This is a genomic window from Nocardia sp. NPDC058518, from assembly GCF_042719655.1.
Taxonomy (GTDB): domain Bacteria; phylum Actinomycetota; class Actinomycetes; order Mycobacteriales; family Mycobacteriaceae; genus Nocardia.
The window spans coordinates 134575-190916 of the sequence record NZ_JBHXNJ010000009.1; the positions used below are offsets into that span (position 1 = coordinate 134575).

Genomic DNA, 56342 nt, shown 5'->3' on the forward strand with positions numbered 1-56342 from the left:
GAGCCCACTGCGACGAGCACCGCCGAAACCGCCCTGCGGCACTTCATCGATCGAACCTCCACGCCGAACCGACCGCTCAGTGCGGTCGGTCACAGTATCGGAGAAGATCACATCAGCGTTACCGTTTTCATACCGATCCGTCACCGAAAACCAAGCGACCAGTTCGGATCACCACCCGGCGAGCCCGCTCAGCCGATGATCTTGGACGCGTAGACCGCCAGCCGAACGCGGTTGTCGGTGCCGGTCTTGTCGAGCAGGTTGGCGACGTGGGTCTTGACGGTGCTCACCCCGAGATGAAGCCGATCGGCGATCGCCTGATTGCCGTGCCCGTCGCCGACCAGGCGAAGCACCTCGAGCTCACGGGGCGTCACATCGGCGGGCAGCGTGGGAGTTTCCGGAGCCGACCGCGTTTCGAGCGCCCGCCCGACCAGACGGCGCAGCAGCGCGGGCGAGAACAGCAGATCGCCGTCCACCGTGCGCCGGATCGCGTCGAGCAGCACGGTGGGCTCGGTGTCCTTGACGAAATAGCCCGCGGCCCCGGCCGAGAGCGCGGGAAACAGGTGTTCGTCGTCGTCGAAGGTGGTCAGCACGAGCACCTTCGCGCGCGGCGACGAGGCAAGGATCTGCCGGGTCGCCGCGACACCGTCGAGGCCGGGCATCCGCAGGTCCATGACGACCAGATCGGGAGCGAGCTCGGCATACAGCCGCACCGCTTCGACGCCGTCGGCCGCTTCCCCGACGACGGCGAGATCGGTGGTGTCCTCGATGAGCATTCGCAGACCCGCGCGCACCAGACGCTGATCGTCCACCAGCAAGACCGTGATCACGAAAGCTCCACTCCCCTCGCACTGTCCGGCAGCCAGGCGCGCACCGTCCAGCTTCCGTCGTGCTCGGTGGACCGGCCGACGGTGAGGGTGCCGCCCGCGAGTTCGGCGCGCTCGCGCATCCCGACGATCCCGTGTCCCGGCGGTGCCGTCGCCTCGCGACCGCCGTTGACGACCTCGATCACGATGCCGCCCTCTCGCCTGACGATCCGGAATCGCACCGGCACATCGCGATCCGCGTGTTTCATCACATTGGTCAGCGATTCCTGTACCAGGCGCAACAGGGTGAGCCTGCTGATCGCGTCGAGCCCGCCGAGGTCGGTATCGACCTCGGCCACGACAGCGAACCCGGCGGCCCGAGCCCGGGTGAGCGCGGCGTCGACCTCGGTCACGATCGCCTCGGTGTCGACCAGGGCGACGGTGCCGAGGGCCGGGTCACGCAGGGCGGCGAGCAGCCTGCGAATATCGGCGAGCGCGGCGGCCGCGGTGCCACGCACGTCGTCAAGGACGGTGACCATGCGCGGATCGGCTTCTCGCACAACATGTCCGGCTACCGAGATCCGCAGAATGATCGAAGCCATGTGGTGGGCGACCACATCGTGGAGTTCCCTGGCCAGTGCGGCGCGCTCGTCGAGGCGGGTACGCGCTTGCGCCTCCTCGCCGCGTATTCGCAGATTCTCCGCCAGGTCACGCTGCCCACGCAGATACAACCCGAGCAGCAACGGCAGTCCCACATAAGCCGCGGCCTCGACGAGGGTGGACGCCCGACCGATCGAGTTGTCGTGCAGTCCGACCCGCCCGAGCGCCACGGCAGCTGCCCACCCCGCCGTCGCCACTGCCACGATCGCCCATCGGTGCGTACGCGCCACCACATCGACCAAGGCCACCGCGCCGAGGTACGGCACCAGACCGGACACACCCCAGGCATCCGTCCGCAGCATCGGCACCGCCAGCGCCGACAGCACGATCGACACCGCGAGCGGCCACCGTGCGCCGGCCAGGAACACCACGCCCGCGGTCATCGCCAGCAGCCAGTAGTGCGGTGGCACGCGGTACTGGTCCGGGTAGGTGCTGGCCAGCAGCAACACCGGGATCAGCACCAGCGGCAGCCACCGCAGCAGCCTTCGCCAGTCGCGATGTGCACGGATGTCGATCACGCATCCACGGTAGGTGACCGGGCTGTCGGGACCGCGCGAGCAGGAGTCGGCGCGTCCGAGCGAGCGGCTCGGGCACGCGATCAGCTCTTCCGTGACGAGATCGGTTCGAATGCGGGGTACCACGCGACCGGCACGTCCGCAAGGGGCGCGCGGGCGGAATCCGGCGGGCCGGGTCCGGCTGTTCGGCGGAGTCGCCGCGGCTGGGCCCGAACCAAGCTGGAGGTTCCCGCACAGAAGGAGCACACGTGGTCTCGCGACGAGGATTTCTCACCGGGCTCGCCCTCACACCGATGGTGTACGCGACCGGGTGTTCGATCCGCCGGTCGACACCCGGTTCGGCAGCCGACTCGACCCGGCCGTTGCCGATCCCCCCGCCGGCCCCATCTGCCGTCGGCACCGACGGCGTCCGCCGCTTCACCCTGCGAGCCCAAGCGGGCAGCACCGAGATGATCCAGGGCATTCGGACCCCGACCTGGGGCTACAGCGGGTCGATCCTCGGACCGACCGTGCGCGCTCGACGCGGCGAGAAGGTCGCCGTCACCATCACCAACGATCTGCCCGAGCCCACCTCGGTGCACTGGCACGGCATGCACCTGCCCGCGAAGTTCGACGGTGGCCCCCACCAGATGATCGCGCCCGGCGCGGCATGGGCGCCGAATTGGACGGTGCAGCAGCAGGCCGCCACGCTCTGGTACCACCCACATCCGCACGGCGCGACCGAAAAGCACGTCCACCGTGGCCTTTCCGGCTTCTTCCTGATCGACGACGATGCGGCGGACGCGCTCGATCTACCGAAACACTATGGCGTCGATGACATTCCGTTGGTGATCCAGGATCGCCGCTTCACCGCCGACGGCGCGCTCGACGAATCCGACGCCACCGATGTCGGCCTGCTCGGCGACACGATCGTCACCAACGGGATCGCGAACGCCCACCTGCCGGTCACCACCGACCGGGTCCGGTTGCGAATCCTCAACGGCTCGTCGGGCCGCCTCTACAACCTCGCCTTCGGCGACGGCAGAACGTTCCAGCTCATCGCCACCGACGGCGGGCTGCTGCCGGAACCCGTCGCCCTGAACCGGATTCAGCTCAGCCCTGGTGAACGTGCCGAGCTGGTGGTCACTCTCGGTGCGGGCGAAAACGTCACATTACGGTCCCTGCCGATCACCGAGCGCGCCGGCATCGACCGCGCCACCGAGTTCGGCTTCGACGACACCTTCGACATCCTGAGACTGCGTGCCGCCGAAACCCTGCGACCTTCCGCCGCGCTGCCACCGACCCTGATCCCGATGCGCGCCCTCGCCTCCCCGACCACCGCACCGACCCGATCCTTCGACCTCCGATGGTTCATGATCAACAACCGCCGCATGGACATGAGCCGCATCGACATGACCATCCCCGTCGACACCACCGAAGTCTGGACAGTGCGCAACAAGGACAACTGGCCGCACAACTTCCATGTCCACGATGTCCAATTCCAGATCATCGCCGTCGACGGAACACCGCCTCCCCCCGCCCTTGCCGGCTGGAAGGACACCGTCTACACCGCCCCCGACGCCACCTACACCCTCGCCATGCACTTCGCCGACCACACCGACCCCACCTATCCGTACATGTACCACTGCCACCTCCTCCACCACGAAGACCAGGGCATGATGGGCCAGTTCCTGGTCGTTGCCCCAGGTCAGCAACCCGCGCCCATGCAGATGGACATGGGCGCCATGGGTCACGGAACCGACAGCGGCTTGTGACTACAGTCGAATCATGGGCATCGAGTGTTCTGGCGTTGTCGCAACACCCCGGGCCGACGTTTTCGCCTGGTTCGCTCGTCGCGGTGCGTTCACGCGCCTGGCGCCGCCGTGGCAGCCGGTCACCTTGCTCGCCGAGGCCGATTCGCTGGCCACCGGGCGAGCGGTCCTCGGTCTTCCCGGCGGGCTCCGGTGGGTCGCTCAGCACGACCCCGAGCAGTATCGGCCGCCCGAGCGGTTCGCCGACGCCGTCGCGGCGGACGGACCGGCCTCGTTCCCGGTCTCCCGACTGTTGCGGTGGCGGCATGTGCACGAGTTCACCGAGGTCGACGACGCGCACACCCGTGTCATCGACCGGGTCGACACGCCGATTCCGGAGTCTGTGCTGCGGCCGATGTTCGACTACCGCTACCGCCAGTTGACGAACGATCTGGTAGCGCACCGCCGCGCGGCCGAGTCCGGCATGCCGGCGACGACGATCGCGATGACCGGCGCGTCGGGGCTGGTCGGCTCGGCGCTGAGCGCCTTCCTCAGCACCGGCGGGCACCGCGTGGTGCGATTGGTGCGCCATCGCCCACAGCATCACGACGAACGACAGTGGGATCCCGCCGATCCCGCCGCCGACCTGCTGGCCGGCATCGATGCCGTGGTTCACCTGGCCGGGGCATCCATCGCGGGGCGATTCACCGCCGAGCACCGGCGAGCGGTGGCCTACAGCCGCATCGAGCCGACCCGACGGCTCGCCGAACTCGCCGCCGCGTCGGGCATCGACACCTTCGTCAGCGCTTCCGCCATCGGCTACTACGGCTACGACCGCGGCGAACAGATACTGACCGAGCAGTCCGAACGCGGTGACGGGTTCCTGGCCGACGTGGTCGAACGGTGGGAGGACGCGTGCGAGCCCGCCGAGGTGGGCGGAGTCCGCGTCGTGCGGGTGCGTACCGGCATCGTGCAGTCGCCGCATGGCGGCACCCTGCGGTTGCTGCGACCGTTGTTCACCGCCGGTCTCGGTGGGCGGATCGGGGACGGCCGTCAGTGGCTGTCGTGGATCGGCATCGACGATCTCGTCGATGCCTACCACCGCGCACTGTGGGACAGCACGGTGACAGGACCGGTCAATGCCGTGGCGCCGCAGCCGGTTCGCAACAGCGAGTACACCCACGTACTGGCTCGCGTACTGCACCGTCCCGCCCTGCTCCCGGTCCCGAGCTTCGGTCCGGCGGTACTACTGGGCAAGCAGGGTGCCCGCGAACTCGCCGAGGCCAGTCAGCGGGTGGCGCCGACCCGGCTGACGGAGGCCGGGCACACGTTCCGCACCGAAGGCTTGGAGGAGACGCTGCGGCATCTCCTCGGACGAACTGCGACCTGACCCGTTTCCGACATCGGTCGTCACGAGCGGACGATGAGTGTGGGTCCGCCGACTGCCGTACCCGCTATGAATCGACTATGAATCATTCAATGGTCAATTGCCGACGCTGAGCCGGAACTCGGCACCCCGGGATAGATCTTCAGCGGATGGCGTCGACCGCGGCAGCCAGTCCACCGACCCGCTCGACCGTGTCGGGCAGCATCACGACGTCCCAGCCCGGCCCACCGACGAGCACCCGCGCGCCTGCCCCCGTGCAGGCCAGCACCGCCGAGGTCAGCGCGGTCGATTCACGCTGCGACCACAACAGCACCGCGTTCGGGCCAGAATGCCTGGTGAGCGCATCGGACAGGGCGACCGTCGGCACGTCGGCGCCGAGCATGCGCGCACCGACCCCGGCCTGCGCCAAGGCCGCACGCAGCACATCCAGCGGGAGTGAATGCGTTTCGCCGCTGGTGCAGGCGAGTAGCACGGGCGCACTGCTGCGCGCCGGTTTCACCTGCTGCATGACCGCCGCGATAGACCACGACAGCAAATGCTCGACATCGATGCATCCCTCACCACCGCCCTGACGCGCGACGATATCGGCGAAGGCGGGGCGACACAGCGCCTCCCAGGTCTGCACGACACCGTGGGCACGCACGTGCGCGTCCAGGTGCGCGCAGACGGTGCCGGTATCCAGCGCGAACGCCGCGTCGAGCAGGCCACCGCGATCACCGAGGACCGGCGCGGGTCCACGCGCGGCCGCCGCGGCCCCGGCCGGGCTGGCGCCACCGGCGATCAGCCCGAGCATGTGCTCGAGCACCGCGATATCGGTATCGGTATAGAGCCGATGACGGCCCGGACGGTCCTGGGCAGGACCGATGCCGTAACGGCGGTTCCAGCTCCGCAGGGTCGCGGTCGGGATGCCGAGACGGTCGGCCACCGCGCGCACCGTGTATCCGGCCGCGGCGGAAGCGGGAGCGAAACCGGCGGGCATCGTTTCATTCTGCCCGGAACACCCGGGCAGGCGCGTCACGGCCCGGCCTCCGCGCGTCGGCGGCGTGCGCTGTACGCCGATGCGACGACTCGCCCAACCGTCCTTCTCATGCATCAATAATGCATCAATTACTGCTAGCCTGGGAGAAACCGCCTACCGCGAGGAGTTTCCCGTGCGTACCCGACTCGGCCCGTGGACCACCGCTCTGCTGATCGCCGCCGGCCTCACCGTGACAAGCTCCGGCGCCGCGACCGCAGCCCCACCCGCACCGGTACCGCGCCTCGACCTCGACCGCTATCTCGGCGAATGGCATCAGCTCGCGGCGGTACCGCAGTTCTTCAACCTCAATTGCGCACGCGACACCTCCGCGACCTACACCCTCGACCCTGGCGGCGACATCGGAGTCTATAACCGGTGCCACACCTGGGCCGGCGGCGTCGACGAGATCCGCGGCACCGCGACGGTGAACGACCCGATCACGAACGCGCAACTGCACGTGAGCTTTCCGGGCGTCATCGGCCAGGACGAGCGCGTCGGACCGACCAACTACATCGTGACCGCGCTCGGCCCGGACTATTCGTGGGCCCTGGTCACCTCGCCGAACAGGCTCTCCGGTTTCGTCCTGTCCCGCACCCCCGCCCTGGACGACACCACCTGGCAGCAGATCGACGAGGCGATCGTGACCGCGGGCCAGGATCCGTGCATCTACCTGACCTCACCCACGACCGGCGGACGTTCGGGTGTGCTGCCCCTCTGCGCCCGATGAGCGTCGCCATCGCCCTGTTCACTCGCGATCTGCGCGTGCACGACAATCCGGTGCTCACCGCCGCGGCTCGCGAGGCCGACCAGGTGGTGCCGCTGTTCGTCGTCGACGAGGCGCTGGTGCCCGACCGCTGTCCACCCAATCGCGCGCACTTCCTCGCCGCCGCCCTGGCCGAACTCGACAAGGAACTGCGCGCGCTCGGCGGTGCGCTCGTGGTGCGCCGCGGCACGGTGATCGACGAGGTCGACCGGGTGGTGCGGGAGACCGGCGCCGCGAGCGTGCACCTGGCAGAGGATGTCAGCCGCTACAGCAGAGTGCGTGAGCAAGCGCTGCGCCGCATCTCGAACACCTCGGTCCAGTGCCATTCCGGTTCCGTCACAGCCACTTCCACCGAACTCGTCCCGTCGACAGGACGCGATCACTTCGCCGTTTTCACCCCCTACTTCCGGCGCTGGAGCGCGGCCCATCACCGCACCCCGCTCCCGGCGCCCCGGTCGCTGTCGGTGCCGCCGATCCGGGGCGAGGAACTACCCCAGCCTGCCGATCTCGGTTCCGGGCAGCCGTCGCCACAGTTGCGGGTCGGCGGGGAGTCCACCGGCCGTGCGCTGCTGCACGACTGGCTCGACGGCCCGATCGCCGACTACGCCCGTGACAACGATTATCTCGCCGCCGACGCGACCTCCCGGCTGTCGCCCTACCTCCACTTCGGGTGCGTGTCCCCCAGCGAAGTGGTGAGCCGGGTCGACACGGCGACCGAAGGCGGACTCGCCTTTGTCCGGCAGCTGGCCTGGCGCGACTTCCACCACCAGGTCCTCGCCGCCCGCCCCGATGCCGCCTGGTCGGACTACCGCACGCGGGTGACCGCGGGCCCCGACGACGAAAAGGCCGTCGCCGCTTGGCGAGACGGGCGCACCGGCTACCCGATCGTCGATGCGGGCATGCGCCAACTCCGCGCCGAGGGCTGGATGCCGGGGCGAGCGCGCTTGATCTCGGCCAGCTTCCTCGCCAAGTCGCTACGCCAGGACTGGCGTGTCGGCGCGGCGCATTTCCTGCACTGGCTCGTCGACGCCGATCTCGCGAACAACCAGCTCAACTGGCAGTGGGTCGCAGGCACCGGCACCGACACCCGGCCCAATCGGATCCTCAATCCCCTGCGCCAGGCCGACCGCTACGACCCCGACGGCACCTACGTGCGGCGGTGGCTGCCCGAGCTGGCGCACCTACCCGGCGCGAGCATTCATCGTCCGTGGCGCGCGAACGTCGATCCCGCGGAATATCCCGCGCCGATCATCGACTGCGTCGGCAGCTAGCGTGCTGCCGACGCGCGGTTCGACGAGCAACGGACCGCTCAGGCCTGGGCGACGAGGTAGTTCACGAGGGAATCGATGAGGTCGCGGGTGCCTTCCTCGCGGTCGGCACCGGTGTCGAATCCGTCGAGGTGGGCACCGAATTCGACGAGAGTGAGCTTGGTGCCGGTGGTGGTCGGTTCGAATTCCCAGGTGGCTAGCGAGGTGGAGATATGGGAGCCGTTCAGCCACATGTCGTAGGTGTAGACGAGGCGTTCGTTGTCGACGATGTCGGTGTAGGTCGCGACGTAGCGGGAGGTCATCTTCTTCTCGAAGGTACCTTCGTTGATCTCGCGTCCGCCGACCTCGAAGTCGACCGAGACCTCGCCCTGCTCCCAGCCTTCCTCGCCGCCGAACCACTTCGCCTTGGTGGCGGGGTCGGCGAAGGCCTGGAAGACGACGGCGGGCGCGACGGGCACTTCGCGTTCGATGGTGAACTGGGCGTGGTTGATGGAGCGGGTCACCGTGTCGGTCATTGTTCTTCTCCCTCTGGGGTTTTGGTTGATTCCACGAGTAGTGCCGTGAGCCGGTCCACCTGCCGCTGCGCCGGTGGACGTTGGCGGTGCAGCCAGTCCATCGCGGTCCCGAAGGCGTCCGGCACCAGCTGGTAGGTGCGCACGCGGCCGATCTTCGCCGAGCTGACGAGGCGACCGGCCTCCAGCGCTTTCAGGTGCTGCACGATCGTCGGCAGCGCGACCTCGAACGGTGCGGCGAGATCCGACACCGATGCGGGCCCACGCGACAGCCGTTCGACGATCGCGCGACGAGTCGGATCGGCCAATGCCCGGAAGACACTGTCGAGTCCTCCGTCCGGTTCGTCGCTCGAATACTTAGGCACATACCTAAGTATTCACATCTACCGCGGTCTGCGCAACCCCTCGCTCGGTTTGCGCCGATATCGGCCACCGTGGGATGCTGCGGCACGATCGAAGAGAGCGAGGTGAACGATGGTCGACAGGCCTCGTATCTCACCGGCGGCGATCGCGCCCCGGCGCAGCATCGGGGACGTGGTGGCAGGTTCCCCGTTCCTGTCCCGTAGCAGGCGCCGGGTGGAAGTCGTCCCCAAACCCTCGGTCCCGACCGCGCGCGCCATCATCGACTGCGCCGCCTACGTCGAGGGCAAGCGCCTGCCGGGACGATTCACCCCCGAGAGCGCGCTGGCCGAAATCCGCAGGCGTGGTACGGGTTTCGTGTGGATCGGCCTGTTCGCGCCGGACCTGCATCAGATGGGCGAGATCGCCCGGACATTCGGACTGCACGAACTCGCCGTCGAAGACGCGGTCACCGGCAGACAGCGCCCGAAGTTCGAACGCTACGACGACACCATGGTCACCGTGATGCGGACCGTCGCCTATGTCGAGCACGATATGCACACCGTCAGCGAGATCGTGCAGACCGGCGAGATCATGGTCTTCCTCGGCGACGATTTCGTCGTCGCGGTCCGGCACGGCGAACACAACGAGCTCACCGCGGTCCGGCACCGGCTCGAATCCGACCCCGATCGCCTCGCGCTCGGCCCCAGCGTTGTGCTGCACGCGATCACCGACCACGTCGTCGACTCCTATGCCGAGGTCACCGAGGCGGTCGAGTTCGATGTCGAGTCGATGGAAGAAGAGCTCTTCAGCCCGCGGAGCAAGATCCCGATCGAGGCGATCTACCAGCTCAAACGCGAAATCGTCGAGCTGCGTCGCGCCGTGCGTCCCCTCGCGGGCCCGCTGCAATCCCTCACCGCGACGGGTACTCCCCTGCCCAAGGAAGTACGCCGCTACCTGCGCAATGTCGCCGACCATCACAGCGGTGTCGCCGAACGTATCAACGACCTCGACGAAACCCTCACCACGCTCGTCGGCGCCGCCGTGGCCAAGATCGCCGTCCAGCAGAGCACCGACATGCGCAAGATCTCCGCCTACATCGCCATCCTGGCCGTCCCCACCATGATCGCAGGCATCTACGGCATGAACTTCGACCACATGCCCGAACTCCGACAGCCCTGGGGTTACCCCGCCACCCTGATCGTCATGCTCACGATCTGTACCGCCCTGGCCGTGGCCTTCCGCCGCATCCGCTGGTTGTGAAAGTCCGACCAGGTCAGACGAGTCGACCCCATCGGGTCGCCACGAACCCGCAGAGCGCGATGGCGGTGGTCGTCCGCTTCCACAGTCGCACCATCGCGAGCTCGAGGATGATGCCGATGCGGTCGGCGCAGGTGGTGGCCTCCGCCAGCGCCATCCGGTCATAGACCAGGGCTGGGTCACTGAGGATCTCGTCCAGCCTCAGTCCTGATATCGCCTGATCGGACGTCAGACCGAGTTCCGGCAGCCAGGTGAGCCGCCAACGACCGTCGCCCCCGAGAATCGCCCGCTCGGGCGTCTTGTCGCTGCTCATCGTCCGATTCGTGCGGAAGATCGTCATCACTACCTCCTCGGCCGTCAGCTCTCGACGTCCAATTCCGAGGATCCTCGGAAATTGACGCAGACAACAGCTGGCAAAGTAGTCGGAATCGGAATATCATCCACAAACCCCCACGTGATCACCAAAAATTCCGGGCGATCACCATAGGCGCGACTCAATAACGCCGCCAACAGCTACCGGTGGGCACCGTTGCAGGTGTCTCAACTCCGGTCGAATGCCGTGAGGATCTGTTCGGCGGCGAGGGCCGGAGTGAGCGTTCCAGCGCGGACAGCCGATTCCACCTGCGCGCGAACATCTTTCACGTTCGGGTTGTCGGCTAGGCGGCGCAGGATCTGGTCGTGGACCATGGTCCAGGTCCAGTCGACCTGCTGGCGGCGGCGCTTCTCGGCGAATTCGCCCGCCTCGGTGAGCACCCGGCGATGGTCGAGGACGGTGCCCCAGAACTTCTCGAGGCCAACGCCTTCCAAGCCGCTCATCGTGAGCACCGGCGGTTTCCACAGCGCGTCGTGCGGGTGGATCAGGCGCAGCGCCCCCGCCAGTTCGCGGGCGGCGCCTTTGGCCTCGATCTCGTGTTTGCCGTCGGCCTTGTTGACCGCGACGAGTTCGGCGAGTTCCAGCACGCCTTTCTTGATGCCCTGCAACTGATCTCCGGTGCGGGCCAGGGTGAGAAAGCAGAACACGTCGACCATATTGGCGACGGTCACCTCGGACTGGCCGACGCCGACGGTCTCCACGAGGATCACGTCGTATCCGGCGGCCTCCAGAAGCACGATCGTCTCGCGGGTCGCCTTGGCCACGCCGCCGAGCGTGCCCGCGGTCGGGGACGGCCGGATGAACGCGTCGGCTTCCAACGACAATCGCGCCATGCGGGTCTTGTCACCGAGGATCGAGCCGCCGGTGCGGGTCGAGGACGGATCTACCGCGAGTACCGCGACCCGATGCCCCTTGGCAAGCAGGTACATGCCGAGCGCGTCGATGAAGGTCGACTTGCCGACGCCGGGCACGCCGGTGATGCCGACCCGGTTCGAGACGGCACTGCCCGGCTCGGCCGCCACCCGCAGCAACAACTGCTGAGCCAGCTCCCGGTGATCGGAGCGGGTGGATTCGACCAGGGTGATCGCGCGGGCCAGCGCCGACCGCTGCCCCGCCTTGACCTCACCGGCGAGGGCGTCGACGTCGATCGTCCGGCGAACACCCACGGCGGTGCGCCCTTCGTTGCGTGGCGAGCCGACGCCCGCGGTGGTCCCCAGCCGAGGGTGCGCGTCGGCACCCCCGGCCATCTGTGCGGCGTCGCTCATACTGTTCCGCTGCGGCATGCTCGGGCGCCCTCCGTGGTTACGCCGGCTGCCGCCTCCGGGCGCTGACCGCTCATGCCTGTGCGCCGCCGCCGATCTCGTGCCCGAGCGCCGCACCCAGCTTCTTCAGCAGGTCGATGGCCGCGTCGGCGATGACGGTGCCCGGCGGGAAGATCGCCGCCGCACCGGCCTCGTAGAGCTCGTCGAAGTCACCGGGCGGGATCACGCCGCCGACGATGACCATGATGTCGGGACGACCCACATCGGCCAGCGCCTGCCGCAGCGCGGGCACCAGCGTGAGGTGACCAGCGGCCAGCGAGGACACACCGACGATGTGCACGTCGTTGTCGGCCGCTTGGCGCGCCACCTCTTCGGGCGTCTGGAACAGCGGGCCCACGTCGACGTCCATGCCGAGGTCGGCGAACGCGGTCGCGATCACCTTCTGGCCGCGGTCGTGTCCGTCCTGACCCATCTTGGCGACCAGGATGCGGGGGCGACGACCCTCGGCCTCGCCGAATTCCTCCACCAGCGCGATGGCGGCGCCGATGTTGGTGGCCTTGCCTGCTTCGTCACGGTACACACCGGACAGGGTACGGATTTCGGCCTGATGGCGGCCGTAGACCTTCTCCAGTGCGTCGGAGATCTCGCCGACGGTGGCGTTGGCGCGCGCCGCGTTGATCGCGAGCGCGAGGAGATTGTTCTCCATACCGCCTTCGGAAGCCGTTGCCGCACGGGTCAATTCGGCAAGCGCCTGCTCCACTGCCGCCGAATCCCGCTCGGCGCGCAAGCGTTCCAGCTTCTCGATCTGCTCGGCACGCACCCGCGAGTTCTCGACCTTGAGAACCTCGACCGCGTGATCCTCTTCCACCTGGTACTTGTTGACACCGATCACCGGCTGCTGCCCGGTGTCGATGCGCGCCTGGGTGCGCGCGGCGGCCTCTTCGATGCGCAGCTTCGGAATACCCTCCGAAATCGCCTGTGCCATACCGCCGTGCGCCTCGACCTCGGCGATGTGGGCGCGCGCCCGCTCGGCGAGCTGGTGGGTGAGCCACTCGACGTAGTACGAGCCGCCCCACGGGTCGATCGGGCGGGTGGTGTTGGATTCCTGCTGGATGAGCAGCTGGGTGTTGCGGGCGATGCGGGCGGAGAAGTCGGTCGGCAGGGCCAGCGCTTCGTCGAGCGCGTTGGTGTGCAGCGACTGGGTGTGCCCCTGGGTCGCGGCCATCGCCTCGATGCAGGTGCGCGCCACATTGTTGTAGGCGTCCTGCGCGGTCAGCGACCACCCCGAGGTCTGCGAATGTGTCCGCAGCGACAGCGATTTCGCGCTCTTGGGCTTGAACTTCGACACCAGCTCGCTCCACAGCAGACGCCCCGCGCGCAGCTTGGCGACCTCCATGAAGAAGTTCATGCCGATGGCCCAGAAGAACGACAGGCGCGGCGCGAACTTGTCCACGTCCATGCCCGCGGCGATACCGGCGCGGATGTACTCCACACCGTCGGCGAGGGTGTAGGCCAGCTCCAGATCGGCTGTCGCACCGGCCTCCTGGATGTGGTAACCCGAGATGGAGATCGAGTTGAACTTCGGCATCTTCGCGCTGGTGAAGGCGAAGATGTCGGAGATGATCCGCATCGAGGGCTTGGGCGGGTAGATGTAGGTGTTGCGGACCATGAACTCTTTCAGAATGTCGTTCTGAATGGTTCCGGCCAGCTGATCGGGCGTCACGCCCTGCTCTTCGGCGGCGACGACGTAGAGCGCCAGGATCGGCAGCACCGCACCGTTCATGGTCATCGACACCGACACCTGATCCAGGGGGATCTGGTCGAAGAGCTGGCGCATGTCCAGGATCGAGTCGATCGCGACACCGGCCATACCCACGTCACCCTGGACGCGGGGGTGGTCGGAGTCGTAGCCGCGGTGGGTGGCGAGGTCGAAGGCGACCGAGAGCCCCTTCTGGCCCGCTTGCAGGTTGCGCCGGTAGAAGGCGTTGGAGTCCGCGGCGGTGGAGAAGCCCGCGTACTGGCGGATCGTCCACGGCTGGTTCACGTACATGGTCGGGTACGGGCCACGCAGGAACGGCGCGACGCCGGGCACGGTGTCGAGGGGATAGCCCTGCTCGACGACCGCATCCCGATCGGCCTTGGTGAACACCGGCGGAACGTCGATGCCCTCCGGGGTCGACCAGATCAGCTGCTCGGCAGTGGTGTGGTTCGCCGTCGCGGCATCGGCGACGAACGCGCGCACCTGCTCGGCGTCGACGGCGGCGGGCGCGGGCGCACGGTCGGTCAGCGGCACCTCGGCGAAGCTGCCGATGACGTGCTCGATATCGGATGTGGTCATCAGGCTCCCACCTTCTCCAGCAGCTGCGACAGGACCGCGACCGCGTCGATGCGCAGGGCCAGGTATCCGTCGGGACGCTGCGTCCCGCTGTATTGCGCGACCGACTTCTCCGGTCCGGCCAGCAGCACGGTCTCGATTCCGGCGGCGCGCAGGGCGTCGGTCGCGGCTCCCGCCTGTTCGGCGTAGCGCTTGTCCGCACCGCACAGGACCGCGATGCGCGCACCGGATGCTGTTGCGGCGGTGCCGATTCCGTCGATCGCGAGCGGACCGGGGTTGACCGACTCGATCCCACCCGATGCCAGCACGTTCGCGGTGAAGATGGTGCGCGCGTTGTGTTCGGCGACCGGGCCGAGCGGCACGATCAGCGCCTTGGGGCGGGCGCCGTTGGCAGCCAGGTACGCATCGGAACGGTTGCGCAGCGCCTCGAAGGCAGCGCCATAGCGCGCGACCGGGCCGGGTTCACGGGCCTGCTCCGACAGCGGGGTCTCGGCGAGGTTCGGGAACTCGTTGACGCCGGTGACCGCGGTCCGGCGATGGGCGACGTCGGCGGCGCGCGTGGCGGCGGTCTCGGCGATCCGGGCCGCGAGCACACCGGAATCGAGCGCGGCGAGGTAGCCGCCCGCCGACTCGAGCTCCTGCATGAACTCCCATGCCTTGGCGGCGAGTTCGTCGGTGAGCGCGTCGACGTACCAGGAACCGGCGGCGGGGTCCTGCACGTGCCCGAGGCGGGATTCCTCGAGCAGCAGCAGCTGGGTATTGCGAGCCAGGCGCTGGGAGAACGTCGTCGATACACCGAGTTCGCCCGCGGGCAGAGCCGCGTCGAAGGGCAGCACGGTCACCGAATCGGCACCGCCGACACCGGCACCGAACGCCGCGAGCGTGGTGCGCAACAGGTTCACCCAGGGGTCGCGCTGGGTCATCATGGCGGCCGAGGTGACAGCGTGCTGCGGAGCGGCGCCGAAGGCGGGTGCACCGGAGACCTGGGCGACTCGCGCCCACAGGCGCCGGGCCGCCCGGAATTTCACGATGGTGGCGAATTGGTCGTCGGTGGCCGCGAAGCGGAACTCGAGCTGACCGAACGCGTCGGCGATGTCGACCCCGGCGCCGGTCAGCAGGCGCAGATAGGCCAGACCGGCAGCGACGGCGGCGCCCACTTCCTGTGCGTCGGCGGCACCGGCGTTGTGGAAGGCGATGCCGTCCACCGTGATCGCGCGGACTGTTTCCGGCCGGGCGATCGCGCGCACGGCCAGTGCCACGGTCTCGGCCTGGTCCAGGTCCTCGGCGCCGGTGAAGGCACTGGTCAGCGGGGCGGCGCCGAGGCCGATCCGGATCTGCGGGCGATCGGCGATCGAGTACCCGTCGAGCACCTCGAACACGCGATCGGCGGCCGTGCCGGTGGCCGCACCGGCGACCAGCGTCAGCGGGGCCAGCTCGAACAGCAGGCCACGCAGGGCGACGGCGATGTCGTCGACAGCGACGCCGTAGGAGCCGACGCCGAGCGCGATCGCGCTCACACCGTTCTCCAGACCGGTCATGATCACCCGGTTGGTGGCCTCGGCGTCGTCCTCGCCGGCGAACGCGCCGACGAACCAGCCGCGCTGCGGATCACGAGCGGCGTCGCCGCCACGCACGTAGGGGAAGGCGCCGGGCAGCGGCTGCTCGGGCAGCTCGTCGCGGCGGGTGTAGAGCGGGGCGATCGTCAGCCCGTCATAGGTGGTCTCGTCGAGCAGATGTTCCGGTTCGGCGGGGAGTTCGGAAGCCTCGACCCGTCGCGCTTTCGCCAGCACACCCGCCACGCCCTTGCGCCACGCGGCGTACTCGGGCACCGGATCCGGTGCGAGCCCCGCCCCGGACTCTGAACCAATCGGCATAGCTGCTGTTCTCTCTTCCGTTCGACGACCGCACCCCGGTGTGCTGCCGGTCCGTGAAATCCCACAAACGGGCACACAGCGAACCAGGATGTATCCGGTTCCTTCCTGATGCTATCTGTGACACCACGTCCGCCCACTCGGGCCATCCCCTACCGGCCGGTACGCTTACCCGGGTGTCCCGACTGATCCGCTCCCCGCGCCTGCTCATCGCCCTGGCCGGGCTCGCCGCACTGTTCGTGGTGGCGATGGTGGTTCCGTTGCCGGGCCCGCAGCAGATCCGCGAATGGGCCGGTGGCGCTGGGCCGCTGTTGCCGTTGCTGTTCTTCCTCTTCTATGCGGTGGTCGCCGTCGCACCCGTTCCGCGCACTGTGCTCACCGTGACCAGCGGCGTGCTGTTCGGGCCGATCCTCGGTTCGGTCATCGCGATGGCCGCCACGGCAGTGAGCGCGACCGTGGCGCTGCTCGGGGTCCGCACACTGGGCCGCGACCGGGTCGCCGAACACCTGACCCACCCGGCGGTGCGGGCGATCGATGATCGGCTGGCCCGGCGCGGCTGGCTCGCGGTGGCCGCGCTGCGGTTGATCCCCCTTGCCCCGTTCTCGATCGTCAACTACTGCTGCGGGCTGTCGTCGGTCCGGGTCTCCCCGTATCTCCTTGCGACACTGGCCGGTTCGGCCCCCGGCACGATCTCGACCGTGGTGCTGGCCGGGTCTCTGGCAGGCGACAGCCACCCGATCGCGATCACCGTGTCGGCCGTGTGTCTGTCGATCGGGCTGATCGGGCTGATCGTCGACCTTCGGCTACCGGTCGACGCGGCGGTGCCCGAGCCGGAGCCCGCCACCCCCTGACCGACGGCGCGCCTACGCCGAGCGGCCGAGCGCCGACCGGATAATCCCAGGTCATGGCGATCACGGTGGGCCGCAGATCAGCACTCACGCTCCTGGCCGGACTCCCCCTGCTGGCGGTGGGCACCGCCCGCGCGCAGTCCTCGCTCGGTCCGGGCGTCGGCGTCGACCCGAACCGCACTCCGGTCCGCTACACGATGACCGCCTTCCGCACCGACAGCGATACCACCCTCGCGGTCTATGAATCCACCGACGGCACCGACTTCACCCCGGTCAGCGAGCACGCGTACTCGCCGCCGGTCGGCCTGGTCCGCGATCCGAGCGTGCTGCTGCACACCGACGGTCTCTACTACCTCACCTACACGATCGCCGGTGACGCCACCGCGATCGGCTTGGCCCGCAGCCGTGACCGGATCACCTGGACGTTCCTCGGCAACGTGCCGATGCTGGTGGCGGGCAGACTCGAAGGCGCGTGGGCGCCGGAGTGGTACGCCGACGCGGCGGGTCGGGTCGGCGTCATCGTATCGCTGACCTGGGGACACGGTTTCACCCCGCATCTGCTCATCCCGCTCGACGCCGGGCTCACCACCTGGGCGCCGCCGGTGCCCATGCTGGGACTCGGTCCCGCCGGGCCCGGCTCGCTGGGACATATCGACACCACGCTGGTCCGTGTGGACGGTCGCGTGTTCGCGTTCGTGAAGAACGAGGACTCCAAGCTGATCGAACTCGCGGTCGCCGACCGGCCCGTCGGGCCGTACAGATTCATCGCGACCGGCGACTGGGCGGGCTGGGGTGGACCACGGGAGGGGCAGTCGGTCGTCCGCCTGCCCGACGGCGGGCACCGCATCTACCTGGACGCCTATACCGAGGGCCGCTACTACTTCAGCGACAGTCACGACGGGTTCCGCACGTGGTCACCGCCTGCCGAACTGCCCGGCCTGTCGGGGGTCGTCCGGCACGGCACGGTCCTGACCGAGTTCAGCGCGCTGATCTGAACTAAAACCCCACTACTCCAGGGGCACCTGGTTTAGGTTGTGATTCGGAACAAATTTGAAAGTGAGCTTCTTCACACCTACCAGTTGTGAAGAAGTAATATTTCAGAAAACTCTCAGAGTTATAGACTCGGGATAGCCCAGGGTTCGCCAGCTACATCCGGTGCGGGATCCAGAGCAACATCCGGTGACGCGCCCGCGATCACCGAATCCCCGTCGCGCCGTTCTCGGCTTGCACTCCCATGAGGTGACCCGCCATGGAATACACCCATCTCTCCGAATTCCGGATTCGCTGCGGCGACCTCGTGATCTGGACCCCCGAACTCACCTCCCCCGACGCCTGGCGCGACGACGAACGTCCCCTCGCGAGCGTCCACGAGCAGTACCTCGGCTTCCTCGATCCCGAGGACGCCCGACCCGGACGCGGCCGCTGGATCGGCACCATCTTCGAGATGGACGCCCCCCTCGACGCCGACGCCTGGGCCACGACCCTGCGGCTGTGGCACGACCGCCACGAGGGTTTCCGCACCACCGTCGCCCCCACCGGTGACGGCGGCTATCACCGCGTGAGCACCGCCCCCGGCACCGTCCGGATCACCGGCGCCGCGGTCACCGACCTCTCCGACGGCGACGAGATCAACGAGTATCTCTGCGACGCACTGGAATTGCGGCTGTCGGCATTGGTGTGGCCGCACCTGCTGGTGGCCACGGTCGCCCACGACACCGACGACTTCACCGTCCTGGTCGGTGCCGACCACTCGGTCCTCGATGCCTACTCCCAAGCCGTGCTCATCCTCGAGCTCCGCACCCTCTACACCGCGGTCACCACCGGCGGCGAGATCCGCGACTCGGCCACCTTCGGCAGCCCGGCCGACTACGCCGTGATCGAGCGCGCGGCCGCCGAGGAACTCGACCCCGACTCCCCCGCCGTCGCGGTATGGCGCGAATTCCTCGGTGCGCCGGGCTCGCCCATGCCCCGCTTCGGTGCCGACCAGGTCGCCGTCCTCGACGGTGAGCACGCCCAGCCCAGCGTCTCGCGCACGCTGATCGGCATCGAACAGCTCGAGGAGATCGAGGCGGCGCTCGATCGGCTCAAGCACCGGCTCTCGGTGACCGTGTTCGCCGCGTTGGCGATGGCCTCCAGGGAGACCTTCGGCGACGACCGGTTCCGCACGGTCATGCCGATCGCGACCCGGCCCGACCTCACCTGGCTCGAGTCGATGGGCTGGTTCGTCAATGTCGTCCCGGTCGACGTCACCCTGCCCCCCGGCGCGGACATGACCGTCGCGCTGCACGAGACCCGCGCCTCGCTCAAGCGTGCCCACCTCTGCAACGACGCGTCGTGGGGCCGTTCCCTGGCGATGGTCGGCGCGGTGGAGGGCCCGACCTACGGTGCCTCCTTCCTCGACATCCGCATGCTGCCCGACTACGAATTGGTCGCCGACCTGCGCGGACGCACCCTGCGCGCGGTGTCGTACTCCACCGAAGAGGTGTACTTCTGGGTCGTACGCGGCCCCGACGGCCTCTATGTCTCCACCCGGCACCCCGCCGGCCTGCCCGGCGAGGTGATGGAACGCTTCCTCACCGAGTTCGCCAGGGCCATGTACGCGGTGACCCTGGTGCCGGTCGAGACCACACCGGTCACCGATACCGCGGCAGCACTGAGCGCGGGCTGAGAATGCGTGCACTGCTGGCCTTCACCGGGAGCCGGGGCGACGCCCAGCCCGGCATTCTCCTGGCCCGCGAGCTGCTGGCTCGCGGGCACTCGGTGACGCTCGCGCTGTCCCCCAATCTCGTCGACTTCGCCACCGCGCACGGCATCGCCGCCGTCGGTTTCGGCCGCGACAGCGCCGAACTGCTGCGCACCCAGCACGACGATCACCGTTTCCGCAGTCCGAATCCGCGTCAGCGGGTGCGCGCGGTGCTGGATCTGCAACGGCGCGGGGTGGTCGAGGCGGTGCGTGACCTGCTGGTTCTCGCACCGGGTCACGACGTGGTCGTGACCGGGATGGCGGGCGAGGAAGCGGCCGAGAAGGCCGCGCGGCGCGTCGGATTGCCCCTGGCAGCAGTGCACTTCTTTCCGATCCATCCGAACCGGTCGGTGCCGGTGATACCCACCGCGTGGGGTGCCCGGATCCCCGGGGCACTCAACCGGCGGATCTGGTCGGGTCTGCGCTGGGCCCGTGATGCCGCGCTGGAACAGCCGCTGTCGGAGTTCGGGATAGTCGAACATCGGCTGCCCGACCGGGTGTCGATCCAGGCCTACGACGTCGACCTGTTTCCCGGATTGGCGGCCGAGCTACCGGATCGACACCCCGTGACCGGATTCGCCGTCGATACCGACGGATTCCTCAGCGCTCCCACCGATCCCGCGCTGGCCGCGTGGCTCGGCGCCGGTTCGGCACCGATCTACGTCGGCTTCGGCTCGATGGCGGTCGACGATCCGGCCGCACTGGTGGCGATGTTGCGCGCGGTCTGCGCACGCCGCGGTCGCAGGCTGCTGCTGGCCGCGGGGTGGGCGGGCATCGAACCCGTCCTGTCGCCCGAGATGGCTGTCGTCGAGCAAGTCGACCATGCGTCGGTGTTCCCGCGCTGTCTCGCCGCGGTGCACCACGGCGGCGCGGGAACCACCGCCGCCGCGCTGAGAGCCGGTGTCCCGCAGGTGATCTGCGCGATCCAGGCCGATCAGCCGTACTGGGGCAGGGCGCTGGCCCGGCTCGGCCTGGCAGGCACCGTGCGCGCCGCCGATCTCACCGAGACAGAGCTCACCACCCTGCTCGACCGAGTCGCCGACCCGAACGTGGTGGCGCGGGCGGCCGCCTATGCGAGCCGGTTCGCGGGAACCGGGGTGGCACGTGCCGTCGACGAGGTGGAATCCCTTGTCCCCCTGCCATTTCCAGCGCCAGTTTCCATCCATGCCGGGAGGCCGCGGTGAGCACCGAAATCGCCGTCCGCACCAGCGGACTCGGTAAGTCCTACGGCGATTTCACCGCCGTGGGCAGCGTCGACCTCAGTATCGCGGCCGGATCGGTGTTCGCGATGCTCGGCCCCAACGGCGCGGGCAAGACCACCACCGTCCGCATGCTCGCGACGCTGTTGCGACCGGATCGGGGCAGCGCCGAGGTGTTCGGCTACGACGTCGTGCGCGAGGCGACCGCGGTGCGCTCGATGATCGGCCTCACCGGCCAGTACGCCTCCGTCGACGAAACCCTCACCGCCAGTGAGAATTTGCGCCTGTTCGGTCGGCTGCTCGGCCTGTCGCGGCGCGCTGCCGCCTGCCGGGCCGATGAACTCCTCGAGGAATTCGAACTCTCGGCCGTCGCGCGCCGCAGCGTCAGCGCGTTCTCCGGAGGCATGCGACGTCGACTCGATCTGGCCGCGACACTGATCACGGTGCCCCCGCTGATCTTCCTCGACGAGCCGACCACCGGCCTCGATCCGCACACCCGCGACCGCATGTGGGGCATCGTGCGCGGATTGGTCGCCCGCGGCGCCACCGTGCTGCTCACCACCCAGTATCTGGAGGAAGCCGACGCACTCGCCGACCGGATCGCGGTCATCGACCGTGGCACACTCGTCGCCGACGGCACACCCGCCGAACTCAAGTCCTCCATCGGCGAGCAGGTGCTGCGCCTGGATATCCCCGACACCGCCGATCTGCGCCGAGCCGAGGCGCTGATCAAGGAGATCACCGGCGATGTGCCGGAAGGTTCGTCGACCGGGACGTTGACGGTCACGCTGCACGACGTCACGCGCGGCGCCGATATCGTGACCGCCTGCCGCGACGAGGGCATCACGCTGCGCGGTTTCGCGGTGGACCGGCCCGATCTCAACGAGGTGTTCCTGTCGCTGACCGGACACGCACGCACCGTGGACGCGGCATGACGACCCATCGCGAAAGTTCGAGAACCACCATGACTCTCACCACCGAGATGCCGAAACAAGTGGTGCGCAAGCCACGGGTAACCCGTGTCAGTCCGCTTGCGGCGCTGCAGCATTCGCTGATGATGGCGTGGCGCGGACTGCTCACCTTCCGGCACAGCCCGCAACTGCTCTACGACGCCATCCTGCTGCCGATCGTGGGCCCGGTGCTGTTCGGCAGCATCTTCGGCACCGCCATCGCGGGCAGCATGGCGGCGTACCTGCCGATCATGATCCCCGGCGTCCTGGTCCAGATCGTGCTCACGTCCTCGGTCGCCACCGGCGTGCAACTGTCCGAAGACATCCACTCGGGGGTCTTCGACCGCTTCGTCGCCATGCCGATCGCCCGATCAGCCCCGGTAGCCGGAGCATTGCTGGCCGGGGCGGTGCGGTACCTGATCGCCGCGACCACCGTCGTGATCGTCGGGTTCTGTATGGGCTACCGGCCCGAGCACACCGCCGGATTCCTGGCCGGTGCGGTGCTGGTCGTGTTCGCCACCACCGCCATCAGCTGGCTGTTCGCGTTCATCGGCGCCACCATCGCCCGCCCCGCCGCGGTGCAGGGCATGTCCATGCTGGTGCTCACCTTCCTCGGCTTCGCCTCCAATGCCCTGGTGCCCGAGGAATCCATGCCCACCTGGATGCGGCACGTCTCCGACCTGAATCCGGTGTCCTACCTGGTCTCCGCGGTGCGCACCCTCGCCGCGGACGGCACCGTCGGTGCCGATGCCTGGTGGTCACTGGTCGCCTCGGTGGTCGTTGTCGCCGTCTTCGCACCGCTGACGGTGCGTACTCTCCGTTCCCGATAGGACTCTGTCGATGACTGTCATCTCCCCCGCTGTCGCGGTAGCCACCGAGCTCAACCGGATCACCGCCGACGACGACCTGTTCTTCAAACTGCACAGTCTCTACCCGAACGCCCTGGTGAACCAGCTGGCCTACCGCTTCGACACGGTGCTGAGCCGAGACCTGCTCGCGGACTGGCACGCGCATCTGGCGACCGGGTTCATCGCGCGGCGGGTGCGCACCACCCGCTTCCCGATCGCCCGCGCGCACTGGGAGCCCGCCACCGAATCCCTCCCGCTGCGCTGGTCGGACACCCCGATTCCCGAGGACCGGATTCTCGACTGGTTCCTCGAGCAGGCCGCCGTCGAGTTCGAGCCCGAGCGCGGACTGGTGTGGCAACTCGCCGGCGCGCCGGCCGAGTCCGGTGGCACCGTGGTCACCCTGGTCGCCTCGCACGTGGCGTGCGACGGCGGCGCGATGATGCACGCGATCGTCGATTCCCTCGACCGGCTCAATCGCGGTGAGACACCCGACCGCTTCGCCAGCGCGGGCAGGCTCGTCGGCCCGGTGGCGGGCACGGGCCGCTTCGCCGCCGACCTCGCCGATGCCCGCGGCCAACTCGGCGCCGTCGCCCGTGGCGTGCGTGCGGCACGCCGGTCCCGCGGTGTGAGCGAACCGGCCCGCAATCCACGCCCAGCCGCGCCGCGCCTACCGCACGCCGACACCTGGCAGGCCGCCGAGTCCATCGTCCAGCTCGATCTGGCCGAATGGGACTCCGTCGCCGCCGCGCACGGCGGAACCACCAACGGCCTGCTGATCGGCGTCGCCGTCGGGCTGCTCGGTCGCAGCGGCCGCGTCGCCGACGGTGCCGAGGTCCGCGTCGACATACCGCATTCGATGCGCGAGGCCGACGACCCGCGCGCCAATGCCACCACCGGGCTGCCGATCAGCGTCGGCTACCGCGCGGGCGAACGCGCCGATCTGCCCGCGGTCCGCGCCGCGCTCAAAGCGGCGGGCCTGGCCTACGACAATCCCGAGACCATCCCACCGATCCAGCACCTGCAACCGGTGCAGATGCTGTTGCCGAAGGTGGTGCTGCACAAGTTCGCCCGCACCGCGAAGGCGCCGGAATGCCTGTGTACCAACATGGGTCGCACGGCACAGAACATCGCGGTCCTCGGCACGCACCGTGCGCGCGACGTGATCATGCGCCCGGTGGTCAATCCCGGCCCCGTCGAGTTGTTCCGTCAGGTGGAGGTCGGCGTCAACCTCGCCTTCTCCTGTGACGACGACACCGTGACGCTCGTGGTCACCGGCGGCGACCCCGATCGTTTCCCGACACGGGCGGCGCTGCGCGAGCTACTTGCCGCCGAGTTCGCCGACTGGAGGCTGACTCCGCGGTTCTGGTGAGCGGCTAGGAGGCTTCCTCGACGAATTCGGCAGCGTCTTCGACCTTTTCGATGCGCAAGGCGAACCGGAATCCGCACGATGCCTCCAGGGAAGCCGAGCCACGCTGCGGGCGGTTGCGCACCTCGATCCTGACATCGATGTCGTCGAAGCCGACGTGGAACCGATCCGCCATCCACAACTCGGTGTGCCAAGCCGTCTGCCCGGCGAGGACGTCACCCGCGCCGGGACGGAACTCGCCGCGCCGCACGCAGATCGGCGTGTACCCATCGGTGTCGGGGGCCAGGTACAGCACAACCGGGCCGTGCATCTCGAGCAGCAGCCGCAGCACGCGCAGGGCATCATCGCTGGCCTCGACCGCACGGTGGCGATGATCTACCTTGCGGCCGTGGGGATGTCGAACCATAGTGCGCTCCTCGCAGTTTCCCGACGTGATGTGCTCGGGCCACACTATGGTTGCGAAAGGTTGGTCCAGGGTTGGTATCGGTCTAAACCTGCGAAGATCACTCGCGCGTGTCACCGCCGCGGAATCGCATCACGTCCCTGACGTTGACTACTGATATGGCACTCGAATCGGTTCGCTTCTCGATCCTGGACCGCTCGCGCGTACGGCGCGGGCAGGACCACGCCGACGCTCTGCGCGAGACTGTCGCGTTCGCGGTGCTCGCCGAACAGTGGGGCTACCACCGGTTCTGGGTCGCCGAGCATCACAGCGTTCCCGGTGTCGCCGGAACCGCGCCGACCGTGCTCGCGGCGGCGGTCGCGGCGGCCACCTCACGAATCCGCGTCGGCACCGGCGGGGTGATGCTGCCCAATCATCAGCCACTCGTCGTCGCCGAGCAGTTCGGTGTGCTCGCATCGTTGTTCCCCGGACGCGTCGACATGGGTCTGGGTCGTTCGGTGGGATTCACCGACGGTGTCCGGCGCGCGCTCGGCCACGGTCTCGACGATGTCGACGATTTCGACGCGCGCCTCGACGAGGTCCTCGACTACTTCGAGGCGGGCAGAGGGGGCGTGCACGCCGGTGCCGCGGAAGGCATCGACGTCCCGGCGTTCCTGCTGGCCACCGGTTCCGGGGCCGAGCGCGCCGCACGATTCGGACTGCCCCTGGTGATCGCGCCGATCGCGGGCGGTCAGGCCATGGTGGCGGCGATCGAGCGCTACCGCGCCCTGTTCCAGCCGTCGGGTCGAGCCCAACGACCCTATGTCGTCGTCTCCGCGGCGGCGGTGATCGCGGACTCGACCGAGCAGGCACATCGGCTCCTGTTCCCCGAGGCGTGGGCGAGTGCCTACTCCCGCACGCACGGCGAGTTTCCCGCGCTGATCCCACCCGCGGAGATCGACCCGGCGACGATGACCGACCGGCAGCGCCACCTCTTCGAGCAGGCGCTCGGCAACCAGATCCACGGCACCGAGGACCAGGTGGCAGAAGCATTGGAGAACCTGGTGAGCCGCACCGACGCCGACGAAATCCTCGTCCACACCAGCACATTCGATCGTGCGGCGCGTCTGGATTCGCACCGACGGCTGGCTCGCATCGTCGGCCTGGACAGTTAGCCCCGTCGACAGATTTCGCGCGAGCACTTCTGCTCCGAAAACAAACCCGCTCGGCTCCCCATTTATTCGACGGCGTAAACGATCGTGAGGTCACTCACGTCGCGAGCATCATCGTGCAACACAGCACCGCACCGTCGACGGTCTCCGCGACCGATAGCCTGGCCCTTCCCACTCGCTCACGAAGGCCGCCTGTCCTGGCAGTATGCTGCGATCTACCCGGGTTGCCGACTGTTACCATAACCCGTTGTCACATAAATGAAATCACCCCGAGTGTGCTGGATCACTGCACACAGTGTGGGTGCACGAGACCGGTAGGGTTCGATTCCACCGGCGATCGGAAATCGTCCGGGCCACCATTCTTCGACCGCATCCGGGAGCTCACGTGTCGCATTCGCGTTTCGAATCCATCGGGGCATATCTTCCGTCGAACATCTTGTCCACCACCGAATTGATCTCCCGGCTGAAAACGCCACCGGCATTCGATCTGGAACGCATCACCGGCGTGAAAGAACGCCGCGTGCGCGACACCGGCCCGGAATCGGTCGAGGACTCGTTCACCCTGGCCGTCAACGCCGCGCAGGACTGCCTGGCACGCTCGCGCTACGCCCCGGGCGAGCTGGACGTGATCATCTCCTGTTCGATCACCCGCAGCAACGACGGCACCCGCATGTACATGGAGCCCTCGTTCGCCTCGACGATCGCCAAGACCCTGGGCGCCGAGCGGGCGATCACCTTCGACGTCTCCAACGCCTGCGCCGGAATGCTCACCGGCACCTACATTCTCGACCGGATGATCCGCTCGGGTGTGGTGCGCAACGGCATGGTGGTGAGCGGCGAGGCGATCACCCCCATCGCCGAGACCGCCGTGAACGAGATCTCCGAGAAGTACGACCTGCAGTTCGCCTCGCTGTCGGTGGGCGACTCCGGGTGCGCGGTCGTGCTCGACCGCGCGGTCGACGACGCCGACAAGATCCACTACATCGAATTGCTCACCGCCGCAGAGCATTCGCACCTGTGCCTCGGCATGCCCAGCGACAAGTCGTCGGGCGTGGCGCTCTACACCGACAACCGCAAGATGCACAACGAAGCACGGTTCTTGCTCTGGCCCGACGCCCAAGGCACCTTCCTCGAACAGCAGGGCAGCGACTTCGCCGGTGAGCAGTTCGACTACATCATCCATCACCAGTTCGGTGCTGCCGCTGTGCCGTACATCAACGCGGTGGCCGCCCGCGAGTTCGGCGCCGAGATGCCCCCGGACCTGAATGTGATCGAGAAGTACGGAAACACCTCGACCACTTCACATTTCATCGTGCTGCACGATCAGCTCGCCGACGAGAACATCGCGGCGGGATCGAAACTGCTGATGGTTCCGGCCGCGTCCGGGGTAGTAGCGGGCTTCCTGTCCACCACCATCTCCTCCCTGAAGGTCTGAGGTTTTCGCCATGGGCATCCGTATCCGATCCACCGGAACCAGCAGGTCGACCGACACCCACAGCGTCGTCGAGCACAGCGGGCGCGCCGCCCGGCAGTGCCTCGAACAAGCCGGAGTCCGCCCCGACCAGGTCGGCGTGCTGATCAACACCGGGGTCTTCCGCGACTCGAACACCGTCGAACCGGCGGTGGCGGCACTGATCCAGAAGGCAGCGGGCATCGGGCTCGACTACACCAAGACCGATCCGCGGACCTTCTCCTTCGACCTGATGAACGGCGCGGTCGGCGTCGTCAATGCCGTGCAGGTGGCGAGCTCGGTATTGTCGACCGGCGGTACCGAGCACGTCCTGATCGTCGCGGGCGACACCCATCCCTCGTTGACCCGCTCTAGCGCCGACGCCGAATTCCCCTACGCCACCGCAGGTGCCGCGCTGCTACTCGAGCAGGTAGACGGTCCCGAAGGCTTCGGCCCGGTGCACACCGCGACCGCGCCCGGCACCCCCGCGGGGCAGGCCTACGTCGACACCGCCACCATGGGTGCCGTCGGCCGCACACTCATGACGATCGAACGCGACACCGACTTCGAGGACCGAATCCTCACCGTCGCCACCGAAGTCGCGCAGTCCGCGCTCGCCGACTTCGACGGCGCCTTCGTCGCGTTGATCGCCTCCACCCCGAGCCCGCACTTCCCCAAGCGGCTCGCCGACGCGCTCGGCATCGACCAAGACGCGGTGCGGGTGCCCGACCTGTCCGACGGCGACCCCCACACCGCCGCGCTGCCGCTGGCCTATGCCCGCGCGAGCGCCGAGGGCACCCTCGCCGGCTACACCCACGTGCTGTTCGTAGCGGCGGGTGCGGGACCGTCCGCCGCCGCGACGCTGTACCGACTACCCGCGGAGCCCACCGCGTGACGACGGCGACCTACTGGCAGACCATCGACCGATTCCGGGCACTCGCCGACGAGGAGCCCGACCGCGAGGCGGTCATCCATCCCGACGGCAATACTGCCGACGGGCTACCCGACTACCGCAGCATCTCCTACCGCGACCTCGATCGCTGGTCCGATGCCATCGCCGAACATCTCACCGACTCCGGGGTTGGCAGCGGCACCCGCACCATCGTGCTCGTGCTGCCGAGCCCGCAGCTGTACGCGATCCTGTTCGCGCTGTTGAAGATCGGCGCTGTGCCGGTGGTGATCGATCCGGGCATGGGCGTGCGCCGGATGGTGCACTGCCTGCGCGCCGTCGAAGCCGAGGCGTTCATCGGCATCCCGCAGGCGCACGCCCTGCGGGTGCTGTTTCCGCGCAGTTTCCGGCGGGTCCGCACCACTCTCACCGTGGGGCGCCGCTGGTTCTGGGGTGGACCGACGCTGGATTCGTGGCGCCGCACCCCCACCGAGGCGCTGCCCGAGCGGGTGCCCGCCGATCCGGACGAGTTGCTGATCATCGGCTTCACCACGGGCAGTACCGGTCCCGCCAAAGCCGTCGAACTGACCCACGGCAATCTCGCCGCCATGGTCGAACAGGTGCACGCCGCCCGCGGGCACACGCCACCCGACACCTCCCTCGTGACACTGCCACTGGTCGGCGTCCTCGACCTGCTCCTCGGGTCGCGCTGTGTGCTGCCACCGCTGATTCCGAGCAAAGTCGGCTCGACCGATCCGGCGCACGTGGTCGACGCGATCCAGCGCTTCGGCGTGCGCACGATGTTCGCCTCGCCCGCGGTCCTCATTCCGCTGCTGGCACGGTTGCGCGCGCATCCGGTCGAGGTGCCGTCGCTGGCCAGCATCTTCTCCGGCGGCGCTCCCGTTCCGCACTGGTGTATCGCCGGATTGCGCGAGGTCTTGCGACCCGACGTCGAGATCTACGCCGGATACGGCTCGACCGAGGCCTTGCCCATGTCGACCATCGAATCGCGGGAGTTGCTCGCGGGCCTGGTCGAGCGAGCCAAGAGCGGCGAGGGCACCTGTATCGGTCGACCCACCGATCGAGTGCGGGTCCGGCTGCTGGCCATCACCGATGACCCGGTCGCGACCTGGGACGACATCGAACCGCTCGGCGCGGGCGAGGTCGGCGAGATCGTGGTCGCCGGCCCGAATGTGAGTACGCGCTACTACTGGCCCGCGCACGCCAACACCGCGGGCAAGATCACCGACGGTGAGCAGATCTGGCATCGCACCGGCGATCTGGGCCGGCTCGACGAGCAGGGTCGAATCTGGTTCTGCGGGCGCAAGAGTCAACGGATCACGACCGCGCAGGGCCCGATGTTCACCGTGCAGGTCGAACAGGTCTTCAACGCGGTGACCGGAGTCTCGCGCACAGCACTGGTCGGCGTCGGCGACCCCGGCACCCAGCGACCGGTCCTGTGCGTAGAACTCGAGACCGGCGCCGATGGCGTGGCCGCACTCACCCGATTGCGCACGCGTGCGGCCGAATTCGACACCCTCGTCCCGATCGCGGAGTTCCTCGTGCACCCGGGCTTCCCCGTCGACATCCGGCACAACGCCAAGATCGGTCGCGAACAACTCGCCCGCTGGGCCACGAAGAGACTGGACTCGCGTCGATGAAGATCCTGGTCACCGGTGCGTCCGGGTTCCTCGGCGGCGCCATCGTGCGCGCGCTGATCGCCGAGGGCACCTACGACGTCTCGATCCTGGTGCGGCGCACCAGCGTGCTCGACGATCTCGGCCCCGCGGCCGAGCACGTCACGCTCGTCTACGGCGATCTCGCCGACGCGGCCTCGCTGAGCAGAGCCACCAGCGGCATGGACGTGGTGATCCACAGCGCCGCGCGGGTCGACGAACGCGGCACCAGGGACCGTTTCTGGACCGAGAACGTCCGTGCCACCGAACTGCTCCTCGACGCGGCGCGACGCGCGGGCGCGGGGCGGTTCGTCTTCATCTCGAGTCCGAGCGCGCTGATGGAGCGAGACGGCGGCGATCAGGTCGACGTGGACGAGTCGCTGCCGTATCCGAGCCGCTACCTCAACCACTATTCCGAAACCAAGGCCGCCGCCGAGCGTGCCGTACTCGCCGCTGACACACCGGAATTCACGACGGTGGCGCTGCGGCCGAGGGCGATCTGGGGTGCGGGTGACCGATCGGGGCCGATCGTCCGGCTGCTCGACCGGACGTCCGCGGGCTCCCTGCCCGATCTGTCCTACGGCCGCACCGTCGAGGCCTCACTGTGTCACGTGGACAACATCGTTCACGCCTGTCTGCTGGCAGTGACCTCGGACGCGGTGGGCGGCAAGGCCTACTTCATCGCCGATGCCGAGAAGACCGATGTCTGGGGATTCCTCGGCGAGGTCGCCACGCGCCTGGGGTATCAGCCGCCGTCGCGGCGACCGAACCCCCGCGTGCTCGCCGCCGTGATCGCGATCATCGACACCGTCTGGCGCATACCGGCGGTGGCGAATCGGTGGTCGCCTCCGCTGTCGCGCTATGCCGTGGCGTTGATGACGCGCACCGCGACCTACGACACCGGCGCGGCCCGCCGCGATCTCGGTTACACACCCGTCGTGGATCGCGACACCGGCCTGTCCGCATTCCTGACCTGGCTCGACGAGCAAGGCGGCATCGAGGTGCTCGCCGAAGACCTGCGGTAGTAGGAGGCAACCATGAACGGCAGCAAGGTTTTCCGGCGGACGGTGTCGACCACCGAGCGGATGTATTTCCCGATGCGCGAGCTGGCGCCACCCTTCCTCATGCAACTGGTGGTTCCCGGTGAGGGCAACATCGACCCGCAAGCATTGCGCCAGGCGGTAATCACGGCCGCGGCGGCGACGCCCGGTGCGCGACTGCGACGCCACGGCGCCGAGTGGATCGACAGCGAGATCGCCCCGGCCGTGCGCGTGGTGGACGAGCACCGGCTGAGCTACCCAGCCCTCGAGGCCGATCCCGTCCTCACCAGCGCGATCGGGCCGACACCCGAAGCCACCGTCGAGGTGCTCCTGCTCACCGGCGCGCCGACGACGCTGATCTTCCGTGTATTCCACGGCGTGATGGACGGCATCGGCATGGTGGCGTGGGTGACGAACGTGCTGCGCGCACTGCGTGGCGAGGATCCCGTTCCCCAGCCCGATCCGGTCGCCGACCAGGAACTCGTGGCGAAGGTGGGGGCGCCGGGCAAACCGACCCCGATGGTTCCGCGCTACCGCAGCGCCGTCGGCCGAGGTCGGCAGCGCCGCGAGCTGGCACCTCATCTACTCCGTCACCGCCGCATCGAGGCCGCCGGTCCCGGCGCGCTGGCCCGGGTCTGTGCCTTGCTGGCCGCCGAAACCCCGGGTACCTCGCGCATCATGATGCCCGTCGATCTGCGTCGCCACGACCCCACGCTGCGCTCCACCGCCAACCTCGCGCTACCGCTGTTCCTCGATATCGAACCCGGCCGTGACTGGACCGCAATCAAGGACCAGATCAAGGCGGGCCTGCACGAACGGCGCGAGCTGAATCAACTGGCCAATACCCGCATCACGCTGGTGCCCGACCCGGTCAACCGCGGTGTGCTGCGCACCACGAACTGGCTCGGTGCCCGCTTCGGCCGCAACCTGGCCTCCGCCACCGTGTCCCACATGGGTCGTTTCACCGCCGAGGAACTCGCGGTCCCTGGCTTTCGTCCGACCGGGCTGTTCGTCCTCCCGCAGCACAGCGTCGCCATGCCCCTGCTGTTCGGGCTGACCGAATTCGACGGCCACACCGACCTGACCGTGTCGGCACGCAACGGCGACGGTATCGAAGCCCGCCTCGAAGCCCTGCTCGACCGCATCGTCGCCATGCTCGAGCCGGCCGAGTAACCCCGGTACCAGCGCATAGACGGCTATCGTGGAGCCGTGGGCATCATGGGCGAGCTGTTTCCGGGCAAGAAGCTGCAGAACGAGGGCAGCGGCGACAGCGACGGCCAGTCCCACGAACCCCGTCTCGACGTCGACCTCGACGCCGGTGTGATCCGGGTGTCCGGTGCCGTCGGGCCGAACGACCTCGACTGACCCGCATCGGCCCCCATTTCGCTCACCCCTGCGCGCAATCATTGTGCCCGCGGGCTCTGGTCGCGATAGTTCTCGGCACGTCGTCGAGCAGGAGGCCACCATGACCGCCACCGAACCACCACGTTCCGGCGCGCAGGCCGTCGACCGAGCCGTCTATGTGCTGAACTGCTTCCAGGGTGGCGATCCGGAACTGTCGCTCAGCGAGCTCGCACAGCGGGCGGGGTTTCCGGTGAGTACCACTTTCCGGCTGGCGCAGGCACTGGTGCGTGGCCGGTTGCTCGAGCAGGATCCGGCGTCGGATCGCTACCGGATCGGGCACGGGCTGGCCTGCCTGGCGCGACCCGCGCTGTCGCGGCTCGGGCTGGATGCCGCAGCGCCCCACCTGTACGCGCTGGCGGCGGGCATCAAGATCACCGTCAGTCTCAGCGTTCCCGACGCGGACGAGGCACTCACGCTCTTCCAGGCGCGGCCACCGATCCACTTCTGCCACAACCAGATTCCGCAGGAGCGCAGGCCGTTGCGGGCCAGCGCCGTCGGTCACGCACTGCTCGCCCACACGACCGCCGCCGACGGCGCGCTGTTCGACACGGTCCGCCGTCGCGGGTTCGCCGTCGAGGAAATCGACAGCGAGGAGCTGATCCGCGCGATCGCGGTCCCCGTGCTCGGCCCGGACAAACAGGTGTGGGGCGCGCTCGGTGTGCAGGCACGCGCGGTGCGCCTCGATCACGATCTCGTGCGCGCGGTCATTCCCGCCATGCACCAGATAGCGGTGCGCATCGGCCCGTATTTCCACACCGCGGCCGCTGGTGACGGATTCGGCGCAGCGTGATTTTCACGATGTGGAAACAGTATTGCCGAGCCGATATCACCAGGCGCACTATGTAATCCGATGCGACGTCGAAAAGATGTCGCACCCGGCACCGAAAGTCCCGACATGATCGAATCCCCCGCGCTCGTCCGCCGTCGAACGGTGGACTTGATGCGCCTGTCCCCCGGATCCTGTCGCAGCTGATGTAGCGGCGACATTCCTTCCGTCGCCGAACTCCTCTTTTCTGATACCCCGCTGATCCGTCCTTCGTGCGGATCGTCGCGGCGTGCGCACACAGCCCGCCGCGCGGTCCCGCGCGCCGTCGAAAGAATTCGCGAAACATGTTCTCCCATAAACTCCGACGACGCCCGCTGCGTGCGCTCGCCGTCGCGCTCGTCGCACCCGCCGTCCTCGCGGTCGTCACCGCGTGCGGCGGCTCCGATGCGGCGACGACCGCCGACGGCAAGACCGTGCTGCGCTATCAAGGACAGACCGGACAGGTCACCCCCTACGAACTCGCCGATCACCTGGGCTACTTCAGCAAGATCAGCCTGCAGTGGGAAGGCGATACCACCAGCGGCCCCGCCAATATCCAGGCGGCCGCCACCAAGCAGATCGAATTCGGCAGCGCGTTCAACGGCGCGGTGGTCAAGCTCGCCGCGGGCGGTGCGCCCGTGCGGTCGGTGCTGAGTTCCTATGGCTCCGATTCGAAATCGTTCACCGGCTATTTCGTCCGCGACGAGGCGGGAATCACCAACGCGCGTGACCTGATCGGCAAGAAGGTCGGCGTCAATACCCTCGGCGCACACCATGAATTCGTCACTCGTGAATGGCTGCACCAGCAGGGTTTGAGCGAGGCCGAGATCAAACAGGTCCAGCTGATCGTGGTACCACCGGTCAATACCGAGGAGGCGCTGCGCAGCGGGCAGATCGACGTCGGCGCGCTCGGTGGCGTGTACCGCGAGACCGCGGTACCGCGCGGTGGCCTGCACCCACTGTTCACCGACAAGGACATCTTCGGGGAATTCGATTACGGCACTTATGTTTTCCGTAAAGACTACATCGCCCAGAATTCCGAGGCCGTCAAGGATTTCGTGCAGGGCACCGCGCGTGCGACCCGATGGCTGCAGCTCACGCCGCGCGATGAGGTCGTGGCGAAGTTCACCGAGATCATCAACAAGCGGGGCCGCAACGAGAACCTGAAGCTGCTCGACTACTGGCGCAGCCTCGGCATCCCGGTCCCCGGTGCGGTGATCGCGGACAAGGAGATCCAGATCTGGATCGACTGGCTCGAACGCAACGGTGAGGTGCCCAAGGGCAAGGTCACCGCCGGGGAACTGTTCACCAACGAGTACAACCCCTACGCCAACGGCACCTATCAGCCTGCGAGCGGCCCGACCGGAGAGGTGGTGGCCGCGAAATGACCGGCACTCCAGCAAAACTCGCCTTGCGATCGGTGGGCAAGCAGTTCGCCGTGCGCGGCGCCGCCGAGAAGTTCACCGCGATCGACGACATCTCGATCGAGGTCGGCGCGGGCGAATTCCTCGTCCTCGTCGGCCCGAGCGGCTCCGGCAAATCCACCCTGCTCGATCTGCTCGGTGGACTGAGCAAACCCAGCTCCGGGCAGATCCTCCTGGACGGCGCCCCGATCACCGGTCCCGGCCTCGACCGCGGCGTGGTGTTCCAGCAGTACGCACTGCTGCCGTGGCGCACCGCCCGCACCAATATCCAGTTCGGCCTCGAGGCCAAGGGCATCGCCCGCAAGGAACGCAAGGCGATCGCCGAGCACTACTTGGAGCTGGTCGGCCTCGCGGGCTTCGGTGACCGGTACCCGCACGAATTGTCCGGCGGGATGAAGCAGCGCGTGGCGATCGCCCGCAGCCTGGCCTTCGATCCCGAGGTGCTGCTGATGGACGAACCGTTCGCGGCGCTCGACGCGCAGACCAGGGAATCTCTGCAGGACGAACTGCTGCGGATCTGGCGAACGACCGGCAAGACCATCCTGTTCATCACCCATGGCATCGACGAAGCGGTGTATCTGGGCCAGCGCGTGGCGGTGCTCACCTCCCGTCCCGGCCGGGTCAAGGCCGTGATCGATATCGACATCGACCGCAGCGGCGATATCGACGTCCGCTCCAGCGAACAGTTCCGCGACTACCGCCACCGGATCTGGACGGAACTGCAAAGCGAGGTGAGCCGGGCCCAGCGCCTCGAACTCGCCGCCGACGACAGCACGTCCGCCGCCGCGGTCGCGTCCACCGACAGGAGTCCCGCCCATGTCTAGCGCCGTCCCCCTGCTCGTCCGACCCATCGAGGTCGCCGCCGAACCGGCCGCACCCCCGCAGACACCCATCGCGGTGCCCGCTGTTCGCTCCGCGCTCACCCGGGCGGCAGGCACGGCGGGCAGCACCGTGCTCCGCATCGCCAAACCACTGCTCGCCTTCGCACTGCTGCTCGGCGCGTGGGAGTTGGCGCCACGGTTCGGCCTGGTCGACGAGGTGTTCCTCCCGCCGTTCTCCACGGTGGTACAGGCCTTCGTCGAGCTGGCGGGCAACGGCCAGCTGGCCGAACACACCTCGGCCAGCCTCACCCGGTCGGTCACCGGCTTCTCGTTCGCGCTGGTGATCGCCGTCCCGGTCGGCATCGCCATCGCCTGGTACAAGCCGATCTCGGATTTCCTGAATCCGGTGCTCGAGCTGTTCCGCAATACCGCCGCGCTGGCCCTGCTGCCGGTGTTCGTCCTCATCCTCGGCATCGGTGAGACCTCGAAGATCGCGCTGATCGGCTACGCCACGTTCTTCCCGATCCTGCTCAACACCATCACCGGCGTCCGCACAGTGGACCCTCTGCTCGTGAAATCGGCGGTGTCACTGGGCTTCTCGCCACTGCGGTTGTTCCAGAAGGTGATCCTGCCCGCGGCGATCCCGTCGATCTTCACCGGCATCCGGATGGCGGCGGCGGGTTCGATCCTGGTACTCATCGCCGCCGAGATGATCGGCGCGCGAGCCGGTTTGGGCTATCTCATCACCGCCGCGCAGCAGAACTTCCAGATTCCGCAGATGTACGCGGGAATCGTGGCGATCTCGCTGATCGGCCTCGGTTTCAACTTCGCCCTCGTCGCCCTGGAACGCCGGCTCTCGCGCTGGCGCACCTCACCGACCAACGCCTGATCAGGAGATCACCATGTCCGGCAAGACCTTCCATCTGAACGCCTTCCTGATGGGCGTCGGCCACCACGAGGCCGCCTGGCGCCATCCCCGCACCGACGAACAGCGCGTGCTCGATGTGCGGCACTTCCAGGAACTGGCGCGCATCGCCGAGCGCGGCAAGCTCGACTCGGTCTTCTTCGCCGACACCCTCGCCGTTGGCCCGCGGATCGAACGCAACACCCTCACCGTGTTCGAACCGATCACGCTGCTGTCGGCGATCGCCGCGGTCACCGAGCGGATCGGCCTGATCGCCACCGCATCGACCAGTTACAACGAACCGTTCAATCTCGCACGCAAGTTCGCCTCGCTCGACCACATCAGCGCGGGCCGGGCGGGCTGGAACATCGTCACCTCCGGCAATGTCGACGAGGCCTACAACTTCGGGCTCGACGCGATTCCCGAGCACGCCCGCCGCTACGAACGCGCCGAGGAGTTCGTCGACGTGGCCCTGGCTCTGTGGGACAGCTGGGAAGCCGAGGCGATCGTGCTCGACACCGAGACCGGCGTCTTCGCCGACCCGAGCCGGGTGCACACCCTCGACTACGCGGGCGAACGGTTCCGGGTGCGCGGACCGCTGAACTCCCCACGCGGACCGCAGGGCAGACCGTTGCTGGTGCAGGCCGGGTCCTCGGAATCGGGCAAGGAGTTCGCCGCCCATCGCGCCGAAGCCGTGTTCACCGCACAGCGCACCCTCGAGGAGGGCGTGCGGTTCTACCGCGATCTCAAGTCGCGTTTGGCGAAATACGGTCGCGCACAGGACGACTTGAAAGTGCTGCCGGGTCTGGTGCCGTTCATCGCCGATACCGTCGAGGAGGCACGGGCGCTCGAGCAGGAATTCACCGACCTCATCTCGCCCGACTACGCGCTGCGTCAGCTCTCGTCGATCCTCGGCGTCGACCTCACCACCCACGCGCTCGACGCACCGCTGCCGCCGCTGCCCGCCGAGAGCGAGATCGAGGGCGGCAAGAGCCGGTTCACCCTGGTCAAGGAGCTGGCCGAGACCGAGGACCTCACGGTGCGCCAGCTCATCGGCAAGCTGGGTGGCGGCCGCGGTCACCGAACCTTCGCGGGCACACCCGAACAGGTGGCCGACGAACTACAGAGCTGGTTCGACGCGGGTGCCGCCGACGGATTCAACATCATGGCGCCCTACCTGCCCGGCGGCCTTGCGGATTTCGTGGACCGCGTGGTGCCGATCCTGCAGGAGCGGGGCCTGTTCCGCACCGACTACGAATCCACCACGCTGCGCGGTCATTACGGCCTCGCTCCGGTGGAAAGCCAGTTCTCCGAGCAGGATTCACGGGTGAGCGCCTGATGCGCGCCCGGCGACTCGATATCGAGTTCATGCGGGTGGTGAGCAGTTCCTGTCCGGGATGAGGACTCCCGCACCCCGGCAACGAACTTCACCCGAAGGACCACCGACATGACCACCATCGAAAACCCCAGTGTCGTCACCACTCTCGAGATCACCCCGGTCGCAGGCCACATCGGCGCCGAGGTGACCGGCATCGACCTGCGCGAGGAGCTCACCGACACCCAGGTCGACGAGCTCACCGCGGCGCTGCACCGGCACAAGGTGCTGTTCTTCCGCGACCAGCGGATCGGGCACACCGAACAGATCGCGTTCTCGCGCCGCTTCGGCGCGGTCACCCCGTCGCACCCCTATGACGACGACGCGCCCACCGAGCACCCGGAGATCCTGGCCGTCGACAGTCGCCTCTACGAGAAGAAGTTCGGCCGCAAGAAGTTCAGCTACACCAACCACTGGCACACCGATGTCTCGCCGCTGATCAACCCGCCCGCGGCCTCGATCCTGCGCGCCGAGATCGCACCGGAGACCGGCGGCGACACCCAGTGGACCAACCTGGCCGCGGCCTACGCCGGGCTGCCGGAATCACTGCGCACCTTCCTCGACGGGCTGCGCGCCGAACACCGTTTCGGCGGCCGGATTCCGCCGTGGGAGGCGGGCAGCGAGTACGCGCGCAAGATCGCCGGCGCACCGCTGGTGACCGAACACCCGGTGGTGCGCGTCCACCCGGTCACCGGTGAGCGCGTGCTGTTCGTCAACCCCGGCTTCACCACCAGAATCCTCGGCCTGACCCCACCCCAGAGCGATGCCCTGTTGCAGCTGCTGTTCGACGAGATCTCCCACCCCGCCTACACCGTCCGCTTCCGCTGGGCCAAGGGCAGCATCGCCTTCTGGGACAACCGCGCCACCGCGCACCTCGCCCCCAGCGACCTCGACCACCTCGACGTGACCCGAGTCCTCTACCGCACCACCCTCGAGGGCGACATCCCCGTCGGCGTCGACGGCCTGTCCTCCACCCCGATCGCCGGCGCGAAGTTCACCGGAGCCTGAGAACCGTTGCGGTGCCCGCACATTCGTGTCGGGCACCGCACCAACGGCCCTCGGTGACCACGACCCGTGCGCGCCAGGCGCGCCGACACACACAGGAGCACACATGACCGAACCGTGGCACACCAGTACCGACGTGCTCGTCATCGGCGGCGGTCCCGCGGCATCCTGGGCCGCGATCCACGCCCGTGAAGCAGGCGCCGAAGTGATCCTGGTCGACAAGGGCTACTGCGGAACCAGCGGCGCCACAGCGCCTTCCGGCACCGGCGTCTGGTACGTCGCGCCCGAGGCGGCTGCCCGCGCCAACGCGAAAGCGAGCAGGGAGGCGCTCGGCGGTCATCTCGCCGACCACTACTGGATGGATCGCGTCCTCGACCAGACCTACGCCAACATGAACCGGCTCGCCGTCGAGGGCCGCTACCCGTTCCCGGTGGATCCGGCCACCGGTGCGCAATTGCGGACGGGCGTGCAGGGACCGGAGTACATGCGCCGAATGCGGGCTTGGCTCACCCGGCTCGGTGTGCAGGTCCACGATCACTCCCCCGCCCTGGAACTGCTCGTCGACGAAGCGGGCGCGGTGCGTGGCGCGGCGGGCTATCAGCGGCAGCTCGACCGGGACTACCGGATCACCGCGGGCGCGGTCGTGCTCGCCACCGGAGGTTGTGCGTTCCTCTCCCGCGCACTCGGCACCAACGTCGACACCGGCGACGGCGCGTTGATGGCGGCCGAGGCGGGCGCACGGTTCTCCGGCATGGAGTTCTCCAACGCCTACGCCATCGTGCCCAAGGGTTCCACCATCACCAAGACCGCCTACTACGGCTATGCCACCTTCTTCGGCGAGGACGGCAGGGTGCTCGAGGAGGCCGGGTCGACGAAGGGTCGCTCGGTGATCGCCCGAACCCTGTTGCAGGAGAAGGTATTCGCTCAGCTGGATCGCGCGGATGAGACCGTGCAGGCGCAGATGCGGGTAGGTCAGCCGAACTTCTTCTTGCAGTTCGACCGGCGCGGGATCGATCCGTTCACCGACCGATTCGAGATCGACCTGCTCGCGGAGGGCACGGTGCGCGGCACCGGCGGTATCGATGTCGTCGACGATGACTGCGCGACAACGGTTCCTGGCCTGTACGTCGCGGGAGACGCGGCCACTCGCGAACGGATCTGCGGTGGTTTCACCGGCGGTGGTAGCCACAACGCCGCGTGGGCGATGTCGTCGGGAAGCTGGGCGGGCACGGGCGCCGCGGAACATGCCGAGACAGCAGGCAGGTCCAGTGACCCGGTGCACGGAATCGGCGGAGTCGGGTTGCGCCCCAACGGGTCACGATCGGTCACCGCGGCCGAGGTCGTCACCGCCGCGCAGGACGAGTTGATCCCCTTCGAGAAGAACTATCTGCGCCACGGTGACCGGCTGCGTCCTGCCCTGGCCCGGCTCGACGAACTGTGGGATGCCGCATCAGCCGGTCTCGGCGGCGGGACCGGCGACGAGCGGGTCAGGGCCCGGCAGGCCGCGGCCATCACCGCGGTCGGGCGCCTGATGTACCGATCCACGCTGGCGCGCACCGAGACTCGCGGCATGAGCAAACGCGCAGACCATCCCGACCTCGATCCGGCCCAGCATCACCACCTGCACTCGGGTGGGCTCGACAAGCCGTGGGTCGACTCGGCAGGCACCCGCAACTCGGGTCTGGCGGTGGCGTCGTGATCGAACTACTGCGTGCGCAGGACTGCATCGGCTGCGACAAGTGCGTGTCGGCCTGCCCCACCAACGTGTTCGACCGCGTCGACGGCGGAATCCCGGTTATCGCCCGGCAATCCGATTGCCAGACCTGTTTCATGTGCGAGGCGTACTGCCCGACCGATGCCCTCTACGTCGCGCCGGAGGTCACGCCGCTGCCGCCGGACGCGGCGGTTCCCACCGAGCACATCGGCCGATATCGCGAGAAGCTCGGCTGGGGGCACGGGCGCACCGCGGGCGCACAGGTCGCGGTGGGGCCGCGGCTCCCGCACGGCGCACCGCCGCCGCGGCTCAGCTCCTGAGCGCCGGCGGCGTCGGGTTCCGCAACGGACCGAAGAGCGGGTCGTCGAACATGCTCCGTTCGACGACCGGGTCCGGGACCCGAAGCAGGCCGGCGGTGCTGACGTCGGACCAGTCGTATCGTCCGTCCTCGCACTGCAATTCGACCATCGAGACCGCGGAGACCGTGTCGTCGAGGGCGAAGTCGGCGAACCCGTCCTCGTCGAGCGCGGTGCGAATATCGTGCACGGGTGTCGGGTGGGTCGCGTGGGCCAGCGCCAGGTAGGGGCGCAGCGGCTCACCGAAGTCGGGGATCCGTTCCCGGATCCACACGTCTGTCAGCGCGTCGGTCAGATCCGCACGCACCCGCAGCAGTTCCTCCGAGACGGTGACCGGCAACCGAATCGACTCGACGGTGACCTCCGGCGGCCCGAACGCGAGCTGGAACGGCGCGAGCTCGGCGAGCAGGTCGCGTGCGCCTGCCACCAGCGCCGCCAGGTGCACTCCTTTGACCCCGTCGGCGAAGCCGATACCCTGCACCCCGATCCGCAGCCGCTTGGCGTCGACCTGCTCGAGTCCGGGCAGGCGCGACAGCGTGGGCGCGAAGATCTCGATCAGTTTGTCGGCGACCGGCTGGCTCGGCACGATCTGCCAGTTGTAGAACGAGCGACCCGGTGTCCACCCCGGACGCCACCACCAGCGGCTGGCAACGGTCATTTCGCTCGCGATCATGGTGTGCCACCTCCCGATCTCGGCCGACCGCGGGTGAACACCCGGCTGGCCGGCCGTCCGCCTGACACGATCGGCACCGATGCTTGCGATGCCAGTTACCTCACAGCGACGGTATTCCCGGTGGATCCGGCGGGCAACCTGGCGAGACCGATCCGTTGTGCCTTCGACGCACTACACTGACTGCCATGCCTGTTCGACGGCTGATCACGCTTTCCGCGTTCGCCCTCCTGCTTCCCTTCGCCGTTTCCGCGTGCACCATGAACGGACCCGGCACCACCTCCGAATGCACCGTGAGCGGCTGCACTGTCACCTTCGACCGGGGGGTGAGCGCCAAGGCCTCGATCCTCGGCATCGATGCGGAACTCGTCGCCGTGAACGGTGACATGGTCACCCTGAACGTCGGCGGCCAGCAGATCACGGTCCCGGTCGGTCAGTCCCAGGCCAGCAACGGCACGAATGTGCGGGTCAGCGAGGTGACCGACGACAAGGTCGTCGTCGTCTTCGCGACCGGCCTGAATCCGAACTGATCATCCCGCCACGTTCGACCGGCGCGCCGGTTCGCTGACCACCCAGGGCGCGTTCGGTTGATCGAGGATCCAGCGCCAGCTTCCGTCCGGCTGCCTGCGCGCCACCTCGACGGTCGCACCGGTGCCGCCGGGCAGACGCGACGACGTCAGCGCCAGATCGCCCGCCAGTAAGGCGGGCGCCTGGTGACCGGGTTGGAACACCGGTCGATCGGCGACCAGTCGCGCGTACGCCGCCCGAATCTCGTCGACCCCCGTCGCGACGACCCCGTCCGGCAGCGCGAGCACCGCATCGGACTCGTACAACTCGACGAGACCGTCCACATCACCGGCATTCAATCGCTCGACCACCAGCCGGCTCAGATCTTCCGGGCGCTGCGCACGTTCGCGCACATTCTCGGCCATCGACACCCTCCCTCGACTCGGGTTGTGCGACAACGGTAACGCCGGGGTACGACACGAATCGGGCGCGCGGTCGACTCGGACCCCGATGAACGGCGAAACCCCCGAAGGCCAACGGCCGCCAGGGGTTTCACAGACAGAACGTGATGTCAGCCGATCACAGCGGCGGGAATCCCGACGATCCGGTCGCCATCCAGTTCCAGAACTCGGTGACGCGGTTGAGGACCAGCGCCATGATGTCGAGGGCAGTGCTTCCCATTGTCTTCCTTCACATCCGAACGAACACTTCGCGCCTTCACCATAGCAACCGGCATCGAGTGAGCAACGTTGTGATAACGACCAGATGACAGCGCCCGTACTGGTTTCCGGCAACGACCGCGAACCGCGCTGTCCGGACATGCCGGGGCCGGAAATCCCGGATGCACCGGTCGTCATATTGCGAACGGCACCGATGAATTGCGTCAGGTGAACACCAGGGAAACGCACTTGGACAACCGACTACCGGTGGTGTGATGGTGCATACAAGAATCTTCCCATCCGGAATGAACAAAATATCGACAGACAATGCCGTCCTTGATCACACGTTTTCGAACACCGAAGCAGGACAAGCGAACACATGCCATTATCGCGAAAACTCGCAGGCGGCAGAGTTTTGTTCAACTAAACCGTGATGCCCGTCACGATGATGCTCTCAGCGGAATCACATATACGATCAATCGCGCCGAGGCTTCACGGAAATGCAATGCCGCCGAAGTTCAACGCATCAGGTGACACAGTGCGGTGTTCTCCTTCAATCCCCCTTCCGCCGCTTCGGCATGCATTCGTCACGAGGTGAACCGGTCATGGAATACACCCACCTGTCCGAATTCGAAATCCGTTCAGGCGCTTTGTCGATGTGGACGCCCCAACTCGCCGCCGACGCATGGCGACCCGACGATCGTCCGCTGACCAGCGTGCACGCGGGGTACTGCGCCGGCGTCGATCCCGCTGATCCGCTGCCCGGCCGCGGCCGCTGGATCGGCACCGTCTTCGAGATGGATGCCCCGCTCGACGGCCCCACCTGGCGCGAGACGCTGCGGCGATGGCATGCCAGGCACGAGGGCCTGCGCACCACGGTGACCACCACGTCCCAGGGCGAACCGCGCAGGCTCGTCGCCGCGCCCACCGCCGTCGACATCGCCGAACAGCCCGTAGCCGGACTCACCGACGGCGCCCGGATCAACGAATTCCTCTGCGGCACCCTCGAAGAGCGCCTGTCACCGCTGGTGTGGCCGCATTGCCTCGCGGCCACGGTCGAGCACGCCGACACCGGTGATTTCACGGTGCTCGTTGCCGCCGACCACTCGGTGATGGACGCCTATTCCCAGGCCATCCTGATTCTCGAACTGCGCACGCTCTACCGCGAGGTCGCGGCGGGTGAGCAGTCGCGCGAGTCCGTCACCTTCGGCAGCGTGGCCGACTTCGCCGTGCTGGAACGGGCGAGCGCGGCCGAACTGGATCCGGACTCCCCCGCGGTCGCCACCTGGCGCGAATTCCTCGCCGACGGCGCGATGCCGCGCTTCGCCCCACATGCCCAGCGGCCCGCTCCCGCGGACCGGCCCCAGCCCAGCGTGTCGCGGCGACTGCTCGATCTCACCGAGCTCGAGCAGGTCGAATCGGTCCTCGACCTGGTGCGGCACCGGATGTCGGTAGCGGTGTTCGCCGCGTTGGCCGTGGCCAATCAGCAGCGGTTCGGCGCGGACCGGATGCGTACCGTGATGCCGATCGCGACCCGCCCTGACCTGCGCTGGGTGGAATCGATGGGCTGGTTCGTCAATGTGGTCCCGGTCGATATCGCCCTGACAGCCGGCTCCGGCATCGCCGAAGCCATGGATCAGGCACGAGCCGCGCTACGTCGCTCGCGCACCGCCAACGACGCCTCCTGGTCGCGGGTGCTCGACCTGCTCGACGTCGCGGAGACACCGCGGTTCGGCATCTCCTTCCTCGATATCCGGGTCCTGCCCGGCTACGAATTGGTCGCCGACCTGCGCGGACGGACCTTGCGTGCGGAGTCGTACTCGCCCGACGAGGTGTTCCTGTGGGTTGTGCGGGCAGCCGACGGCCTGTACGTATCGACCCGGTACCCGGCCGGGTTCCCCGCTGAGGTGATGGACGAATTCCTGACCGCGTTCGGGCAGGCACTGTCGTCGATCACCGCCGCGGTGCACGCGGGTCCAGCTGTGGGCTCGGACGCGCTCCCTCTCGCCGTGCAGGCGGGGTGAGCGGATGCGGCCACTGCTGGCTTTCACCGGCAGCCGGGGAGACGCCCAACCCGGCATCCTGCTGGCTCGTGCGCTGCGCGAGCGCGGTCACGACGTGACGTTGGCGCTCGCGCCGAACCTCGTCGCCTTCGCCCGTGAGCACGGGGTCGCCGCGGTGCCGTTCGGCTGCGATACCGCCGACCTCCTCGACGCGCAGCGCACCGACCACCGGTTCACCAGCCGAGATCCGCGCGCCCGGCTGCGGGCGCTGTTCGACCTGCAACGGCGTGGAGTGCCCGAGCAGCTCGCGGACCTGCGTGCGCTCGCACCCGGACACGATGTGGTGGTCGCGGGGATGGCGGGCGAGGAAGCCGCCGTGTCGGTGGCGCGGGCGGTCGGACTGCCGTTCGCGGCGATGCACTTCTTCCCGATCCAGCCGAACAGCGCGGTCCCGGTCGCGCCCGTGCGCTGGGCCGCGCGTCTCCCCGGTTTCGTGCACCGAGGGGGGTGGTCGATCCTGGCCCGCGCACGGGCCGCCGCCCTGGCCTCGGTCCTGCCCGTCACCACCGGGCCGAAGGTGGCTGCCGTGCGCATTCAGGCCTACGATCCGCGGCTGTTCCCCGGTGTCCGCGAGCAGTTGTCAGGGCCGTTCGCCGGGTTTCCGGTCGATTCGGACGGATTCCTCACCAGACTGCCGTCGCCCACTCTGGATTCGTGGCTGGACGCGGGATCCGCGCCGATCTATGTCGGTTTCGGCTCCATGGATGTCGGCGACCCGGCCGCCTTCGTCGCGATGCTGCGGACGGTGTGTGCCGGGCGTGGTCGTCGGCTTCTCCTCGCGTCGGGCTGGGCCTCGATCGCCACCGGATTCGAGCAAGACGTAGCGGTCGTCGAGCAGGTCGATCACGCCCGGGTCCTGCCCCGTTGTGTCGCCGCAGTGCATCACGGCGGTGCGGGCACGACGGCGGCGGCACTGAGAGCCGGTGTGCCGCAAGTCATTTGCTCGGTACAGGCCGATCAGCCGTATTGGGGTCAGGCGCTCCAGCGGCTCGGTCTGGCCGCCACGACTCCGGCGAAGCGGTTGACGGGCGAGCATCTCGACGCTCTGCTCGACCGCGTCTCGCATCCCGATGTGGTCGCGCGCGCGGCAACCTGTGCGGCGGGTTTCGCCGCCGACGGTGTCGAGCGGGCCGCCGATGTCGTCGAGGCACTCGGCGGTTCGCCGGTCGCCCCCGAGTTGGCCCATTCTGCCGGGAGGCAATTGTGAATACCGATATCGCCATCCGCACCACCGGTCTCGGCAAGTCCTACGGCGATTTCACCGCCGTCGGCAGCGTCGACCTCACCATCGCGGCGGGCTCCGTCTTCGCCCTGCTCGGCCCCAATGGCGCGGGCAAAACCACCACCGTCCGTATGCTCGCGACGCTGGTCCGTCCCGATCGCGGCACCGCCGAGATCTTCGGTTACGACATCGCGCGCGACGCGACCGCCGTGCGCTCGATGATCGGGCTCACCGGCCAGTACGCCTCGGTCGACGAAACCCTCACCGCCGGTGAGAATCTGCGGCTGTTCGGCCGGCTGCTCGGCCTCTCCCGCCGTGACGCCGCGCGCCGCAGCGTCGAACTCCTCGAAGAGTTCGAGCTGTCGAAGGTCACCGACCGGCCGGTGAACCAGTTCTCCGGCGGCATGCGGCGACGGCTCGATCTGGCTGCGACGCTGATCACCGACCCGCCGCTGATCTTCCTCGACGAGCCGACCACCGGCCTCGACCCGCATACCCGCGACAAGATGTGGGGCGTGATCCGGCGGCTCGTCGCCCGCGGCGCGACCGTTCTGCTCACCACCCAATACCTCGAAGAAGCGGACGCGCTCGCCGACCGGATCGCCGTCATCGACCGCGGCACGATCGTCGCCGAGGGCACCGCGGCGGAGCTGAAGTCCTCCATCGGCGACCAGGTGCTGCGCCTGGAACTCGCCGACCCCGCGCAATCCGCCCACGCCGAGGCCATCGTCGTCGAGCTCACCGGCGAGGTCCCCGAAGGGTCGTCGGCGGGCATGCTCACCGTCGCGCTCAACGATGCGGGCACCGCCGCCGACATCGTCGCCGCCTGCCGTGCCGCGGGTATCGCGCTGCGCGGTTTCGCCGTCGACCGCCCCGATCTCAATGAGGTCTTCCTCGCGCTGACCGGCACCGACCGCGTCGCCGCCTGATCCGAAAGACCGAGGCCACCATGACTGCCACCATCACCGAGATCGCCGTCGAGCGCACCACACCGCCGACGATCGACCGCCGCCCCCGGGTCACCCACGTCAGCCTGCGCGCCTCGCTGTTCCAGTCGCTGATGATGGCGTGGCGAGGTCTGCTCACCTTCCGGCACAGCCCGCAGTTGCTCTACGACGCGCTGCTGCTACCCATTGTCGGGCCGCTGCTGTTCGGCAGCATTTTCGGTACCGCCATCGCGGGCAGCATGCAGGCGTACCTGCCGATTCTTATTCCCGGCGTGCTGGTGCAGATCGTGCTGACGTCGTCGGTCGCCACCGGAGTGCAACTGTCCGAAGACATTCGGTCCGGGGTCTTCGATCGGTTCGTCGCCATGCCGATCGCCCGGTCGGCACCTGTCGCCGGAGCGCTGCTGGCCGGGGCGACCCGGTATGTCATCGCCGCGACCACGGTGGTGATCGTCGGGTTCGCCATGGGCTACCGTCCGGATCATCCGGTCGGGTTCGTCGCCGGTGCGGTACTCGTCGTCCTGGCCACCACCGCGATCAGCTGGCTGTTCGCGTTCATCGGGGTCACCGTGTCGAGACCCGCTGCGGTGCAAGGCATGTCGATGCTGGTGCTCACCTTCCTGAGTTTCGCGTCCAACGCGCTGGTGCCCGAGTCGGCGATGCCGACCTGGCTCCGGTACGTCTCCGACTACAACCCGGTGTCCTACCTCGTGTCCGCGGTGCGTGGGCTCGCCGAGAACGGCGTTGTCGGCGCCGACGCGTTGTGGTCGGTGGTGGCCTCGCTCGTGATCGCCGCCGTCTTCGCGCCCCTGACCGTCCGCACCCTGCGTGCTCGCTGAGGAGTTCTGATGACGCTCACCGCCCCGGCCATCGTCACCGCGCCGGTCGCCGTCAACCGGCTCACCGCCGACGACGACCTGTTCCTGAAGCTGCACAGCCTCTACGGCAACGCCCTGGTCAATCAGCTCGCCTGGCGCTTCGACGAGCCGCTCGACCCCGAGCTGCTCGCCCGCTTCCATGCCCAGTTGGCCCAGGGTTTCCTGGCCCGCCGCGTGCGACCGACCCGGGTTCCGTTCGCCCGTCCCTACTGGCTACCCGCGACGGAATCGCTTCCGCTGGGCCGCGATTCGGTGCCCGTCGCCGATGACGAGATCCTCGACTGGTACTTCGCGCAGAGCCGGGTCGACTTCGATCCCGAGACCGGTCAGGTGTGGCGGCTGTCCGCGGCGCCGACCACGACGGGTGGGACGCTGGTTTCGCTGGTGACCTCGCATGTGGCATCCGACGGCGGCGCGGTGTTGTTCGCCGTGGGCGACGCGCTGGCCCGGCTCGACGAGCGTCCGGACTTTGCCACGGGTTCGGGCCGGCTGGTCGGGACGCAACCGCGGAACTCGTCGATCGCGAACGTCATCGATGCGGGCAGACAGCTACGCGCGGTCGCGAAGGGGATCCGGGCGGCGATCGCCACCCGTGGTGTCACCGAGCCGGACCGCAACCTTCGCCCCTCGCTCCCCGAGCTCCCCCTTCCGGCACAGTGGTCACCGGCCGACACGGTGGTGCAGCTCGATCTCGCCGAGTGGAACGCCGCCGCCACACAGCATTCCGGTACCACCAACGGGCTCCTGATCGCTTTGGGCGCCGGAATCCTCGGTCGCAGCGGACGCGTCGGCGACACCGCCGACATTCGCGTAGACATCCCCCACTCGATGCGCACACCCGACGACCCCCGCGCCAACGCCACCACCGGTCTGCCGATCTCGGTCACCTACCGCACCGGCGAACGCATCGACCTCGCCGACGTCCGCTCCGCCGTGAAACGCGCCGCCACCGCCTACCGCGACCCGGCCACCACGCCCGCCCTGCAACACCTACAGCCCTTGCAGATGATCCTGCCCCGCTTCGTCCTGCGCCGTTTCGCCCGCACCGCCAAAGCCCCGGAATGCCTGTGCACCAATCTCGGCGAAACCGCCAGTGGGGTAGCCGATTTCGCAGGCCATCATGCCTCTGCCGTGCTCATGCGACCTGTCGTCTGCACCAACGACACCGCCATGTTCCGTCGAGTAGAGGTGGGCGTGAATCTGTCCTTCTCCACCGACGGCCACACGGTCACCCTGGCCGTCACCGGCGCCGACCCCGACCGCTTCCCCACCCGCGCTGCCCTGCGCGAGTTGCTGTCGGCGGAATTCGAGTCCTGGGGCCTCACACCCAGCTTCTGGTGACTCCCCCGGCAATCAACGGGCGCTTGCCACCGCCCGGACGGCCGCCCTGGCCGCGACCAGGACGGGATCCCAGACCGGGGAAAACGGTGGTGCGTAACCGAGGTCGAGCGCGGTCACCTGTTCCACCGTCATTCTCGCGGTGAGCGCCACCGCCGCGATGTCGATTCGCTTGGCGGCACCGTCCCGTCCGACGATCTGCACACCGAGCAACCGACCGGTGCGACGTTCGGCGAGCATTTTCACCGTCATGGGTTCCGCGCCGGGGAAATACCCCGCGCGTCCGGTGGATTCGATGGTGACGGAGTGGAACTGCAGCCCGGCACGCCGAGCGTCCTTCTCCCCCAAGCCGGTACGCGCCACCTCCAGGTCACATACCTTGCTCATCGCGGTGCCGACCACACCGGGGAAGGTGGCGTATCCGCCGCCGACACCCGATCCGATCACTTGGCCGTGCTTGTTGGCGTGGGTGCCGAGCGGGATGTGACGGAGCGTGCCCGACACCAGATCCAGTACCTCCACACAATCACCACCGGCCCAGATGTCGTCATACCCGCGCACGCGCTGAGCGAGATCGGTGAGCAGACCACCACTCTCCCCCAGCGGAAGTCCGGCGTCACGGGCCAGCTCGGTCGTCGGGCGCACGCCGATCCCCAGCACGACCACATCGGCCGGATATTCGGTGTCGGCGGTCGCCACGGCACAGACCTTGCCGTCCGCGGACGTCCGCATTCCGGTCACCTCGGTATCACGGACGAGCCGTATTCCCATCCCCTCCATGGCTTTTCGCACGAGCGCACCCATGTCCGGGTCCAGCGTGGCCATGGGTTCGGCGCCCCGGGTGATCATGGTGACCTCGAACCCCCGACGCACCAACGCCTCAGCCATCTCGACACCGATATACCCCGCGCCCACCACGACGGCTTCCCGCCCGGTCGCCGACTCCAGCCCGTCGATGAGCGCCTGCCCGTCATCGAGGGTCTGCACGCCGTAGACACCCTCGGCGTCGATACCGGGCAGCGGCGGCCGGATCGGCGTCGCACCCGTGGCCAACACGAGCTTGTCGTAACCCGTCCACCCCTGCGCACCGCTATCGAGATCGCGAGAACGCACCCGCCGCCCCACCGGATCGATCTCGGTCACCTCGGTCCGCATCCGCAGATCGATATCACGAGCACGATGTTCGGCCACCGACCGCGCGATCAGATCATCGGCATCGGCAACATCGCCCGCCACCCAGTACGGAATCCCGCACGCCGAATACGAGGAATGCTGCCCCTTCTCGAACACCACGATCTCGAGCTCACCAGCATCCCGCAACCGGCGCGCCTGCGACGCCGCCGCCATCCCCGTCGCATCCGCCCCGACAACCACCATCCGTGCGCCCATGTCACCACCGTACGAGAGCAGCTAGCGGTTTCGGGTACCAGGACCGCGAGTCGCCGGTTCTCCGCGGGCGAGGTCCGTCCGAATCGGTTTGCACCCTAGATCGTGCGCCGCTCCCACTGCAGCGCGTCCAGGCGGGTTCCCCTGCGCTCCAACCACTCCCAGATCAGCTCAGCGGCCGATTCGCCGTCACGCAAAGTTGTCGACGCCAACTCGTCGAGGGAATCAGGTGAGCGGATCTCGAGGTAGTAGTCGGTGTCGCTGTGGCGGTAGGTCTGGATGAATTCCGGGTGGTCGGGCCGGGATACCGTCATGAACGGGCCGCCGCGACTGTATTTCAGTTTGCTGATCCAATAGCTCAGCTGGGTGCGGGTGAGTGTGGTCAGGGTGCGCCCGCCGACCGTCACGTCGAGGTTTCGGTGGATCGTCGGTGCTGTTTCCGGTAGTACGTCGGTCCATTCGTGGCCGGTTTCGTCATTCTTCATCCGGATACCCCCAGTCGAAAGCCACGCGGGCCTGCGGGACGAGTGCTGCCACCCGGCGGGTGAGGCGATCTTCGAAAGCCCCGCTCCAGCGAAAGAATCCGCTGAAGATCACCGGGTAGTCCGATTCCGCGCGGACGAACAGGCCGTCCTCGGTCTCCCCCATCCAGACGAATACCTCGTCCTCCAGCCGCTCGTCCTTGAACACCTCGACGAGCATGTCGGTCATTCCCACCCACTCGCGTTCGTTCGCGAGCCCCCGAACAGTCAGGGCGACATCGATATTCACTGACACCGGACGAGACTATCGCCCGCCACCGACAACCCCCTCGGGCTGGTCACTCAGGATTCGCGGGCGGCGATCGCGGCTTGGATTCGGCGTAGCGTGCGCAGGCCCTTCTTCGCGGCGACGCTCACCATGCCGTCGAACACGGTGGAGCCGCGATCGTCGGCCATCAGTCGTTCCAGTGTCGGCACAGCGCGGTCGTCGCCGGTCGAACCGAGGGCGACGGCTGCCCAGTACCGCTTGTCGGGATCGTCGCTGGAGGCCGCCTCGACCAGCCTCGGGATGATGTCGGGGGCGAACTCCGACAACGCGCTGGCGATGTAGCCGATGCGGTAGTAGCGGCGGTTCTCGAATTCGTCCCAGAGTGCTGCCAAGGCCGCGTCGCCGCCGATCATGCCGAGTGCTTCGGCGGTGCGTTCGCGCATTCCGCTGATCGAGTCCTGGAGCAGGGGCGCGAGGACCGGGACGACAGATTCGTCGCCGAGGGCGCCGAGGGCGATCACCGCCTGGTCTCGGGCGATGTCCTGTGGGCGATCCAGCATCGCGACCAAGCCGGGGACCGCGTCACGGATGCCTAGGGCCGCGCAGCCCATCGCGGCCCATGCCTGGCAGTTGTAACGGGTGTCGGCGAGTGACGCGAGCAGGGGTTCGCGCAGGGTGTCGTCGCCGAAGACCTCCGCCCGGTTCAATGCCCTGCTGTAGAGCGACCGGTGGTAGTCGGGATAGTCGCGGACCAGCGCGCACAGTGTTTCCATCGCGGATGTGTCGCCGTCCTCAGCCCGCACGAGCAGGTGGCGCAAGTTTTCCTCGCGGGTCTCGAGGTCGCCATCTTTGAGTAGTCGCACGTCGGCAGGGTTCACCGCCCAACGGTACCTGGCGATTCGCCGGATATTCGACACACCGCAGGTCACGGCGCCGGCCCTCGACACCGACCCCTCCACGAGGTCACTCGGTGAAGTAGATGAGCACCGCCGTTGAGACAACCAGAAACAACACAGCCCAAGCGGCTTGCGACAACACCGCGATCGTCCACCCCACAGCGCTGCGCCCCGGCTTCCAGCCCAGCTCTGCCAATTCAGCCGCGATCAGGTTCCGCACCGGCTGCTCTCGATCTCGATCGCGTCGCAAAGGTGTGCCGCCGTCTGACGACCAGTGTTCGACGGTTACAGCGAATCTGCGCTTCTCCTCGAGCAGGAGCGAGAAGCGGTACGGAGTTCGTTCCATGTTGTGGTCGTACGGGCGTGCGACGCGCAGTTCACGCCGACCGACCGGCCGAACCTCGAAGGTGGGGTGACTCGTGAGCGCGAGTCGCAATCGGTGCTCCAACTCGGTTCTCGGGGAGTCGGTTTCGTCGTGCATGCACGGAGCCTACTGCTCCGATGAGCCACACCCACCGACAACGAGACCCCCGGGAACCCGAAGGCGCCCAGGGGATTTCGTTCAGGCGAGACGAGAATCAGCCGTTGTTGGCGGCATTGAACTCGCGACGGCGGCGGTGCAGGATCGGCTCGGGGCGGTGAGCGCCCGGTCGACGACATCGTCGTCCGACTCGACGAGCGCCAGCACCGCCAGCACGGTATGCGAAGACTGTATCGCGATCACGAACCGGATTCAGTTCTGTGAGGGGCAGAATGCCCTCGCTCGACAGCCGGTCCACGACATAGTCTGGAGTGATGGCACGGCTGCCCGAAAGTAGGACCGAACTGGTTCTGGGTCCGTTGCTGCGTCACGTCGGCGAATGCGACGCCACCGTCTGGGTCGAGACGTCCGCACCGTGCACTGTCGAGGTCCTCGGCCACCACGAACACACCTGGACCGTCGCCGGACACCACTACGCTCTCGTCCTGATCGCGGGACTGGCGGCCGGTTCCGTCACACGGTACGAGGTCGGTCTCGATGGGGAGCGCGTCTGGCCGCTGCCCGACGCCCCGTACCCGTCCGTCATTCGCACGCTCAGAGGCGACGCCGATCTGACCCTCGCCTTCGGCTCGTGCCGATTCGCCACACCGGCGGCGACGCAGGACAACGACCACTTCGACGCCGACGCTCTCGACGCCTATGCGCGGCGAGTCATGGAACGCTCACCCGAAGATCTGCCCGACGCATTGTTACTGCTCGGCGACCAGGTTTACGCCGATGAGCTGCTGTCCCCGGAGATCCTCCGTCGCATCGACGAGTTGCACGACCTCGACCAACCGCCGGGCGCCCAGATCCGCAACTTCGAGGAGTACACGTGGCTCTATTCCGAGTCATGGTCCGACCCACAGGTGCGCTGGCTGCTGTCCACAGTTCCGTCATCGATGATCTTCGACGACCACGACGTCATCGACGACTGGAACACCTCGAAATCGTGGCGTGACGAGATCGAGGCCACCGATTGGTGGGAGGAACGTATCGTGGGCGCGTTGTCGTCGTACTGGATCTACCAGCACCTGGGCAATCTCTCGCCCGCAGCCCTGGCCGACGACGAGCTCTACCAGCGGATCCGATCCGAGGGCGGCGACTGCGCGGAGTTGCTCCGCGCTTTCGCATCCGCGGCGGACGAAGAAGCCGACGGGGCCAAGGGAGCGCAATGGTCGTATCGCCGCGATCTCGGCACGACCCGACTGCTCGTCATCGATTCCCGGTGCGGACGCATACTCGGCGGCGGCACGCGGTCGATGGTCTCCGAGCCCGAGTTCTCGTGGATCGAACGACAGACCGAGGGCGACTACGACCACCTGCTGGTGGGGAGCTCGCTTCCGTGGCTGCTGCCGCGCGCCCTCCACGACCTGGAGTCATGGAACGAGCGCATGGCCTCAGGGGCGCGGGGCCGACGTGTGACGGGATGGGCCGAAAGATTGCGGCGCTCAGCCGATCTGGAACATTGGGCCGCCTTCCGAGATTCATTCGACCGGGTCGCCCGGCTCGTCGCCCGCGTCGGGCGCGGACAGTGCAGCGGCCCGGGAGGACGGGCGCCCGCCACGATCTGTGTGCTGTCCGGCGACGTTCACCACGCCTATGCCGCGCGAGCGCAGTTCCCCGACGACGTGAGGTCCCGGGTCTACCAGCTGACCTGTTCGCCGATGCACAACTACGTTCCGACCGCCATGAAGGTGATTTTCCGGGTCTCGTGGAGTCGGGCCGCCGAACGGGTGACGCGTTTCCTCCTGAACCGGGTGTCCACCGTTCCCCCAGTGTCGGTCGAGTGGAGTCGGGTCACCGGCCCCTTCTTCGGCAACCAGATAGCGACGCTGCACCTGCGCGGTCGGACCAGCCGCCTCGTACTGGAGCAGGTGAGCACCGACGGCGGCCGTCCACATTTGACGACGGTCGCGGACGTGGTGCTGTCGACCGAGACGGCCAGCTCGCCCCATAGCGGCGTACGCCGAGATCCATGAAGGACCAGGTCGCGGCGAGCCGGGCGAACCGGCCCTCACACACGGACCGATGGCTGGTGCCGCACACGCGGAGCGCTGACACTGGAAGGATGTCCCCATGCTCGAGCTGTCTCCGGCCGAGGTCAGTTGCGATTTCGTCGCCGTCATCGGCGAAGGACGCGCCTCGATCAAGCCAACCGCCATAGATTTCGGGATCTCCGAAATTTCTTGCGCAACAGGCTCATACGAGCCGACGTCGAAGAAGGTGCCCGCACTTGTGGTGACCCCTGTGGACTACCCCACGGTGACATCCCACATTCGGAAGCACCGGCATGATCGAACACCAGAAGAGTAGGGCACCACATATGTCAGCAGTGTCCTTCCGTCGAGGTGTTCATGACGACGACGGCGCGGTGGACCGGATCGACAATTCGTTTACCACCAGCACCATCTTCGATATCCGTGCCACCGGTGATGGATTCGCGCTCTGTGAAGTCTCGGTCGTCCCTCCAATCGTCAAGCATTTTCCGGACGAAACCGACGACGATCAGGATAAACCGGTTCGGTTCGTCGCTGTCGACCCACACGGCGATATCTGCGGGTCTGTCGACGTCATCTACGAGGAATGGAATCGGCGTCTGATCATTGCCGATATCAAAGTCTCCCCGAGTCGTCGTGGCGAGGGTCTCGGCCGAGAACTGGTCAATCTTGCCGTCGAGTATGGACGTGAGGTGGGTGCCCACACGTTGTGGCTGGAGGTCACCAATGTCAATGCGCCCGCGGTTCACGCATACCTTCGGATGGGATTCACCTTCTGTGGGCTCGATACATCGCTGTATCTCTCGACGCCCAGCGAGGGCGAGATCGCGATCTTCATGAGCCAGGATCTCGCCAAGTAACGTGTCGTCCTGAGAACCGCCGACTCGCCCGCAGCTCGGCCCGCCCATCATCAACGTCACCGACCCACCTGACGGCCGCCGATCCGGATGGCAGTTGATACGCCCACGGATTGGCCTAGATACAGCAACGCCAAGCCTGGATCACTACGATCGGCCAGGCCGCTTCACTCACCGCGCTAATGAAGACGGGCCGTGCTGGACTCGCATCTGGAAGCGATGCTCGCACGATTCGCAGCGCTGCATCCGAGGTCTGGCACGCGCATTCTGGGTCATCAGCCGACTTGCATCCAGACCCACGCGCCGGCAACTTCGTGCGGACCGTAGTTTCCGCCATCGCGACCGACATCGCTCGCGGCCACATCGCCCCCCAGGCGTATCGCGATGCCCGACCCGACTGCCGCCGAAGCATTACGCTGCTCCCATGACTGTCGGCTGGATCGTCTTCATGGTCATCGTCATCGTGGTCGTGGCACTCGCGGTCATCACGCTCATCGCCCTATCCACCCTCCGGGCAATACGCCGGACAGCCGAGACGGCCATCTCGGCGAACTTCGCACCCGGAGAACCCGTGCGCAGCGACCCGGTCGCCAACTACTTCGGGCGAGCCGCGAAGGGCGGGAAGCAGGTACGCGGCAATGGCGCGCTCGTACTGACCGATACGCGACTGTGGTTTCGTCGAGCGGGATCAGATGACCCACTGGAAATTCCGCTCGCATCGATCACATCAGTGGATATCGTCCGATCCCACGCCGGAAAATCGATCGGTCGCCCGCTGATCAGCGTGAGCTTCGACGATGACAGCGCCGCGTGGTACGTGCGCGACTCGGCACAGTGGCGCGACGATATCCTGGTCAGGTGCCCGGCAGCGTCTGATAAGTAATTCAACCGTATCGCACGGTTGGCACCGACAACCGTTTCTGGCCGACTGAACGACAATCCCGAAATCGAGACAGCCCAACGACTGCTCACCGACCTACGGCGCCATGACCTCCGACACACGGAACCGCCACGGTCTCTGGGCACGCCCGCAAAGCACCATCGCGGATGCTCGACCAATTACCCATAATCCGCCTCACCCAGGCCGGAACTCCGAACGTTGCCTGCACTTGATACAAGCTAATGGTTGGCGTTTCACACACATAGTTGTGGCAGTTACGAGACGAAGTCCGGGCACAGATT

57 protein-coding genes (2 of these 57 only partly in view) are annotated in these 56342 nt (G+C 67.8%); 37 read left to right on the forward strand and 20 right to left on the reverse strand.

Features of this window, described 5'->3' with window-relative positions:
* From ACFWPX_RS18005 to ACFWPX_RS18015, 3 genes are all read right to left on the reverse strand, one after another.
* On the reverse strand, positions 1-47 hold the 5' end (the start) of the coding sequence (locus ACFWPX_RS18005) for an alpha/beta hydrolase (RefSeq protein WP_378928356.1). The gene continues 991 nt to the left of window position 1, outside the view; 47 of the gene's 1038 nt are visible here — the first part of the coding sequence; the start codon lies at positions 45-47; the stop codon falls past the left edge of the window.
* 141 nt (positions 48-188) lie between these two features.
* A complete protein-coding gene (locus ACFWPX_RS18010) occupies positions 189-827 on the reverse strand; it encodes a response regulator (protein ID WP_378928357.1) in 639 nt (212 codons plus the stop codon).
* Positions 824-1981 carry a sensor histidine kinase gene (locus ACFWPX_RS18015; protein ID WP_378928358.1) on the reverse strand — a complete coding sequence of 386 codons (1158 nt, stop codon included), beginning with the start codon at positions 1979-1981 and terminating at the stop codon, positions 824-826. The genes ACFWPX_RS18010 and ACFWPX_RS18015 overlap by 4 nt, the downstream gene beginning before the upstream one ends.
* 245 nt (positions 1982-2226) lie before the next feature.
* Here ACFWPX_RS18015 and ACFWPX_RS18020 point away from each other — a divergent pair, with 245 nt between their 5' ends.
* Entirely contained in the window at positions 2227-3732 is a 1506-nt protein-coding gene (locus ACFWPX_RS18020) for a multicopper oxidase family protein (protein ID WP_378928359.1), read from the forward strand.
* Positions 3733-3745: 13 nt separating this feature from the next.
* Complete coding sequence (locus ACFWPX_RS18025) at positions 3746-5098, forward strand: TIGR01777 family oxidoreductase (protein WP_378928360.1); 1353 nt, start codon at positions 3746-3748, stop codon at positions 5096-5098.
* Positions 5099-5237: 139 nt separating this feature from the next.
* Here the strand turns inward: ACFWPX_RS18025 and ACFWPX_RS18030 are convergent, their stop codons facing one another.
* Positions 5238-6074, reverse strand: coding sequence for a MerR family transcriptional regulator (locus ACFWPX_RS18030; RefSeq protein ID WP_378928361.1), 837 nt, complete (start codon positions 6072-6074; stop codon positions 5238-5240).
* 172 nt (positions 6075-6246) lie between these two features.
* Here ACFWPX_RS18030 and ACFWPX_RS18035 point away from each other — a divergent pair, with 172 nt between their 5' ends.
* Both ACFWPX_RS18035 and ACFWPX_RS18040 read left to right on the forward strand, forming a co-directional pair.
* Positions 6247-6840 (forward strand): lipocalin family protein, encoded by a 594-nt coding sequence (locus tag ACFWPX_RS18035; protein WP_378928362.1) that lies wholly within the window; start codon positions 6247-6249, stop codon positions 6838-6840.
* Entirely contained in the window at positions 6837-8147 is a 1311-nt protein-coding gene (locus tag ACFWPX_RS18040; RefSeq protein WP_378928363.1) for a cryptochrome/photolyase family protein, read from the forward strand. The genes ACFWPX_RS18035 and ACFWPX_RS18040 overlap by 4 nt, the downstream gene beginning before the upstream one ends.
* Before the next feature lie 38 nt (positions 8148-8185).
* On the opposite strand, the gene ACFWPX_RS18045 is transcribed toward ACFWPX_RS18040, so the two are convergent.
* Positions 8186-8659, reverse strand: a complete 474-nt coding sequence (locus ACFWPX_RS18045; protein ID WP_378928365.1) for an SRPBCC domain-containing protein — start codon at positions 8657-8659, stop codon at positions 8186-8188.
* Entirely contained in the window at positions 8656-9021 is a 366-nt protein-coding gene (locus ACFWPX_RS18050; RefSeq protein ID WP_378928366.1) for an ArsR/SmtB family transcription factor, read from the reverse strand. Before ACFWPX_RS18050 ends, ACFWPX_RS18045 begins: the two co-directional genes overlap by 4 nt.
* Positions 9022-9130: 109 nt before the next feature.
* On the opposite strand from ACFWPX_RS18050, the gene ACFWPX_RS18055 reads away from it, so the two are divergent.
* Positions 9131-10258, forward strand: coding sequence for a magnesium and cobalt transport protein CorA (locus ACFWPX_RS18055; RefSeq protein ID WP_378928367.1), 1128 nt, complete (start codon positions 9131-9133; stop codon positions 10256-10258).
* A gap of 13 nt (positions 10259-10271) precedes the next feature.
* On the opposite strand, the gene ACFWPX_RS18060 is transcribed toward ACFWPX_RS18055, so the two are convergent.
* The 4 genes from ACFWPX_RS18060 to ACFWPX_RS18075 all read right to left on the reverse strand — a co-directional run bounded on the left by ACFWPX_RS18060 (position 10272) and on the right by ACFWPX_RS18075 (position 16099).
* Positions 10272-10595 carry a hypothetical protein gene (locus tag ACFWPX_RS18060; protein ID WP_378928368.1) on the reverse strand — a complete coding sequence of 108 codons (324 nt, stop codon included), beginning with the start codon at positions 10593-10595 and terminating at the stop codon, positions 10272-10274.
* A 200-nt stretch (positions 10596-10795) separates the two neighbouring features.
* Positions 10796-11893: a methylmalonyl Co-A mutase-associated GTPase MeaB gene (gene meaB, locus ACFWPX_RS18065; RefSeq protein WP_378928369.1), complete on the reverse strand. Its 1098-nt coding sequence runs from the start codon at positions 11891-11893 to the stop codon at positions 10796-10798.
* A gap of 70 nt (positions 11894-11963) precedes the next feature.
* Positions 11964-14228, reverse strand: coding sequence for a methylmalonyl-CoA mutase (scpA, locus tag ACFWPX_RS18070; protein WP_378928370.1), 2265 nt, complete (start codon positions 14226-14228; stop codon positions 11964-11966).
* Positions 14228-16099 (reverse strand): methylmalonyl-CoA mutase family protein, encoded by a 1872-nt coding sequence (locus tag ACFWPX_RS18075; protein ID WP_378928371.1) that lies wholly within the window; start codon positions 16097-16099, stop codon positions 14228-14230. Before ACFWPX_RS18075 ends, scpA begins: the two co-directional genes overlap by 1 nt.
* 173 nt (positions 16100-16272) lie before the next feature.
* Between ACFWPX_RS18075 and ACFWPX_RS18080 the strand changes: the two genes are divergently transcribed.
* The 7 genes from ACFWPX_RS18080 to ACFWPX_RS18110 all read left to right on the forward strand — a co-directional run bounded on the left by ACFWPX_RS18080 (position 16273) and on the right by ACFWPX_RS18110 (position 24053).
* Entirely contained in the window at positions 16273-16947 is a 675-nt protein-coding gene (locus tag ACFWPX_RS18080; RefSeq protein WP_378928372.1) for a TVP38/TMEM64 family protein, read from the forward strand.
* A gap of 53 nt (positions 16948-17000) precedes the next feature.
* A complete protein-coding gene (locus tag ACFWPX_RS18085) occupies positions 17001-17939 on the forward strand; it encodes a hypothetical protein (protein WP_378928373.1) in 939 nt (312 codons plus the stop codon).
* 254 nt (positions 17940-18193) lie between these two features.
* Entirely contained in the window at positions 18194-19612 is a 1419-nt protein-coding gene (locus ACFWPX_RS18090) for a condensation domain-containing protein (RefSeq protein ID WP_378928374.1), read from the forward strand.
* A 2-nt stretch (positions 19613-19614) separates the two neighbouring features.
* Positions 19615-20871 carry a glycosyltransferase gene (locus ACFWPX_RS18095; RefSeq protein WP_378928375.1) on the forward strand — a complete coding sequence of 419 codons (1257 nt, stop codon included), beginning with the start codon at positions 19615-19617 and terminating at the stop codon, positions 20869-20871.
* Positions 20868-21821 carry an ATP-binding cassette domain-containing protein gene (locus tag ACFWPX_RS18100; RefSeq protein ID WP_378928376.1) on the forward strand — a complete coding sequence of 318 codons (954 nt, stop codon included), beginning with the start codon at positions 20868-20870 and terminating at the stop codon, positions 21819-21821. Before ACFWPX_RS18095 ends, ACFWPX_RS18100 begins: the two co-directional genes overlap by 4 nt.
* A gap of 29 nt (positions 21822-21850) precedes the next feature.
* Positions 21851-22666 (forward strand): ABC transporter permease, encoded by an 816-nt coding sequence (locus tag ACFWPX_RS18105; protein WP_378928377.1) that lies wholly within the window; start codon positions 21851-21853, stop codon positions 22664-22666.
* Between the two features lie 10 nt (positions 22667-22676).
* Entirely contained in the window at positions 22677-24053 is a 1377-nt protein-coding gene (locus ACFWPX_RS18110; protein WP_378928378.1) for a hypothetical protein, read from the forward strand.
* A gap of 4 nt (positions 24054-24057) precedes the next feature.
* On the opposite strand, the gene ACFWPX_RS18115 is transcribed toward ACFWPX_RS18110, so the two are convergent.
* Positions 24058-24456, reverse strand: coding sequence for a DUF779 domain-containing protein (locus tag ACFWPX_RS18115; protein ID WP_378928379.1), 399 nt, complete (start codon positions 24454-24456; stop codon positions 24058-24060).
* Between the two features lie 155 nt (positions 24457-24611).
* Between ACFWPX_RS18115 and ACFWPX_RS18120 the strand changes: the two genes are divergently transcribed.
* From ACFWPX_RS18120 to ACFWPX_RS18190, 15 genes are all read left to right on the forward strand, one after another.
* Positions 24612-25607 carry an MsnO8 family LLM class oxidoreductase gene (locus tag ACFWPX_RS18120; RefSeq protein ID WP_378928380.1) on the forward strand — a complete coding sequence of 332 codons (996 nt, stop codon included), beginning with the start codon at positions 24612-24614 and terminating at the stop codon, positions 25605-25607.
* Between the two features lie 382 nt (positions 25608-25989).
* Complete coding sequence (locus ACFWPX_RS18125) at positions 25990-27039, forward strand: 3-oxoacyl-ACP synthase III family protein (protein ID WP_378928381.1); 1050 nt, start codon at positions 25990-25992, stop codon at positions 27037-27039.
* 10 nt (positions 27040-27049) lie between these two features.
* Complete coding sequence (locus ACFWPX_RS18130) at positions 27050-27949, forward strand: hypothetical protein (RefSeq protein WP_378928382.1); 900 nt, start codon at positions 27050-27052, stop codon at positions 27947-27949.
* Complete coding sequence (locus tag ACFWPX_RS18135; protein WP_378928383.1) at positions 27946-29604, forward strand: fatty acid CoA ligase family protein; 1659 nt, start codon at positions 27946-27948, stop codon at positions 29602-29604. Before ACFWPX_RS18130 ends, ACFWPX_RS18135 begins: the two co-directional genes overlap by 4 nt.
* The gene (locus ACFWPX_RS18140) at positions 29601-30644 is read left to right on the forward strand and encodes an NAD-dependent epimerase/dehydratase family protein (RefSeq protein WP_378928384.1); all 1044 of its coding nucleotides are present in this window, start codon (positions 29601-29603) and stop codon (positions 30642-30644) included. Before ACFWPX_RS18135 ends, ACFWPX_RS18140 begins: the two co-directional genes overlap by 4 nt.
* A gap of 12 nt (positions 30645-30656) precedes the next feature.
* A complete protein-coding gene (locus tag ACFWPX_RS18145; RefSeq protein WP_378928385.1) occupies positions 30657-31832 on the forward strand; it encodes a peptide synthetase in 1176 nt (391 codons plus the stop codon).
* Between the two features lie 36 nt (positions 31833-31868).
* Complete coding sequence (locus tag ACFWPX_RS18150; protein WP_378928473.1) at positions 31869-32024, forward strand: hypothetical protein; 156 nt, start codon at positions 31869-31871, stop codon at positions 32022-32024.
* Between the two features lie 100 nt (positions 32025-32124).
* Positions 32125-32853 carry an IclR family transcriptional regulator gene (locus ACFWPX_RS18155; protein ID WP_378928386.1) on the forward strand — a complete coding sequence of 243 codons (729 nt, stop codon included), beginning with the start codon at positions 32125-32127 and terminating at the stop codon, positions 32851-32853.
* 320 nt (positions 32854-33173) lie between these two features.
* On the forward strand, positions 33174-34256 hold the full coding sequence (locus ACFWPX_RS18160; protein ID WP_378928387.1) for an ABC transporter substrate-binding protein: 1083 nt from the start codon (positions 33174-33176) through the stop codon (positions 34254-34256).
* Positions 34253-35116 (forward strand): ABC transporter ATP-binding protein, encoded by an 864-nt coding sequence (locus ACFWPX_RS18165; protein WP_378928388.1) that lies wholly within the window; start codon positions 34253-34255, stop codon positions 35114-35116. The genes ACFWPX_RS18160 and ACFWPX_RS18165 overlap by 4 nt, the downstream gene beginning before the upstream one ends.
* Positions 35109-36002 carry an ABC transporter permease gene (locus ACFWPX_RS18170; protein ID WP_378928389.1) on the forward strand — a complete coding sequence of 298 codons (894 nt, stop codon included), beginning with the start codon at positions 35109-35111 and terminating at the stop codon, positions 36000-36002. Before ACFWPX_RS18165 ends, ACFWPX_RS18170 begins: the two co-directional genes overlap by 8 nt.
* A 13-nt stretch (positions 36003-36015) precedes the next feature.
* Positions 36016-37356: an LLM class flavin-dependent oxidoreductase gene (locus tag ACFWPX_RS18175; RefSeq protein ID WP_378928390.1), complete on the forward strand. Its 1341-nt coding sequence runs from the start codon at positions 36016-36018 to the stop codon at positions 37354-37356.
* A gap of 108 nt (positions 37357-37464) precedes the next feature.
* Positions 37465-38400, forward strand: a complete 936-nt coding sequence (locus ACFWPX_RS18180) for a TauD/TfdA dioxygenase family protein (RefSeq protein ID WP_378928392.1) — start codon at positions 37465-37467, stop codon at positions 38398-38400.
* Between the two features lie 103 nt (positions 38401-38503).
* Positions 38504-40096 (forward strand): FAD-binding protein, encoded by a 1593-nt coding sequence (locus ACFWPX_RS18185; RefSeq protein WP_378928393.1) that lies wholly within the window; start codon positions 38504-38506, stop codon positions 40094-40096.
* Positions 40093-40431 (forward strand): 4Fe-4S dicluster domain-containing protein, encoded by a 339-nt coding sequence (locus ACFWPX_RS18190; RefSeq protein ID WP_378928394.1) that lies wholly within the window; start codon positions 40093-40095, stop codon positions 40429-40431. The genes ACFWPX_RS18185 and ACFWPX_RS18190 overlap by 4 nt, the downstream gene beginning before the upstream one ends.
* On the opposite strand, the gene ACFWPX_RS18195 is transcribed toward ACFWPX_RS18190, so the two are convergent.
* On the reverse strand, positions 40421-41140 hold the full coding sequence (locus ACFWPX_RS18195) for a 2'-5' RNA ligase family protein (protein WP_378928395.1): 720 nt from the start codon (positions 41138-41140) through the stop codon (positions 40421-40423). The genes ACFWPX_RS18190 and ACFWPX_RS18195 overlap by 11 nt on opposite strands.
* A 185-nt stretch (positions 41141-41325) precedes the next feature.
* Here ACFWPX_RS18195 and ACFWPX_RS18200 point away from each other — a divergent pair, with 185 nt between their 5' ends.
* The gene (locus ACFWPX_RS18200; protein ID WP_378928396.1) at positions 41326-41667 is read left to right on the forward strand and encodes a hypothetical protein; all 342 of its coding nucleotides are present in this window, start codon (positions 41326-41328) and stop codon (positions 41665-41667) included.
* On the opposite strand, the gene ACFWPX_RS18205 is transcribed toward ACFWPX_RS18200, so the two are convergent.
* Positions 41668-42069, reverse strand: coding sequence for a YybH family protein (locus ACFWPX_RS18205; protein ID WP_378928397.1), 402 nt, complete (start codon positions 42067-42069; stop codon positions 41668-41670).
* A gap of 839 nt (positions 42070-42908) precedes the next feature.
* On the opposite strand from ACFWPX_RS18205, the gene ACFWPX_RS18210 reads away from it, so the two are divergent.
* Genes ACFWPX_RS18210 through ACFWPX_RS18230 form a run of 5 tightly spaced genes read left to right on the forward strand, consistent with a single transcriptional unit; the run spans position 42909 to position 48754 of the window.
* Positions 42909-44327 (forward strand): condensation domain-containing protein, encoded by a 1419-nt coding sequence (locus ACFWPX_RS18210; RefSeq protein WP_378928398.1) that lies wholly within the window; start codon positions 42909-42911, stop codon positions 44325-44327.
* Between the two features lie 4 nt (positions 44328-44331).
* Positions 44332-45573, forward strand: coding sequence for a glycosyltransferase (locus tag ACFWPX_RS18215; protein ID WP_378928399.1), 1242 nt, complete (start codon positions 44332-44334; stop codon positions 45571-45573).
* Positions 45570-46517: an ATP-binding cassette domain-containing protein gene (locus ACFWPX_RS18220; protein WP_378928400.1), complete on the forward strand. Its 948-nt coding sequence runs from the start codon at positions 45570-45572 to the stop codon at positions 46515-46517. The genes ACFWPX_RS18215 and ACFWPX_RS18220 overlap by 4 nt, the downstream gene beginning before the upstream one ends.
* Positions 46518-46537: 20 nt before the next feature.
* Positions 46538-47374, forward strand: a complete 837-nt coding sequence (locus ACFWPX_RS18225; protein WP_378928401.1) for an ABC transporter permease — start codon at positions 46538-46540, stop codon at positions 47372-47374.
* A gap of 9 nt (positions 47375-47383) precedes the next feature.
* Positions 47384-48754 (forward strand): hypothetical protein, encoded by a 1371-nt coding sequence (locus ACFWPX_RS18230; RefSeq protein WP_378928402.1) that lies wholly within the window; start codon positions 47384-47386, stop codon positions 48752-48754.
* Positions 48755-48766: 12 nt separating this feature from the next.
* Here ACFWPX_RS18230 and ACFWPX_RS18235 read toward each other — a convergent pair whose 3' ends face one another.
* The 6 genes from ACFWPX_RS18235 to ACFWPX_RS18260 all read right to left on the reverse strand — a co-directional run bounded on the left by ACFWPX_RS18235 (position 48767) and on the right by ACFWPX_RS18260 (position 52507).
* A complete protein-coding gene (locus ACFWPX_RS18235) occupies positions 48767-50140 on the reverse strand; it encodes an FAD-dependent oxidoreductase (protein ID WP_378928404.1) in 1374 nt (457 codons plus the stop codon).
* A 95-nt stretch (positions 50141-50235) separates the two neighbouring features.
* Positions 50236-50622 (reverse strand): hypothetical protein, encoded by a 387-nt coding sequence (locus ACFWPX_RS18240; RefSeq protein ID WP_378928405.1) that lies wholly within the window; start codon positions 50620-50622, stop codon positions 50236-50238.
* Entirely contained in the window at positions 50612-50848 is a 237-nt protein-coding gene (locus ACFWPX_RS18245; protein ID WP_378928406.1) for a hypothetical protein, read from the reverse strand. The genes ACFWPX_RS18240 and ACFWPX_RS18245 overlap by 11 nt, the downstream gene beginning before the upstream one ends.
* A gap of 113 nt (positions 50849-50961) precedes the next feature.
* Entirely contained in the window at positions 50962-51765 is an 804-nt protein-coding gene (locus tag ACFWPX_RS18250) for a HEAT repeat domain-containing protein (protein ID WP_378928407.1), read from the reverse strand.
* An 85-nt stretch (positions 51766-51850) separates the two neighbouring features.
* Complete coding sequence (locus ACFWPX_RS18255; RefSeq protein ID WP_378928408.1) at positions 51851-52264, reverse strand: hypothetical protein; 414 nt, start codon at positions 52262-52264, stop codon at positions 51851-51853.
* Positions 52265-52345: 81 nt separating this feature from the next.
* Positions 52346-52507, reverse strand: coding sequence for a hypothetical protein (locus ACFWPX_RS18260; protein ID WP_378928409.1), 162 nt, complete (start codon positions 52505-52507; stop codon positions 52346-52348).
* 71 nt (positions 52508-52578) lie between these two features.
* On the opposite strand from ACFWPX_RS18260, the gene ACFWPX_RS18265 reads away from it, so the two are divergent.
* From ACFWPX_RS18265 to ACFWPX_RS18280, 4 genes are all read left to right on the forward strand, one after another.
* Positions 52579-54285: an alkaline phosphatase D family protein gene (locus tag ACFWPX_RS18265; RefSeq protein WP_378928410.1), complete on the forward strand. Its 1707-nt coding sequence runs from the start codon at positions 52579-52581 to the stop codon at positions 54283-54285.
* A 97-nt stretch (positions 54286-54382) separates the two neighbouring features.
* The gene (locus ACFWPX_RS18270) at positions 54383-54619 is read left to right on the forward strand and encodes a hypothetical protein (RefSeq protein WP_378928411.1); all 237 of its coding nucleotides are present in this window, start codon (positions 54383-54385) and stop codon (positions 54617-54619) included.
* Between the two features lie 10 nt (positions 54620-54629).
* Positions 54630-55163 carry a GNAT family N-acetyltransferase gene (locus tag ACFWPX_RS18275; protein WP_378928412.1) on the forward strand — a complete coding sequence of 178 codons (534 nt, stop codon included), beginning with the start codon at positions 54630-54632 and terminating at the stop codon, positions 55161-55163.
* A 445-nt stretch (positions 55164-55608) separates the two neighbouring features.
* Positions 55609-56043: a hypothetical protein gene (locus ACFWPX_RS18280; RefSeq protein WP_378928413.1), complete on the forward strand. Its 435-nt coding sequence runs from the start codon at positions 55609-55611 to the stop codon at positions 56041-56043.
* Between the two features lie 272 nt (positions 56044-56315).
* On the opposite strand, the gene ACFWPX_RS18285 is transcribed toward ACFWPX_RS18280, so the two are convergent.
* Positions 56316-56342 carry the 3' end of a DUF732 domain-containing protein gene (locus ACFWPX_RS18285; RefSeq protein ID WP_378928414.1) on the reverse strand. 324 nt of this gene lie beyond the right edge of the window, so 27 of the gene's 351 nt are visible here — the last part of the coding sequence; the start codon falls outside the window, past its right edge; it ends in the stop codon at positions 56316-56318.

What these genes read in the sequence shown, in the direction of transcription:
- ACFWPX_RS18025 (WP_378928360.1), top strand. Translation starts at nt 3,746, where the DNA reads ATGGGCATCGAGTGTTCTGGCGTTGTCGCAACACCCCGGGCCGACGTT.
- ACFWPX_RS18030 (WP_378928361.1), bottom strand. Translation starts at nt 6,074, where the DNA reads ATGCCCGCCGGTTTCGCTCCCGCTTCCGCCGCGGCCGGATACACGGTG.
- ACFWPX_RS18040 (WP_378928363.1), top strand. Translation starts at nt 6,837, where the DNA reads ATGAGCGTCGCCATCGCCCTGTTCACTCGCGATCTGCGCGTGCACGAC.
- ACFWPX_RS18045 (WP_378928365.1), bottom strand. Translation starts at nt 8,659, where the DNA reads ATGACCGACACGGTGACCCGCTCCATCAACCACGCCCAGTTCACCATC.
- ACFWPX_RS18055 (WP_378928367.1), top strand. Translation starts at nt 9,131, where the DNA reads ATGGTCGACAGGCCTCGTATCTCACCGGCGGCGATCGCGCCCCGGCGC.
- ACFWPX_RS18060 (WP_378928368.1), bottom strand. Translation starts at nt 10,595, where the DNA reads ATGACGATCTTCCGCACGAATCGGACGATGAGCAGCGACAAGACGCCC.
- meaB (WP_378928369.1), bottom strand. Translation starts at nt 11,893, where the DNA reads ATGAGCGACGCCGCACAGATGGCCGGGGGTGCCGACGCGCACCCTCGG.
- scpA (WP_378928370.1), bottom strand. Translation starts at nt 14,228, where the DNA reads ATGACCACATCCGATATCGAGCACGTCATCGGCAGCTTCGCCGAGGTG.
- ACFWPX_RS18075 (WP_378928371.1), bottom strand. Translation starts at nt 16,099, where the DNA reads ATGCCGATTGGTTCAGAGTCCGGGGCGGGGCTCGCACCGGATCCGGTG.
- ACFWPX_RS18085 (WP_378928373.1), top strand. Translation starts at nt 17,001, where the DNA reads ATGGCGATCACGGTGGGCCGCAGATCAGCACTCACGCTCCTGGCCGGA.
- ACFWPX_RS18090 (WP_378928374.1), top strand. Translation starts at nt 18,194, where the DNA reads ATGGAATACACCCATCTCTCCGAATTCCGGATTCGCTGCGGCGACCTC.
- ACFWPX_RS18095 (WP_378928375.1), top strand. Translation starts at nt 19,615, where the DNA reads ATGCGTGCACTGCTGGCCTTCACCGGGAGCCGGGGCGACGCCCAGCCC.
- ACFWPX_RS18105 (WP_378928377.1), top strand. Translation starts at nt 21,851, where the DNA reads ATGACTCTCACCACCGAGATGCCGAAACAAGTGGTGCGCAAGCCACGG.
- ACFWPX_RS18110 (WP_378928378.1), top strand. Translation starts at nt 22,677, where the DNA reads ATGACTGTCATCTCCCCCGCTGTCGCGGTAGCCACCGAGCTCAACCGG.
- ACFWPX_RS18115 (WP_378928379.1), bottom strand. Translation starts at nt 24,456, where the DNA reads ATGGTTCGACATCCCCACGGCCGCAAGGTAGATCATCGCCACCGTGCG.
- ACFWPX_RS18120 (WP_378928380.1), top strand. Translation starts at nt 24,612, where the DNA reads ATGGCACTCGAATCGGTTCGCTTCTCGATCCTGGACCGCTCGCGCGTA.
- ACFWPX_RS18130 (WP_378928382.1), top strand. Translation starts at nt 27,050, where the DNA reads ATGGGCATCCGTATCCGATCCACCGGAACCAGCAGGTCGACCGACACC.
- ACFWPX_RS18140 (WP_378928384.1), top strand. Translation starts at nt 29,601, where the DNA reads ATGAAGATCCTGGTCACCGGTGCGTCCGGGTTCCTCGGCGGCGCCATC.
- ACFWPX_RS18145 (WP_378928385.1), top strand. Translation starts at nt 30,657, where the DNA reads ATGAACGGCAGCAAGGTTTTCCGGCGGACGGTGTCGACCACCGAGCGG.
- ACFWPX_RS18155 (WP_378928386.1), top strand. Translation starts at nt 32,125, where the DNA reads ATGACCGCCACCGAACCACCACGTTCCGGCGCGCAGGCCGTCGACCGA.
- ACFWPX_RS18160 (WP_378928387.1), top strand. Translation starts at nt 33,174, where the DNA reads ATGTTCTCCCATAAACTCCGACGACGCCCGCTGCGTGCGCTCGCCGTC.
- ACFWPX_RS18165 (WP_378928388.1), top strand. Translation starts at nt 34,253, where the DNA reads ATGACCGGCACTCCAGCAAAACTCGCCTTGCGATCGGTGGGCAAGCAG.
- ACFWPX_RS18170 (WP_378928389.1), top strand. Translation starts at nt 35,109, where the DNA reads ATGTCTAGCGCCGTCCCCCTGCTCGTCCGACCCATCGAGGTCGCCGCC.
- ACFWPX_RS18175 (WP_378928390.1), top strand. Translation starts at nt 36,016, where the DNA reads ATGTCCGGCAAGACCTTCCATCTGAACGCCTTCCTGATGGGCGTCGGC.
- ACFWPX_RS18180 (WP_378928392.1), top strand. Translation starts at nt 37,465, where the DNA reads ATGACCACCATCGAAAACCCCAGTGTCGTCACCACTCTCGAGATCACC.
- ACFWPX_RS18185 (WP_378928393.1), top strand. Translation starts at nt 38,504, where the DNA reads ATGACCGAACCGTGGCACACCAGTACCGACGTGCTCGTCATCGGCGGC.
- ACFWPX_RS18195 (WP_378928395.1), bottom strand. Translation starts at nt 41,140, where the DNA reads ATGATCGCGAGCGAAATGACCGTTGCCAGCCGCTGGTGGTGGCGTCCG.
- ACFWPX_RS18200 (WP_378928396.1), top strand. Translation starts at nt 41,326, where the DNA reads ATGCCTGTTCGACGGCTGATCACGCTTTCCGCGTTCGCCCTCCTGCTT.
- ACFWPX_RS18205 (WP_378928397.1), bottom strand. Translation starts at nt 42,069, where the DNA reads ATGGCCGAGAATGTGCGCGAACGTGCGCAGCGCCCGGAAGATCTGAGC.
- ACFWPX_RS18210 (WP_378928398.1), top strand. Translation starts at nt 42,909, where the DNA reads ATGGAATACACCCACCTGTCCGAATTCGAAATCCGTTCAGGCGCTTTG.
- ACFWPX_RS18215 (WP_378928399.1), top strand. Translation starts at nt 44,332, where the DNA reads ATGCGGCCACTGCTGGCTTTCACCGGCAGCCGGGGAGACGCCCAACCC.
- ACFWPX_RS18225 (WP_378928401.1), top strand. Translation starts at nt 46,538, where the DNA reads ATGACTGCCACCATCACCGAGATCGCCGTCGAGCGCACCACACCGCCG.
- ACFWPX_RS18230 (WP_378928402.1), top strand. Translation starts at nt 47,384, where the DNA reads ATGACGCTCACCGCCCCGGCCATCGTCACCGCGCCGGTCGCCGTCAAC.
- ACFWPX_RS18235 (WP_378928404.1), bottom strand. Translation starts at nt 50,140, where the DNA reads ATGGGCGCACGGATGGTGGTTGTCGGGGCGGATGCGACGGGGATGGCG.
- ACFWPX_RS18240 (WP_378928405.1), bottom strand. Translation starts at nt 50,622, where the DNA reads ATGAAGAATGACGAAACCGGCCACGAATGGACCGACGTACTACCGGAA.
- ACFWPX_RS18245 (WP_378928406.1), bottom strand. Translation starts at nt 50,848, where the DNA reads ATGACCGACATGCTCGTCGAGGTGTTCAAGGACGAGCGGCTGGAGGAC.
- ACFWPX_RS18255 (WP_378928408.1), bottom strand. Translation starts at nt 52,264, where the DNA reads ATGCACGACGAAACCGACTCCCCGAGAACCGAGTTGGAGCACCGATTG.
- ACFWPX_RS18265 (WP_378928410.1), top strand. Translation starts at nt 52,579, where the DNA reads ATGGCACGGCTGCCCGAAAGTAGGACCGAACTGGTTCTGGGTCCGTTG.
- ACFWPX_RS18270 (WP_378928411.1), top strand. Translation starts at nt 54,383, where the DNA reads ATGCTCGAGCTGTCTCCGGCCGAGGTCAGTTGCGATTTCGTCGCCGTC.
- ACFWPX_RS18275 (WP_378928412.1), top strand. Translation starts at nt 54,630, where the DNA reads ATGTCAGCAGTGTCCTTCCGTCGAGGTGTTCATGACGACGACGGCGCG.
- ACFWPX_RS18280 (WP_378928413.1), top strand. Translation starts at nt 55,609, where the DNA reads ATGGTCATCGTCATCGTGGTCGTGGCACTCGCGGTCATCACGCTCATC.